This is a genomic window from Azospirillum sp. VT-I1, assembly GCF_055698305.1.
The window spans coordinates 165,799-221,373 of sequence record NZ_CP168805.1; the positions used below are offsets into that span (position 1 = coordinate 165,799).

Below are 55,575 nucleotides of genomic sequence, written 5' to 3' on the forward strand. Positions count from 1 at the left end.
CGTCTGGTTGCTTCCTGCAATGCCCCGTCGTCGGTGTTGCCCGTCCGACATCGCCAAAGGCATAGGAACAACAGCGGGGTCTGTGGCGCGTCACACCACGTCGGAGAAAAATATCCGGCCGCTTAACCTATGTTGTAGCCCTATTTGCCGAAAGCCTTAAACGTTCGAGATGACGCGGAACCGGTTGAACTTCGCATCCGTTCATCAAGGCGCTAATATTAGGACAAAGAAGGCAAAGAGACGATCATGACTCGCGCCCCGGCGAGCCGCGCCCTCGAGCCCACTCCATTGTGGCTCAAATTGAGCAGCTACCTCGTTCTGTCGGATGAGGAGAAATCGTACCTTGCCGATTTGGAAAGGACGATCGTGCGCGAACCGCCCCGGACGGATCTTCTCCAGCAGGGCGAAAGATACCGGGATGTCCGCATCATGCGCGACGGCTGGGCGATCCGTCACAAGGCCTTGCCGGACGGGCGGCGCCAGGTCGTGAATTTCGTCCTGCCCGGCGATCTGATCGGCATGTACTGCACGCTGTTCGAATCCGCCGACCACAGCGTCACCACCCTGACCGCGGTGGAGGTGGCGAGCTTCCAGCCCGAGCGGATCGGCGAGCTGTTCCGCTCCTTTCCGCGCCTTGCCGCCGCACTCGCCTGGTCCGGCGCGCGGGAGGAGGCCATCGTTGCCGAACGCCTGCTCAGCCTGGGGCGACGGACGGCGCTGGAGCGCACCGCCCACCTGATCGTGGAGCTTCTGCGCCGGCTCAGCATCGTCAACATGGCGACCGACGGGCATTTCGTGCTGCCGGTGACGCAGGAGATCCTGGCCGACGCGCTGGGGCTGAGCATCGTCCACATCAATCGTACCCTCCGCCGCCTGCGCGACAGCGGCCTGATCGAGCTGAACGGCCAGCGCATCACCGTCAACGACGTGCGCCAACTCGCCTCCGTCGGCCAGTTCGACGAGCTGTACCTCCATCTGATCCGCGCGCCCCGCCGCCTGGAACGCGCCTTCTCCGCCCCCCGGCACCAGAACGGCGCCCACCAGAACGGCGAGGAGAGGCCGAAGGCGTAACCTTGCCCAAGGCCGGCCCCTTGCCCGAAAATTGACCAGCGGAACAAGTTCGGCCCGAAAATTGTGCGGAGGCCGGACGTGCGCGCCGGCCGCGCGCTGTCCATACCGTCAGTTCCTGTCCCGCAAGACAGGTTTTTCAACCGTAGAATCAAGCCGCTACAGGTGGAGCATGGCCCGGCCGCAAGGGCTGGCTCGCTTCTTGCTCCCGTCCCCCGCGAGAGACGCCAACGCGAAGGGACGAACGCCGTGCCAGCCGCCCAGCCCGCACCGCTCACTCTGGTTCCGCCGGCCGCCGAACCGGCGCCGCGCACCATCGTCGACATCCGCAACCTGACCCTGACCTATCAGGCCGCCGACCATCCGGTCTACGCGCTGAGCGACGTCAGCCTGTCGATCGCCAAGGGCGATTTCATCTCGCTGATCGGCCCCAGCGGCTGCGGCAAGACCACGCTGATGCGGGTGGTCGCCGACCTGGAGCAGCCGACCTCCGGCGAGGTGACGGTCAACGGCATGACGCCGGAACAGGCACGGCTGAAGCGCGCCTACGGCTATGTCTTCCAGGCTCCGGCGCTCTATCCGTGGCGCACGGTGGAACGCAACGTCATGCTGCCGCTGGAGATCATGGGGCTGCCCAAGGCCGAACGCCAGCAGCGCGCCCGCGCGCAGCTGGACCTCGTCGGGCTGTCCGGTTTCGAGCGCAAGTTCCCCTGGCAGCTGTCCGGCGGCATGCAGCAGCGGGTGTCCATCGCCCGCGCCCTTGCCTTCGACCCCGACCTTCTGCTGATGGACGAGCCGTTCGGCGCGCTGGACGAGATCACCCGCGACCACCTGAACCTGCAGCTCACCCGCCTGTGGCTGGAGACGCGCAAGACCTGCATCTTCGTCACCCACTCCATCGCCGAAGCCGTGTTCCTGTCCACCCGCATCGTGGTGATGAGCCCGCGCCCCGGCCGCATCCTCGATGTCATCGACTGCGACCGCGACCTGCCGCGCGAGCGCACGTTGGACATCCGCGAAAGCCCGGAGTTCCAGCGGATCGCCCACCGCGTCCGCGAAGGGCTAATGGAGGGCCACAGCTATGACGACTAAGGACTCCGTGCCGGTGGCCGCGATGGCGCTGGCGGTGCTAGTGCTGTGGTACGCCGGTGCGGTCTGGCTGAACGCGCCGATGGCGGCGGACGCGCTGACCCGCGCCGGCCGCGACTGGACCACCGCCGACCTGATCCGCGCCACACTGGCGATGAAGCGCCCGATCCTGCCGACGCCGGATCAGGTGGCGCTGGACCTCTACGCCTCCCTGACCGGCCATCCGGTGACCAGCATCCGCAACCTGATCTACCACACCGGCGTCACCGCCGGGGCGGCGCTGGCCGGCTTCGGCATGGGGGTGGTGCTGGGCGTGGCGCTGGCGGCGGGAATCGTCCAGGCGCGCACGCTGGAATCGAGCCTGCTGCCCTGGGTCATCGCCTCCCAGACCGTGCCGATCCTGGCCATCGCGCCGATGATCGTGGTGATCCTCGGCAACCTGGGCTTCACCGGCCTGCTGCCCAAGGCGATCATCGCCATGTATCTGTGCTTCTTCCCGATCACCATCGGCATGGTGAAGGGGCTGCGCTCCGCCGATCCGCTGACGCTGGACCTGATGCGGACCTACAGCGCCGGGACGGCCCAGACCTTCCGGCTGCTCCGCCTGCCGGCCTCCTTGCCCTACCTGTTCACCAGCCTGAAGATCGCGGTCGCCGCCAGCGTCGTCGGCGCCATCGTGGCGGAGCTGCCGACCGGCGGGCAGGCGGGGCTGGGCGCGCGGCTGCTGTCCGGCTCCTACTACGGCCAGACCGTGCAGATCTGGAGCGCGCTGGTGATGGCCGCGCTGCTGAGCGTCACGCTGGTCGCGGCCGTGGGCCTCGCCGAACGGGCGCTGGTACCGGGCGGCCGGGGAGGTGCGCGATGAGTCGCTCCTTCATGGCGCACCCAAATATGGCGCCTTGGCCGCTGGTGATGCTGGCCGCCCCGCTGCTCCCCTTCGCCGGGCTGGACGGCACCGCCCTGTTCCTGCCGCAACTTCCCATCGCGCTGGCACTCTTCGCCATGACGGTCGCGGCGATCCTCGCCCGCCGCCTGCCCGCCTCCGGCCTGGGCGAGGCCCTGCTTCTGCTGGCCGGGGTCGCCGCCGCCTATGCAGCGCCGCTGGTCCTGCTGAAGCAGGGCTATGGCCTCGCCCAGGCCGGCGGCCTGTGGGTCTACTTGGCCGGCGCCACCCTGCTGCTGTGGCGGGTGCTGGCCCTGCTGGCGGAGGTCCGCGGTCCGGCGTGGCTGGCCGGCCCCGCCCTGTTCGGGCTGGCGCTGGTGATGCTGTGGGAGATCCTGACCCGCGGCTTCCAGGTGCCGACCATCCTGCTGCCTCCGCCGAGTCTCGTGCTGAGTGCCTTCACCGTCCATGCCGCCGATCTGTGGGACGATTTCAGGCAGACGGTGCTGATCTCCGTCCTGCGCGGCTATCTGATCGGCTGCGGCGCCGGTTTCCTCGTGGCGATCCTGGCCGACCGGGTGCCCTTCCTGGCGCGCGGGCTGCTGCCGCTCGGCAACCTCGCCAGCGCGGTGCCGGTGGTGGGCATCGCCCCGATCATGGTGATGTGGTTCGGCTTCGACTGGCAGTCCAAGGCAGCCGTCATCGTGGTGATGACCTTCTTCCCGATGCTGATCAACACCCTGGCCGGGTTGCAGAGCGCCGAGCGCATCCAGCTTGACCTGATGCGGTCCTACGGCGCCGGCTACTGGCGCACGCTGGCGATGCTGCGGCTTCCCTGCGCCTTGCCCTTTTTGTTCAACGGACTGAAGATCAACTCAACCTTGGCCCTGATCGGGGCCATCGTCGCCGAGTTCTTCGGGACGCCGGTGGTGGGGATGGGCTTCCGCATCTCCACCCAGGTCGCCCGGATGAATCTGGATGTCGTGTGGGCGACCATCGCCGTCGCAGCACTCACCGGATCGCTGCTCTACGGCGCATTGGCGCTGGCGGAGCGGCATGTCACCGCCTGGCACCCGTCTTTGCGCAAACGCTGACCGACTTTCCGTCCTTCAAGCCAAACCAAACTCCAGCCAGAAGAGGATCGACCGCGATGAAGACCCTTGCCTCCGCCGTCCTGCTCGCCGCCACCGCGCTCACCGGCCTCGCCGGCTGGGGGGTGCCGGCCGCCGCCGCCGATGCGCTGACGCTGCAGCTGAAATGGGTCACCCAGGCCCAGTTCGCCGGCTATTACGTCGCGGCGGCCAAGGGCTTCTACAAGGACGCCGGGCTGGACGTCACCATCAAGGCCGGCGGCCCCGACATCAACCCGACCCAGGTGATCGCCGCCGGCGGCGCCGACGTGATCGTCGACTGGATGCCGTCGGCGCTGGCCAGCCGGGAGAAGGGCGTGCCGCTGGTCAACATCGCCCAGATGTTCCAGAAGTCCGGCATGATGCTGACCTGCCGCAAGGACGCCAACATCAAGGATCCGAAGGACTTCAAGGGCAACACGCTGGGCGTCTGGTTCTCCGGCAATGAATATCCGTTCCTGTCCTGGATGAGCAAGCTGGGCTACTCCACCTCCGGCTCCAACCCCGACGTGAAGGTGCTGAAGCAGGGCTTCAACGTCGATCCGCTGCTGCAGAAGCAGGCGGCCTGCATCTCCACCATGACCTACAACGAATATTGGCAGCTGATCGAGGCCGGCATGAAGGCCGACGAGCTGACCGTCTTCAAGTACCAGGACCAGGGCGTCGCGACGCTGGAGGACGGGCTCTACGCCACCGAAAAGGCGCTGTCCGATCCGAAGGTCGTCGCGAAGCTGGCGAAGTTCGTGAAGGCTTCCGCCAAGGGCTGGGAGTATGCCGCCAAGAACCAGGCAGAGGCGGTGAAGATCGTGCTGGAGAACGACACCACCGGCGCCCAGACCGAGGAACACCAGACCACCATGATGCAGGAGGTCGCCAAGCTGATCGAGGGCGGCGCCAAGGGCACCGGCTATCTCGACCCGGCCGACTTCGACCGCACCGTCAGCATCCTGATGTCCGGCGCATCGGCCCCGGTGATCTCCAAGAAGCCGGAGGGTGCCTACAGCCACGCGGTGTTCGACGCGGCGGCGAAGCTGTAATGCTGTTGGCGGTCGGGACGATGGGGCGGTGCGCCCTCCCGTCTTCCCGACCGCACAAGACAGACGTGCATTTCTTTCGGCAAAAGACTTTCCGCATGAGGAGGGCAAGAGATATATTAGTAAGCACGGCGTCACGCCGCTGACATGGATGGATCGAACATGGACACCAACGCGGGCGATATGAATCTGGCGGACGCGACCGCACCGGTGCGCCGCCGCCGCCGCCGGCCCGCCAGCGCCACCGCAAGGCCAGCCAACCGCGGCGCCACCGTGTCCGGCACCATCTACCGCGACCTGCGCGACGACATCGTCTCATTGCGCCGCAAGCCGGGCGAACCGCTGATCGAGAAGGAGGTGGCGGATACCTACGGCGTCAGCCGCACGCCGGTGCGCGAGGCGATGCTGAAGCTGGCCGACGAAGGGCTGGTGGAGGTGTTCCCGCAATCCGGCACCTTCGTCGCCCGCATCCCCCTGAGCGCCCTGCCGGAGGCCATCGCCATCCGCCGCGCGCTGGAGGAGGCGACGGTGCGCTATGCCGCCGAACAGGCGACCGGCAGCCAGGTGGCCCGCCTGCGCGCCAACCTGGAACTGCAGCGGGAAATGGAGGAGGCCGGCAACTTCGACGGCTTCCACGATGCCGACGAGGATTTCCACGCCCTGCTGGCGGAGATATCCGGCTATCCCGGATTCTGGACGGTGACCCAGCAGGTGAAGCGGCAGGTCGACCGCTACCGCCATCTGACCCTTCCGGTCGCCGGACGGATGAAGAAGGCCCTTGCCGAACACGGCGCCGTCGTCGAGGCCATCGCCGCCCGCGATCCGGACCGCGCCGTCGCCGAACTGCGCCGCCACCTGACCGACCTTCAGCTGGGCATCGCCGACGTCCAGCGGACCAACCCGCATTACTTCACCAGCTGATGAGGTTCACCAGCTGATGGGGCGGCCTGCCGCCCTCACACCTTCCGCGTCTCGTAATCGGTGAAGCTCGCTGCGCGCGGGACATAGCCGCCGGCGAAATGCGGCGAGGACACGATCATGTCGGCGGTGGCCTCGTTGCAGGCCATCGGGATGTTGTACAGCGTGGCGAGGCGGGTCAGCGCCTTCACGTCCACGTCGTGCGGCTGGGCGGTCATCGGATCGACGAAGAAGACCAGCAGGTCGATCCGCCCTTCCGCGATCATGGCGCCGATCTGCTGGTCGCCGCCGAGCGGACCGCTCTTCAGCGGGGTCACGTCCAGGTTGGGATGGGCGGTGCGCACCTTCTGGCCGGTGGTGCCGGTCGCCCAATAGGCGTGCCCGTCGAGCGCCGCGATGTTGGCGCCGATCCAGGCGATGAGATCCGCCTTGCGGGCGTCATGGGCGACAAGGGCGATGCGCTTGCGGGGCTGCTGGGCGGTCATGGACTGGTCTCCGGAAAATGCCTCCATACTGATATATTAGATTGGGCACAGGCGCAACGCGGGGGCTGTGCCCGGCCAAGGCCTATCGCCTTTGGGATTCGAGCGACGACTTTCCGTTACTGAAGCCCTTCTCCCCTTGCGGGAGAAGGGTTGGGATGAGGGGTACGGCGGCCGCAGGCCGTTGGAATCTCAAGGTTTGCGCCCCTCACCCCAATCCCTCTCCCGCAAGGGGAGAGGGGCTTTGTTTGCGGACGAAATCCCGTAAGCGATAGCCCTGCCCAACCAGCCGGGAACCGCATCCCCGCAATTATGTCGCGCATTCTCCGTTGGCTGAAATGTCCGGTCTTCCATCATTAGAGCTTGCCCGTTTTACTAGTATATTAGTATGATCGGGACAGACTCGCCGGAGCGCCGGCCATCCCGAAATCGAAGGACCTGATCGCCATGAAAATCTCCGTCCGCCACGCCTCCCACCCCGATGCGGTGCGCAGCTTCGATTCCGAGACGCTGCGCGACCATTTCCTGGTTCCGACCCTGTTCGAGGCGGACGAGACCGTCTTCACCTACAGCCACATCGACCGTTTCGTCGTCGGCGGCGCCATGCCGGTGGCCGGCCCGGTCAAGCTGGTGTCGTCCAAGGAGATCGGCTCGCCCAACTTCCTCGACCGGCGCGAGCTGGGCGTGGTCAATGTCGGCGGCGCAGGCCGCGTCACCGTCGATGGCGCGGTGTTCGAACTGGCGCCGCGCGACGCGCTCTATGTCGCGATGGGCAGCAAGGACGTCACCTTCGAAAGCCTGGACCGCCGCGAGCCGGCCAAGTTCTACCTGAACAGCACGCCGGCCCATGCGCGGTTCGAGACGATGAAGATCTCCATCGGGCAGGCCAAGGCCGTGCATCTGGGCGACCCGGCCCAGTCGAACGAGCGCACCATCTACCAGATGATCCACCCCGACGTGGTGCGCACGGCGCAGCTGGTGCTGGGCATGACCGTGCTGAAGCCGAACAACATGTGGAACACGATGCCGTGCCACACCCATGACCGGCGCTGCGAGGTCTATTTCTACTTCGACCTGCCGGAGGACGCCCGCGTCTTCCACCTGATGGGCGAGCCGGAGCAGACCCGCCACATCGTCGTCGCCAACGAGCAGGCGGTGATCTCCCCGCCCTGGTCGATCCATTCCGGCGTCGGCACCCGCAACTACACCTTCATCTGGGCGATGGGCGGCGACAACCAGGACTTCACCGACATGGACTTCGTCGCCATGGACCGCCTGCGCTGAGGCCCGAGGCAGCCATGACCGGATCCATGACCAAGTCCTTCGATCTGTCCGGCCGGACGGCGCTGGTCACCGGCGCCAACACCGGCATCGGTCAGGCCATCGCCGTGGCGCTGGCCGAGGCCGGCGCCGACGTGGCGGTAGCCGGCCGCACACCGCCGGTGGAAACTCAAGGGATGGTGGAGCGCGCCGGCCGGCGCTTCGTCGCCATCTCCGCCGATTTCACCAGCATCGAACCGGTTCCCCGCATCATGGAGGAGGCGGTCGCCGGGCTGGGGCATATCGACATCCTGGTCAACAATGCCGGCATCATCCGGCGCGCCGATTCCATCGACTTCAGCGAAGCCGACTGGGACGACGTGATGAACGTCAACATCAAGTCGGTGTTCTTCCTCTGCCAGGCGTTCGGCCGCCACGTCTTCGCGCGCCGGGCCGCGGGTGAGGACGCCAAGGGCAAGATCATCAACATCGCCTCGATGCTGTCCTTCCAGGGCGGCATCCGGGTGCCGTCCTACACGGCCTCCAAAAGCGGCATCGCCGGCATCACCAAGCTGCTGGCCTGCGAATGGGCGGGCAAGGGCATCAACGTGAACGCCATCGCGCCCGGCTATGTCGAGACCAACAACACCACGGCGCTGCGCGCCGACGAGACGCGCAATGCCGAGATCCTGGCGCGCATTCCGGCCGGGCGCTGGAGCCTGCCGTCCGACATGGCCGGCCCGGCGGTGTTCCTGGCCTCCGACGCCTCGGACTATGTCCACGGCATCACCCTGCCGGTGGATGGCGGCTGGCTGGCGCGCTGACGGGAACCAATCCCCGCCGCTGCCCCCGTCCGGGGCGGCGGCGGGACCTCAGGGAAGAAGGAAGAAGACCAATGACCACCGACGTGTTCGTGACCGCGGACGACATCCCGTGGCAGGATCTGGGCGACGGGGTGCGGCGCAAGATCCTCGGCTACAACGATGCCATGATGATGGTGCGGGTGGAGTTCGAGGCCGGCGCCATCGGCGCGCAGCACCGCCATCCGCATGTCCAGTGCGCCGTGGTGGAGAAGGGCTCCTTCGACGTCACCATCGACGGCCGCACCAAGCGGCTGAACACCGGCGACGGCTATATGGTGCCGTCCAACGTCCTGCACGGCGTGGTGGCGCTGGAGCCGGGCGTGCTGCTCGACATCTTCACGCCGATCCGCGAGGACTTCCTGGGCGAACCGGTGGCCTACGCCGCCGCGGCCGACGCCACCCAGGCTTGACCGGCACCGGACAAGGGGGCCGGGCCGGCCCCCTTGTCCTCGGTTCAGGCCCGGTCGCCGGGTGCGGTGAAATAGCGCGGATAGTCGCGGCGGATATCGGCGACCGAGATCTGCAGGTCGTCCAGATGCTCGTCCAGCGCCTTGATGGCGGCCGCCGGGTCGTTGGCGGCGATGGCATCGACGATGGCGGTATGCTCGGCGATCACTTCGGCGACGCGGCCGAGCACCGGCAGGGTCAGCAGACGGTAACGGTCGATCTGCACCTTCGTCTGCTGGATCAGCGTCCAGAATCCGGGATAGCCGGCGATCTCCGCGACCAGCGCGTGGAACGCCTCGTCCGCCTGATGGAAGCCTACGAAATCTGCGGCCTCCTGCTTCTCCTTCTGCAGCTCCAGGTTGGCTCGGAGCGCTGCGATCTGGCTGCGCGTGGCACGCGCCGCGGCATAGCGGACCGTCGCCTCTTCCAGCGCCTTGCGAATGGCGAAGGCTTCCGGCAGGCCGTCCAGCGGGATGCGGGCGACGAAGGTGCCGGATTGCGGGAAGATCTCGATCAGCCCCTCGTCGGCCAGCTTCAGCACCGCTTCGCGCACGGGTGTTCGGCTGACGCCGTAAGCCTCGGCGATCTGCTTTTCGGCAATGGCATCGCCGGGCTTGCGCTTCAGCGAGACGATCTCGCCCCGCAGGTCGCGGTAGATGCGCGACGCCACGGTCGCGGCACGGCGCGGCGGCCGGACCGTCGCGGCCGGCACCGCGGCGCGCCGGGTGGTTGCAGAGGCCAGGCCGCCTTCATCGTCTGTCGTCGCGACCTTCTTCACCGATGGCTCCATTCCGGCAGGCATGTAACGGGCCGACACTCTTCCGACCCCGGGACGTTCCTCATGTCCTGCAATCTACCCGCCCCGCTTCGCCAAGGTCAAACCCATCGCCAGCGCCTTGGCCGAGCTTTCGCACGGATCGGGTGCGGCGACTGGGCGCAGCCTCCACGGGCACCGGCGCGCCGTCACGGGAACGATTGGGCTTGCAATCTAATCTGATATATTAATATTATACGACCAGCCGGTAGGGACGGTCCCCCGCACGGACCCCGCCTTCTCCCCACCCTGCTTTTGTCACTCTCTTGCAGCGCAGAGGCTTCCGATGCTTCACCCCGACCGTCTGTTCCCGAGCGACCCGACGCAGCGCGCCATCGCGCGGCGCCTCTACGGCGAAGTCAGCGCCCTGCCGATCATCAGCCCGCACGGCCACACCGACCCGTCCTGGTTCGCAAAGGACGAGGCGTTCCCCGACCCGGCGAGCCTGTTCGTCAAGCCCGACCATTATGCCTTCCGCATGCTGTACAGCCAGGGAATTCCGCTGGAGCAGCTGGGCGTGCCGCGCAAGGACGGCGGGGAGACCTCGACCGACTCGCGCGCCATCTGGCGCCTGCTGGCTTCCAACTGGCACCTGTTCCGCGGCACGCCGACCTCGATGTGGCTGACCCACGCCTTCGAGACCGTGTTCGGCGTCACCGAGCGTCTGAGCGCGGCCAGCGCCGACCGCATCTACGACCAGATCGAAGCGTGCCTGCGCAAGCCGGAATTCCGTCCGCGCGCCCTGTTCGAACGCTTCAACCTCGCAGTGCTGGCGACCACCGAATCGCCGCTCGACACGCTGGAACACCATAAGGCGATCCGCGAGAGCGGCTGGAAGGGCCGGGTCATCACCGCCTTCCGTCCCGACCCGGTCGTCGATCCGGAGTTCGAGGGCTTCCGCGAGAACCTCGCCGAGCTGGCCCGCATCACCGGCAAGGACACCGCGACCTGGGACGGCTATCTCGCCGCTCTCGCCGACCGCCGCCAGTATTTCAAGAGCTTCGGCGCCACCTCGACCGACCACGGCCACCCGACGGCGGCGACCGCCGATCTGGCTCCCGCCGAAGCCGCCAAGCTGTTCGACATCGTCCGCCGCGGCGGCGCCACGGCCGAGGAGGCCGAGCTGTTCCGCGCCCAGATGCTGACCGAAATGGCGCGGATGAGCCTGGAAGACGGTCTGGTCATGCAGATCCACCCCGGTTCCTTCCGCAACCACAACAACCTGGTGTTCCAGCGCTTCGGCCGCGACAAGGGTGCGGACATCCCGAGCGGCACCGAGTATGTGCGGGCGCTGAAGCCGCTGCTCGACCGCTTCGGCAACGAGCGCGACCTGACCATCATCCTGTTCACGCTGGATGAGGACAGCTATTCCCGCGAGCTGGCGCCGCTGGCCGGCCATTACCCGGCTCTGCGCGTCGGCCCGGCCTGGTGGTTCCACGACAGCCCCGAGGGCATGCGCCGCTACCGCGAGATGATCACCGAGACCGCCGGCTTCTACAACACCGTCGGCTTCAACGACGACACTCGCGCCTTCTGCTCGATCCCGGCCCGCCACGACGTGTCGCGCCGCGTCGATTGCAGCTTCCTCGCCCGTCTGGTGGCCGAACACCGGATGGAAGAGGACGAGGCCGCGGAACTGGCGGTCGACCTCGCCTACCGCCTCGCCAAGAACGCCTACAAGCTGTGATTGGTTGAACCTCCCTCTCCCGACCCGGGAGAGGGAAGGGGCCCATGCGGAGCATGGGAAGGGTGAGGGGTTGGGCACGGAGCCATGCGGTTCGGGAGTCTTGGCCGCCCCCTCACCCTCCCCACTTCGTGGGTCCCCTCCCTCTCCCGGGGCTCTCAGCGGATCTTCGATCCGCCTGACGCCGTCAGCACGAACTTCGTTCGTGCGAGAGGCGGGAGAGGGACCATCTAGTCTCCTCAAGGACACCCTCCATGGCATCGCTGACCATCCGCCTGCACCCCGCCGACAACGTCGTCGTCGCCGGCGCCGACCTGGAGCCCGGCATCACCCTGCCCGGCACAGAAGTCGCGACCACCGGGCCGGTGCCGGCCGGGCACAAGGTCGCGGTGCGCGCCATCGCACTGGGCGAACCGGTGCGCAAGTACAATCAGGTCATCGGCTTCGCCACCGCGGCGATCCAGCCGGGCGACCATGTCCACGTCCACAACATGGGCATGGGCAGCGATTTCGAGCGCGACTACGCCTTCGGCGCCGACGTCCATCCGGTGGAACCGATCCCGGAGGCCGAGCGCGCCACCTTCCAGGGCATCGTTCGCCCGGACGGCCGCGTCGCCACCCGCAACTACATCGGCGTGCTGACCTCGGTGAACTGCTCCGCCACCGCGGCGCGGATGATCGCCGACCATTTCCGCGGCTCCGCGCTGGCCGCCTATCCCAACATCGACGGCGTCGTGGCACTCACCCACGGCTATGGCTGCGGCATGGCCGGCAGCGGCGAGGTGATGGACACCCTGCGCCGGACCATCGCCGGCTACGCCCGCCACCCGAACTTCGCTGCGGTGATCCTGCTGGGTCTCGGCTGCGAGGTGAACCAGATCGACAAGCTGATGGAGGCCACCGGCCTTGAGGCCGGTCCCCGCGTCATCCCCATCGGCATCCAGGACATGGGCGGCACCGCCGCGGCGGCCCGCGAGGGCATCCGCCGGATCGAGGCGCTGCTGCCGGAGATCAACGACGTCACCCGCCAGACCCTGCCGGCCAGCCACCTGACGCTGGCCCTGCAATGCGGCGGCTCCGACGGCTATTCGGGCATCACCGCCAACCCGGCGCTGGGCTATGCCGTCGACCTGCTGGTCCGCAACGGCGGCACCGCGGTGCTGAGCGAGACGCCGGAGGTCTATGGCGCCGAGCATCTGCTGACCCGCCGCGCCATCCGCCGCGAGGTGGGCGAGGCGCTGGTCGAGCGCATCGGCTGGTGGGAGGAGTACACCAGCCGCACCGGCGGCGAGATGAACAACAACCCGTCGCCCGGCAACAAGAAGGGTGGCCTGACCACCATCCTGGAAAAGTCGCTGGGCGCGGTCGCCAAGGGCGGCACCACCCCGATGACCGCCGTCTACCGCTATGCCGAGCCGATCACCGACAAGGGCTTCGTCTTCATGGACACGCCCGGCTACGACCCGGTGTCGGCGACCGGGCAGGTGGCGGGCGGCGCCAACGTGCTGTGCTTCACCACCGGCCGCGGCTCGGTCTTCGGCTGCAAGCCGACGCCCAGCCTGAAGCTGGCGACCAACAGCACGCTTTTCCGCCGGATGCCGGACGACATGGACATCGATTGCGGCGCCATCGCCAGCGGCGACGCCACGATCGAGGAGGTCGGCCGCGCGATCTTCCAGCTGGTTCTCGACACCGCGTCGGGCCGCAAGACCAAGAGCGAGGAACTCGGCGTCGGCGCCGATGAATTCGCACCTTGGCAGATGGGAGCGGTTATGTAAGGGGTCCGCCCCTTTTCCATGACCGATGACGAGCCGGCGCCATGCCAGACAGCACCCACCCGCGCACCGATGCCGAAGCCGGTCCCGAACCGGTGAACGCTCCGCAGACGCCGATCCAGCCGACGGTCAATCCGGCGGCCGGATCGGGTTCCAAGGGCACGGAGCCGATGCGGGCGATCCTGCTGGTGGTGCTGGCGGTGGCCTGCCTGTCCTGCTCCGACGCCACGGCGAAATATCTCGCCCGGACCCTGCCGCCGGCCGAGATCGCCTGGATGCGCTATGTCGTCTTCACCGCGCTCGTGATGCCGCTAGCCTTGCGCGGCGGCTCGCTGCGGGTGCTGAAGACGACGCGGCCGGGGCTGCAGGTGCTGCGGGGCCTGGGCATGCTGGGCTCGGCGCTGTTCTTCATCATGGCGATGCAGCATCTGCCGCTGGCGGAGGCCGCGGCGATCAGCTTCGTCTCTCCCGTCTTCGTCACCGTGCTGTCGATCCTGCTGCTGAAGGAGACGGTCGGCATCCGCCGCTGGGTGGCGCTGCTGGTCGGGCTGGCCGGCGTCATCATCGTCATCCGGCCGGGGGCGGACGGCTTCCAGGCCGCCTCGCTGCTGCCGATCCTGACCGCCTTCAGCTGGGCTCTGGGGCTGGTGGCGACGCGCAAGATGACGGTGCAGGAGAACCCGCTGACCACCATGGTGTGGAGCGCGCTCACCGGCCTGATCGTGCTGACGGCGCTGCTTCCCCTGCATGCGGCATGGCCGACGCCGTGGGAGATGCTGCTCGGGGTCTTCATCGGGCTGGTCTACACGCTGTCGCAATGGCTGCTGATCCTGGCCTACCGACAGGGCGAGGCATCGGTGCTGGCGCCCTTCACCTATGTCCAGCTGATCTGGTCGACCGCGCTGGGATTCCTCGTCTTCGGCGCGGTTCCCGACCATTGGACCTTCGTCGGCACCGGCGTGATCATCGCCAGCGGCCTCTACACCGCGCACCGCGAACGGTTGCGGGCACGGGAACGCCGATTAGCGGCGTCATGACTGATTTGCCGGGGCGTTCCCCGGCTTGTGGAGAAGAAACATGACCGACACGCCCAACCGCGTCGCCGCGCTCGGCGAATGCATGATCGAGATGTTCCGGCGGCCGGACGGGTCGCTGACCATGGGCTTCGGCGGTGACACGCTGAACACCGCGGTCTATCTGGCGCGTCTGGGCACGCCGGTCGACTATGTGACGGCGCTGGGCGACGACAGCATCAGCGACGACATGGTCGCCGCCTGGGCGGCGGAGGGCGTCGGCACGTCCCATGTCCTGCGGGTGCCGAACCGCCTGCCCGGCCTCTACCTGATCGAGACGGACGCCAGCGGCGAGCGCCGCTTCCTCTACTGGCGCGACCGAGCCCCGGCGCGCGAGCTGTTCGCCCTGCCCCAGACGCCGGAGCTGGCGGCGGCGCTGGAGGGCTACGGCATCGTCTATCTGTCCGGCATCAGCATCGCCATCCTGGGCGAGCAGGGCCGCGAGCGGCTGTTCGAGGTGCTGAAGCGGGTGCGGGCGCGCGGCGGCAAGGTCGCCTTCGACACCAACTGGCGCCCGCGCCTGTGGCCGGACATCGAGACCGCCCGCACCGCCTTCGACCGCATGCTGCGGCTGACCGACATCGCGCTGCCCGGCGTCACCGACCTGCGCGACCTCTATGGCGACGCCGATGCCGACGCCGTGCTGGCCCGCGTCCGCGAGGCCGGCGTGACCGAAATCGTCCTGAAGCTGGAACAGCCCGGCTGCGTGGTGTTCGAGAATGGCGAGGCCATCGAGGTGCCGGCGCAGAAGGTCGCTACGGTGGTCGACACCACGGCGGCCGGCGACAGCTTCAGCGCCGGCTATCTGGCATCCCGCCTGCGCGGCGAGGCTCCGGCCGATGCCGCCCGCGCCGCCCACAAGCTGGCCGCCGTCGTTATCCAGCACCGCGGCGCCATCATCCCGCGCGACGCCATGCCGGCCTGACCGCTGGATTCAGGAGCCTTCCGCCGCCAGTTCGCGGCGGAAGGTCCTGCCCGCCATTTCCGCGAAGGCGGTCAGCGCCGCCTCGTCCGCGCCGTCGCGCGCCGCCGCCGACATCCCCTTCATCGCGATCACCACGAAGTCGGCCAACTGGCCGGCCCGCTCCGGCTCCTCCGTGGCGATGAAGTCCCGGACCGCCGACACCCCGGCCTTCCTCATCGCCTCGGCCAGAGCGCACGCCTCCGGATCGGCGCTGTTGCGTGCGCCGTCGAGCACGAGGCAGCCGGCCACCCCGTTCCGCTCCGGATAGAGCCGCGCCGCCAGCAGCAGCGTGCGCTCGATCACCTCGGCCACGCTGCCGCCCTCGGCCCGCGCGCGGGCGAAGATGTTCGCCTCCCCCGAGGAATAGCGCTGAAGCGCCCGCTCGAACAGCCCGGCCTTGCTGCCGAAAGCCGCATAGAAGCTCGGCGGCTTGATCCCCAGTTCCGCTCCCAACTCCGCCACGCCGACCGCGTCGTAGCCGCGGGCATGGAACAGCCTCATCGCGGTCTCGACCGCCTCGTCCACGTCGAAGGACCGCCGCCGCCCGCGCGGTCCGCATGATCCAGCCGGAGACATTTTTGTAGCGGTCACTATAAATTCTCCTTGCGCAGATCCCCCGCCGGAATTTATATAGCGCTCACTACATTTTCTCAAGGAGCGCAACATGGGTGAGTTCACCGGCCGCAAAGTCCTGGTCCTCGGCGGCAGCCGCGGGATCGGCAAGGCCATCGTCCGCCGCTTCGCCAAGGGCGGCGCCGAAGTCGCCTTCACCTACGCCGCGTCCAAGGACGCCGCCGACGCCCTTGCCGCCGAAACGGGCGCGGAGCCCATCCACACCGACAGCGCCGACCGCGACGCCCTGATCGCCACCGTGGCGGACCGCGGCGCACTCGACGTGCTGGTCGTCAATGCCGGCACGGCGATCATCGGCGATCCGCTGACCTTCGATCCCGACGCCGTCGACCGGCTGATCGACATCAATGTCCGTGCGCCCTACCACGCGGCGGTCGAAGCGGCCCGGCGCATGAAGGACGGCGGGCGCATCATCGTCATCGGTTCGGTCAACGGCGACCGCGTGCCCTTCGCCGGTGCCGCCGCCTACGGCATGACCAAGTCGGCGGTCCAAAGCATGGTGCGCGGCCTCGCCCGCGATTTCGGCCACCGCGGCATCACAGTGAACGCCATCCAGCCCGGCCCGACCGACAGCGACATGAATCCGGCCGACGGGCCGATGGCGCCGGCCATGCGGGAATTCATGGCGATCAAGCGCTACATCCATGCCGACGAGGTTGCCGAACTGACCGCCTACGTCGCCGGCCCGCATGCCGCGATGATCACCGGCTCGTTCCAGACCATCGACGGCGGCTTCGGCGCCTGACGACGGATCTTCGAGAGGACGGGGGACGGTGACCGTCCCCCTTTTCCGTTCCTACTTCTGCTGATCCTCGCGCGAGGCGCCCATGCCGCCGGTGGCGTCCGGCAGCGGGGTGTGCCCGGTGTTGCCGGTGCGGTGCTGCGGGTCGTCGCCGGCCTGCGGCGTGTTGCCGGGCGACATGGCGTCGACGGCGCGCCTGATCCGCTCGCCACCCTCGCGCCCGTCCTGCTCATGGCCGGGCAGGTCGCCCGCGGCCCGGTCCTTGGCTTGATCGATCACGTCCCGCATCCGCTCGTTGCCGGCCTGGGCCTGATCCTGCCCGCTGCCCACGTCCTGGCCCTGATTACGGCCCTGCTTCTGGCCCTGGTTCTGGTCATTCCGGTCGCTCATCACGGCATCCTTCCGTCGGTGTGGTCCTCCCCTCAACAACCGGGACGGCGCGGTGAAATGCGCTGAACGGAAGCGGTACGGCCTCCCTTACCCTACGGCCACCCCTTCATGGGCCAGCAGCCAGCGCTTGCGCTCCACCCCGCCGCCATAGCCGGTCAGCGCCCCGGCGGAGCCGATCACCCGGTGGCAGGGCACCACGATGCCGACCGGATTGGCGCCGTTGGCATGCCCCGCCGCCCGCACCGCTGCCGGCCGCCCGGCCAGCGCCGCAAGCGCGCGGTAGGTTATGGTCCCGCCGCAGGGAATGCCGCGCAGCGCCGCCCACACCGCGCACTGGAACGGCGTCCCGCCTGTGCGCACCGGCAGCCGGTCGATGATTGCGAGATCGCCCGCGAAATAGGCATCCATCGCCCGCGTCAGCCCGCCCGGATCGGCCGATGGCCGCAGCTCGTAGCCGCCGGGATGGTGCAGGCGCAGCAGGCGATGCAGCCGGTCCTCATGGTCGGTCCAGTCGACGGCACGCAGGGCGCCCTCGTCATCGGCGACGACGACCAACTCGCCGATGGGGGTGGCGGTGCGGTCGATCAGCAGGCTGGACGGAGCGGACATGGCGGCACCCCCTATCCCTGTTGCATAGGATAGCTGCCGAATTCGAAGGCAGTGTTCCCACAGCGCAACTCTTTGATAGGCCGTAATTTCCTGCTTCGCACCGCCTCGCTTCAAGGGGTTTTCTTGCGTTTCGCCGCCAAAAGAGGCGCCAAAAGGCTGAGTTGCGTGCAATCCGCATGGCTGGCATGATCTGTCCATGCCTGTCCATCTCGTCAGTTCCTGACCGAACAGTCAGCTTTTCGGCCCTGTGCGCCCTTCGTCGTTGCTGGTTGGATCGTTTGGCACACGGGTTGCTGACGCTTCGGTAGACACGCCGCTCTGCGACCGAAGGGAAGCCATCCGCCATGACCCTGATCGCTACGCTTGCCACCGCCTCGAACCCTGCCGAAGACGACCGCGCCTCGCCCTACGCCGACCTGACCCCGGCGATGACGCCGGTGCAGGCGCTGGCCGAGTCCAACCGCTGCCTGTTCTGTTACGACGCCCCCTGCATCAAGGCCTGCCCGACCGGGATCGACATCCCGGCCTTCATCCGCTCGATCGCCACCGGCAACCTCAAGGGTGCCGCGACGACGATCCTGTCGGAGAACATCATGGGCGGCACCTGCGGCCGAGTCTGCCCGACCGAGACGCTGTGCGAACAATCCTGCGTCCGCAACCGGGCGGAGGACCGGCCCGTCGCCATCGGCCGGCTGCAGCGCCATGCCACCGACCGCCTGACCGACGGCGAACCCGCCCACCCCTTCCCCCGCGCCGCCGCCACCGGCAAGCGCGTCGCCGTGGTCGGCGCCGGCCCGGCCGGCCTGTCCTGCGCCCACCGCCTCGCGACGCTCGGCCATGAGGTGACGGTGTTCGAGGCCAAGGCGAAGTCCGGCGGCCTCAACGAATACGGCCTCGCCCCCTACAAGATGGCCGACGATTTCGCCCAGCGCGAGGTCGCCTTCATCCTCGGCGTCGGTGGCATCACGGTGGAGCATGGCCGCAAGCTGGGCGCCGACCTGTCGCTCGACAGCCTGCGCGCCGACTTCGACGCCGTCTTCCTGGGCGTCGGCCTGGGGTCCAACAACCGCCTCGGCATCCCCGGCGAGGAGCGTGCGGGCGTGGAGGACGCCACCGCCTTCATCGAGCGGGTGCGTCAGGCCCTTCCCGGCCAGCCGCCCGCCGTCGGCCGCAGCGTCGTGGTGATCGGCGGCGGCAACACCGCGGTGGACGCCGCCATCCAGGCCAAGCGCCTGGGTGCGGAGGACGTCACCCTGGTCTACCGCCGCGGCCGGGCCCAGATGGGCGCCACCGGCTGGGAGCAGGAGCTGGCCCAGACCGAGGGCGTCGTGCTGAAGACCTTCGCCGCCCCCAAAGAGATCGGCGACACCACCATCACCTTCGAACACACCCGCCTGAGCGACGGCAAGCTGTCCGGCACCGGCGAGACCTTCACCCTCCAGGCCGACATGGTGCTGAAGGCTGTCGGCCAGAAACTGTCGGCCGACGCGCTCGACGGCCTGCAGGTCACCGGCGGCAAGATCGCCATCGACGACGCCTACCGCACCACGCTGGCCAAGGTCTGGGCCGGCGGCGACTGCGTCGCGACGGGCGAGGATCTGACGGTCCAGTCCGTGCAGGACGGCAAACTCGCCGCCCTCGCCATCCACAGCCACCTGACCGCCTGAGGAAAGGGAGCCACATCATGGCCGATCTTCGCAGCACCATCGCCGGCATCCGCTCCCCCAACCCCTTCTGGCTGGCGTCGGCCCCGCCGACCGACAAGGCCTACAACGTCGTCCGCGCTTTCAAGGCGGGCTGGGGCGGTGTCGTCTGGAAGACGCTGGGCGAGGACCCGCCGGTGGTCAACGTCTCCAGCCGCTACGGCGCCCATCTCGACACCGACCGCCGGATGATCGGCTTCAACAACATCGAGCTGATCTCCGACCGGCCGCTCGACGTCAACTTGCAGGAGATCATCCAGGTCAAGCGCGACTGGCCCGACCGCGCCATGGTCGTCTCGCTGATGGCCACCATGACCGAGGCGGCCTGGGCCGGCCTTGCCCGCCGCATCGCCGAAACCGGGGCGGCCGACGGGCTGGAACTCAATCTCGGCTGCCCGCACGGCATGTGCGAGCGCGGCATGGGCTCCGCCATCGGGCAGGTGCCGGAGATGGTGGAGCAGGTCACCCGCTGGGTGAAGAACGCCGTCAATTTGCCGGTGATCGTCAAGCTGACCCCCAACATCACCAACATCCTGTGGTCGGCCGAAGCGGCCAAGCGCGGCGGCGCCGACGCGGTGTCGCTGATCAATACGGTGAACTCCATCGTCGCGGTCGATCTCGACGCCATGGCCCCGACCCCGGTGGTCGACGGCAAGGGCAGCCATGGCGGCTATTGCGGCCCGGCGGTGAAGCCCATCGCGCTGAACATGGTGGCGGAAATCGCCCGCAATCCGGAGACGCGGGGCCTGCCGGTCAGCGGCATCGGCGGCGTCACCACTTGGCGCGACGCGGCGGAGTTCCTGGCGCTGGGCGCCACCAACGTCCAGGTCTGCACCGCCGCCATGACCTACGGCTTCAAGATCGTGGAGGACATGATCGGCGGCCTGTCCAACTGGATGGACGAGAAGGGATACCGGACCCTCGACGAACTGAGCGGTCGTGCGGTGCGCAACGTCGTCAACTGGAACGACCTGAACATGAACTTCTCGACCAAGGCGGTCATCGACCCCGCCTTGTGCATCGACTGCGGCCGCTGCCACATCGTCTGCGAGGACACCTCGCACCAGGCGATCCGCATCGACCAAGGGGAAGGCCGCCGCGTCTTCACCGTGGTCAACGAGGAGTGCGTCGGCTGCAACCTGTGCAGCCATGTCTGCCCGGTGCCGGACTGCATCACCATGGTGCCGGAGCAGACCGACCTGCCCTACGTCACCTGGCCCAACGACGCCCGCAACCCGATGCGCGTCCCAGAAGCCGCCCAATAATCAGCCGCCGAATAAAGAACGACGTTCAGGAGAGAGCAACATGTCCACCCCGCAGAATGTCGCCGTGAACGGCTCGCGCCTGTGGCAGAGCCTGATGGACATGGCGCAGATCGGCGCCACGCCCAAGGGCGGCGTGTGCCGGCTGGCGCTGACCGACCTCGACAAACAGGGCCGCGACCTGTTCGTGCGCTGGTGCGAGGAGGCCGGCTGCACGGTCTCCGTCGACAGGATGGGCAACATCTTCGCCCGCCGCTCCGGCCGCGACGACAGCCTGCCCCCGGTCATCATGGGCAGCCATCTCGACAGCCAGCCGACCGGCGGCAAGTATGACGGCGTCTATGGCGTGCTGGCCGGACTGGAGGTGGTGCGCAGCCTGAACGACATGAATTACGTCACCGAGGCCCCGGTGGAGGTCGCGGTCTGGACCAACGAGGAAGGTTCGCGCTTCGCCCCGGCCATGGTGTCGTCCGGCGTCTTCGCCGGGGTGTTCGACCTGGACTACGGCCTGTCCCGCGCCGACCTCGACGGCAAGACGATGGGCGAGGAGCTGGCCCGCATCGGCTATGCCGGCGATAGGGAAGTCGGCGGCCGTAAGGTCGGCGCCTATTTCGAAGCCCACATCGAACAGGGTCCGATCCTGGAGATCGAGGGCAAGACCATCGGCGTCGTCACCGACTGCCAGGGCCAGCGCTGGTACGAGATCACCTTCACCGGCCAGGAGGCCCATGCCGGCCCGACCCCGATGGTCCGCCGCAAGGACGCCCTGCTGGGGGCCGCCCGCGTGGTCGATGCGGTGAACCGGATCGGCATGAAATACGGCCCGCTGGCCTGCGCCACGGTGGGGCTGATGCAGATCCACCCCAACAGCCGCAACGTCATTCCCGGCCGCGTCTTCTTCACCGTCGATTTCCGCCACCCGGACGACGCCATCCTCGCCGCCATGGACGGCGAGTTGCGCGCCGAGGTGGAGCGCATCGCCGGCGAGATCGGGCTGGAGAGCGATTTCCAGCAGATCTGGTACTACGCCCCGATCAAGTTCGACAAGACCTGTGTCGCCGCCGTCCGCAAGGGGGTGGAGCGCACCGGCCACAGCTTCCGCGACATCGTGTCGGGCGCCGGTCACGACGCCTGTTACCTGTCGAAGGTGGCGCCGACGGCGATGGTCTTCATCCCCTGCATCGACGGCATCAGCCACAACGAGGTCGAGGAGACGACCCCGGAATGGTCAACCGCCGGCTGCGAGGTGCTGCTGCACGCCGTGCTCGACCGCGCCAACGCCATGGCGGAGCAGGTGAAAGCCCCCGCGTGATACTCTCCCTCTCCCGTCCCGGGAGAGGGAAGGGGCCCATGCGGAGCATGGGAAGGGTGAGGGGGAATGCAAGAATCCCGAACCGCATGGTTCCTTGGATCACCCCTCACCCTCCCCACCGCTTCGCGGCGGGTCCCCTCCCTCTCCCGGGGCTCTCAGCGGATCTTCGATCCGCCTGACGCCGTCAGCACAAACGAAGTTTGTGCGAGAGGCGGGAGAGGGCACCTCAACAGCAATGGCGAATGCAATGGCGCGAACGGCTGCCGACACAGCGGACTCCACCCAGCCCCAGGGCCGCATCCGGCGTGAGAACGTCGAGCGCATCCTGAAGGCGGCCGAGCGCATCTTCGCCGAGGCTGGATTCGCCGGCGCCACCATGGCCGACATCGCCGAGCGGGCCGGCCTGCCCAAGGCCAACCTGCATTACTATTTCGGCACCAAGGAGGACCTCTACCGCGCGGTGCTGGACAACATCCTGCGCATGTGGCTGGCGCCGATCGCCTCCTTCACCCCCGATGCCGATCCGGCGGAGACGCTGACCGCCTACGTCACCGCCAAGATGGAGGCGTCGCGCACCCGCCCGCACGCCTCCAAGGTCTTCGCCAACGAGATCCTGCATGGCGGGACCCAGGTCGAACGCTTCCTGGCCGAAGACCTGAAATCGCTGGTCGATGCCAAGGCAGGCGTGATCGACGGCTGGGTCGCCGCCGGCCGCATGGCCCCGGTCGACGCCCGCCAGTTCCTGTTCATGATCTGGGCGGTGACCCAGCATTACGCCGACTTCGACATCCAGATCCGCAAGGTGCTGGGCCGCCGGACCCTGACCCGCCAGGACTTCGCCGCCATGACGGCCGAAGTCCTGCGCATGGTCCTGCGCGCCGCCGGCCTGCCCGAACCGCAAATCGCCGAGCCGACAGAATCCGAACCGCCCACCGACCCCGTCCCACCACTCTCTTGAGGGAGCGCCCGAGCATGTCCACCATCCTGATCCGCGGCGGCACCGTCGTCACCGCCGAGCAAACCCGCCGCGCCGACGTCCTCTGCCAGGACGGCATCATCACCGCGGTGGGCGACACTCTCGACGTGCCGGCGGGGGCGGAGGTGGTCGATGCCGGCGGCTGCTACGTCATGCCCGGCGGCATCGACCCGCACACCCATATGGAACTGCCCTTCATGGGCACGGTGACGACGGAGGATTTCTTCAGCGGCACCGCCGCCGGCTTCGCCGGGGGCACGACAATGATCATCGACTTCGTCATCCCCAACCCGAAGCAGAGCCTGATGGAGGCCTACCACACCTGGCGCGGCTGGGCGGAGAAGGCGGCCGGCGACTACAGCTTCCACGTCGCGGTGACGTGGTGGGACGAGAGCGTGCGGCAGGACATGGGCACGCTGGTGGCCGACCATGGCGTGAACAGCTTCAAGCACTTCATGGCCTACAAGAACGCCATCATGGCCGACGACGAGACGCTGGTGAACAGCTTCCAGCGCTGCCTGGAGCTGGGTGCCATCCCCACCGTCCATGCCGAGAACGGCGAGTTGGTCTTCCAGCTCCAGAAGAAGCTGCTGGCCCAGGGCCTGACCGGACCGGAGGCGCACCCGCTGTCCCGCCCGCCGGAGGTGGAGGGCGAGGCCGCCAACCGCGCCATTCAGGTCGCCAAGGTCTTCGGCGTGCCGGTCTACATCGTCCATGTCTCGGCCAAGGAGGCGCTGGCCGCCATCGAGCGCGGTCAGAATGACGGACAGCGCGTGTTCGGCGAGGTGCTGGCCGGCCATCTGCTGATCGACGACGGGGTGTACCGCAACCCCGACTGGGATTTCGCCGCCGGCCATGTCATGAGCCCGCCCTTCCGCCCGAAGGAGCATCAGGACGCCCTGTGGCGCGGCCTCCAGGCCGGGCACCTGCACACCACCGCCACCGACCATTGCTGTTTCTGCGCGGAGCAGAAGGCGATGGGCCGCAACGACTTCACCAAGATCCCGAACGGCACCGCCGGCATCGAGGACCGCATGACCGCGCTGTGGACCCACGGCGTCAACACCGGCCGGCTGACGATGAACGAGTTCGTCGCGGTGACCTCCGCCAACGCCGCCAAGATCTTCAACCTCTACCCGCGCAAGGGCTCGGTCAGCGTCGGGGCGGATGCCGATCTGGTGGTGTGGGACCCGAAGGCGACCAAGACCATCTCGGCCAAGACCCAGATGCAGAAGGTCGGCCTGAACATCTTCGAAGGCATGACCGTCACCGGCACCCCGGCCTACACGCTGAGCCAGGGCCGCATCGTCCACGCGCTGGGCGAAAGCCGCGCGGTGCGCGGTGCCGGCCGCTATGTCAACCGCCCCGCCTTCCCCCCGGTCTACGAGGCGGTGGCGAAGCGCAACGCCCTGAACGTCCCGGTGGCGGTGGAGCGGTAGGACGGCTTCACCCGGCCTTCGCCAGAAGCGGCCCGACCCAGCGGGCAAGGAAGGCATCCGCCGGCGCTGCCGCCAGCGCTGGCCTTGCCGCCAGCAGCAATTGCAGCAGGGCGGTGTGCAGCTCCGTGCAGGCGGACAAATCCACCCGCGGCGCTGCCGCCGTCTCCAGCCATTCGGCGAGCGGCAGCGCATCCTCCACCGTGCAGGCGGCCTCGAAACGGGCGAGGTCGGAGTCGAACCGGACCGGCATCACAGCAGCTCCCGCAGATCGAGCACCAGGATCAGGCGGCCGTCGCCCAGCACCGCGGTGCCGGCATAGCCGCGCAGGCTGCGCAGCACGCCGGTCATCGGGCGCAGCACCACGTCGGCGCGCTCGCCGACATCGTCCACCGCCACCGCGACCGGGCCGTCGCCCAGTTCGGCCAGCACCACGCAGTCGGTCTCGCGGGTCCGGCCGTCCTCCGGCTGGCCCAGCAGGCGGCGCAGGCGGACCAGCGGCACCACCCGGTCGCGCAGCACCACGCTTTCCGCCCGCTTCACCGCGCGGATTTCGGCGCGCGGCACCCGCTGGATGCCGCCGACCAGCGCCACGGGGATGCCGTAGAGGGCGCCCGCCGCCTCCACCACCACGACGCGGGTGATGCTGAGCGTCAGCGGCAGCGACAGCCGCACCCGCGTCCCGGTTCCGGGGGTGGAGGCGATCTCCACCCGGCCGCCGGCCCGTTCGACCGCCGCCCGCACCGCGTCCATGCCGACGCCGCGGCCCGACAGGTCGGACACGGTGCCTGCGGTGCTGAATCCGGGGGCGAAGACCAGCCGCACCGCGTCGGAGTCGGACAGCGCCGCGGCGGCGTCCGGCGCTAGCAGCCCCTTGGCGACGGCGGCACGTCGCATCGTCGCCGGGTCAATGCCGGCACCGTCGTCCGACACCTCCACCACCACCCCGTCCTTGTCCTGGAAGGCGCGGACCCGCAGGGTACCGGCGGACGGCTTGCCGGCGGCGGTGCGGCGGTCCGGCGGCTCGATGCCGTGGTCCAGCGCGTTGCGCACCAGATGCAACAGCGGTTCGCCCAGCACGTCGAGGATGTCCTTGTCGGCCTCCGTCTCGGCCCCCTCCAGCACCAGATCCACCGTCTTGTCCAGCCGGCGGGCGGTGTCGCGCACCAGCCGGGGCAGCGGATCGAAGACGCGGGCCAGCGGCAGCAGCCGCAGGCGCAGCGCCGCATGGCGCAGGTCGCCAACCAGCGTGTCCAGCCGGGCGGAAAAGCCCTTCAGGTCGCGCCGCAGGTCCATCGCCAGCTCGGCGTCCTCGGCACGGCGCAGCAGCGGTCCAAGCTGCCCCTTCACCACCGACAGCTCGCCGACCAGGGCCATCAGCGCGTCCATCCGCTCCGGCTCGACCCGCAGGGCGCGGCGGACGGCGGGCGGCGGGGCTTCGGGGGCGGCGGGACGGGGCGGCCCTTCGGCAAGAAAGCGCCGCAGCGTGCCGGCATCGTCACAGGCGGCCTCGACCATGCGCCGGTCGGCCGGACGCCCGAGCGACGCCAGGATCGCAGCCACCGCCCGCGCCACCGCGGCCCGGCGGGACTCGCGTTCGGCGGCGCTGCCGGGCAGCTCCAGAATCCGCCCCTGCTCCTCCAGCATGCGCGCCGCCAGCGAGTCCGGCGGTGCCGCCGCGACGGAGGGCGTCACCGTCGTCGCCGGTGCCTTCAGCGTGACAGCGGCGACCTGCACCTGATCCGGCACGCTGCGGAATGCCGGGCGCACTGCCTCCACGTCGGCACCGCTCAGAGCGTGGAAGCGCAGGACGCAGCGGTAGGGGTCCATCTCCGCCGGCCCCGGCAGCGGTTCGGCCGGCTCGATGCGCAGCAGCCGCAGGTCGGGCACCCGGCGGAACAGCGCCAACGGGTCGTCGCCGGTGAAGAAGCATTCGGGATCGGGCCGGTAGTCGATGGCGGTCAGCCGGCCCTCGCCCGCCGCCGCCCTCTCCTCCGCCGTCAGCGCCGCCAGCCAGGGGAACGCCTTCGCCTCCCCACCAGCAGCGCCAGAGTCCTCCGCCACCCCGTCCCCGGCAAGCCCGCGGACCAGCGCGTCGGCTGCGGACGGCGCGTCGGCGGGCAGCGCGCCGGCACTCTCCAGCGCCGCCACCCAGCGGGCGCACTGGTCGAGCACGCGGAACAGCCGGTCGGCCAATTCCGGCGTCATGCCGCGCCGGCCGTCGCGCAGCAGCGACAGCGTGTCCTCCCCGGCATGGACCAGCCGGGTGAAGGGCGCCATCTCGAACAGGGCGCTCGCCCCCTTCAGGGTGTGGAAGGCGCGGAACAGCTCATCCACCGACGCACGGTCGGCCGGGTCGCGCTCCAGCGCCAGCAGCGCGCCGCCGGCGGTCTCCAGCAGCTCCTGCGCCTCGACGATGAACTGGTCGAACAGCTCGCTCACGGCGCCCCCTCCGGTCCAAGCGGACGGCCGGTCAGCAGCCGCGCCGCCTCCACCAGCATCTCCGGCCGCGGCGGCTTCACGATGTACCAGTTGGCGCCGGCCAGCAGCGCCTGTTCGCGGTCGCTGTCCTTCGATTCGGTGCTGATCATGATGGCCGGCAGGTCGCGCAGCGCCGGGTCGCGGCGCAGGACGCGCAGCATGGTGTAGCCGTCCATCTTGCGCATGTTGACGTCGACGATCACCAGGTCGGGCGGGTCGGCCATCGCCCGTTCCAGCCCCTCGATGCCGTTCACCGCCTCGTCCACCACGAAGCCGTCGGCCTCCAGCACGCGGCGGCTGAAGGCGCGGACGGTCACGGCGTCGTCCACCACCAGGATGCGCGGCCCGTTCATGGCGCCCCCCGTCTGCAGGCTTCTGGTAAAGGATCGCGTCGGGGAAGCGGCGCGGGACGAACAGCGAGGACATGCGGCTCATGCTTTCCGAATGGCCGAGGCAGACGAAGCCGCCGGGCGCCAGGGCATCGTGGAACATGCTCGCCGCCTCCCGCCGGCCAAGGTCGTCGAAATAGATCAGCAGGTTGCGGCAGAAGATCACGTCGATCCCGCGGAACCCCCGCACCTGCTGCGGGTCGGCGATGTTGACCAGCGAAAAATCGACGGACTCCCGCAAGTCCTCGATGATTTGCCAGCGCGGCCCTCCGGCCGCCGCCGTTCCGCGCAGGGATTGGAAATACTTGGCGCGCAGATGTGCCGGCAGCCCCTGCAGGGCGCGCTCGTCATAGATGCCCTCGCGCGCCCGCGCCAGCACGGCGCTGTCGATGTCCGACGCCAGCAGCTCGATCTCGTAATCGTCCACCCGCCGCCAGTTCTCCAGCAGCATGATGGCGATGGAATAGGGCTCCTCGCCCGTGGCGCAGCCGGCCGACCAGATGCGCAGCCGCGCGCCCCTGGGCTTGTCCCGCACCAGCTCGTCCAGGACCGAGTTCACCAGACAGTCGAACTGGTATTTCTCGCGGAAGAAATAGGTCTCGTTCACCGTCATCAGGTTGACGAGCCGCTGCAGCTCCTCCCCCGATGCCTGGAAGCGCAGCAGGTTCATATAGGCATGCAGGTCGGTCACCCCGACCGCCTGCATGCGGGCGGCGACGCGGCGGTCGACGAAATAGCGCTTGGCTTCGGTGAAGGACAGGCCGGTGCGATCCCGCAAGAAATCGCACAGGGTCGCATAGTCCTCGGGCGACAGCCCTTCCGGTTCGGTGTCCGCCACGCGCTCACCCGCCATTGAAGCTGGAGCGGGCGGCGTCGACGGCGAAGGCGACGAAGGGATCGTCGGGGAAGCGCCGGGCCAGGGTTTCCAGGCTGGACAGCGCCTCCGGACTGCCGGCTTCGGCCAGCGCCTCCACCGCGGCGAGGCCGACATTGACGTCGGCATCGCGCTCCATCACCGCCGCCAGCCAGTCGGCGCGGCCGGGATGGACAAGCCCGCCCAGCCCCTGCACCGCGAAGATGCGCAGGTCCGGGTCGGCATGGCCGAGCAGCGGCAGCAATGCCGGGGCGGCGATCTCCGCCGGCATCTGCTGCAGGCTCTCCAGCGCGGCGTTGCGCAGGGCGGCGTCCTCGCGGTCGAGGAAGGGGACCAGCGCCGCCGCCGCCTCGTCCGTGGCGATGCGGGCGAGTGCCGTCAGGATCGCCTCCCGCACGCCGGCATCCCCCTCCGCCTCAAGCCGGCGGGCGAGCGCCGCAACGGCGCCGGGGGGCGCCGCGTCGGGTGCATGGCCGAGTCCGTGGGCGGCGTCGCGGCGCACCGACGCGTCGGCATCCTCCAGAGCGGCCAGCGGATCGACCTGCGGATCGACCTGTGCGGCGGGCGCCGCAGGACCGGATGGCGCGGCGCCGGCCTTCTTCCTCACCAGTCCCATGCTATCCTCCCTATTGCCCGCCGGCCCGCCGGTGGGCGGGCATCAGCCAGCGGATCAGCTGGCCGGCGATGCGGTCCGACGGCAGCACGGCATCGGCGCCGCCCCGCCGGATCAAATCCTGCGGCATGCCGAAGACGACGGCGCTTTCCTCCGACTCCGCGATGGTCCGGCCGCCGCGGGCGTGCAGATCGGCCATCGACGCGGCGCCGTCGTTGCCCATGCCGGTCAGCAGCACCCCGACCAGCCGGTCCGCCGGCAGCAGCCGCATGGCGCTGGCCACCAGCCGGTCGGCATTGGGGTGCCAGGGCTTGTCGGGCGACGCCGGAACGCAGACCGCCTGCAGCCGGCCGCCGCGGCGCGCCAATTCCACGTCGGCGCCGCCGCGGGCGATGCAGACCATGCCCGGCTCCAGCACCGTCGCCCGCTCCACCTCCACCACCCGCAGGGCGCACATCTCGTCCAGCCGGCGCGCCAGCGTCGCGGTGAAGGCGACCGGCATATGCTGGGCCACCACCACCGGCCAGGGGAAGTCGGCCGGCAGCAGCGGCAGGATGTCCTCCAGCGTGCTGGGCCCGCCGGTGGACACGCCGACCAGCACGACGCCATCCCCTTCTCCGCCTGCGGCGTCCCGGCCCGGAGGCGGCAGCGGCAGTGGCGTCTCGGGGGCGACGAAATCCTCCCCGGCGATGCGGGCGCGGGCCAGCCGCAGCCGTTCGCGCAGGCCCCGGACGCGGCGCGGGCGCGACGAGGCGGCGGCGCGCACCGTCTCCACCAGCTCCTCGCCGATGCGGCCGATGGCGCCGGCGGCCGGCTTCTGCACCGCCTCCACCGCCCCCAGCCGCAGAGCCTCCAGCGTCTCCTCCGCACCGGCGGCGGTGAGGGCGGAGACCATGACCACCGGCTTGGGATGCTCCACCATGATGCGGGCAAGGCAGGCCAGCCCGTCCATGCCGGGCATGGTCACGTCGAGCGTCACCACGTCCGGATCGACGACCGGCAGGCGTGCCAGGGCCTCCTCCCCGGTCGCGGCGGTCTCCACCCGGAATCCGGCCTCCGTCAGCAGCTCCGCGATGCGCCGGCGCATCAACGCGGAATCGTCCACCACCAGCACCGTCAGCACGTCGTTCCCCATCGGTCCGTCACTGCGGGGTAACGAGCAGGCCGGCCAGTCGGTCCATGTCCAACAGGCTTTCCGCGTCCATCAGCAGGATCAGGCGCGCGGCGGCGCCGGCATCCCGGCCCGCCGTCTCCAGCGTCGCCACCCGGCGGATCAGCCGGCGCTGCGCCGCCGACACCGCCGGGGCCGGACCGATCCGCTCCGCCGGAATCGTCACCAGCCCGGCCAGCCCGTCGACCAGCAGCCCGACCCGCGCGGCATCCGCCCCGTCGCGGCCGACCACCACCACCCGGCCACGCGCAAGTCCCTGGGCTGCCTCGCCGCCCGCAGCCGGCAGATGCAGCAGCCGGCGCTGGTCGATCAGCGGCAGCACCTCGCCGCGCAGGGTCAGCACGCCGCTGACGAAGTCGGGGGCGTTGGGCAGGGGAGTGACGCTGTCGGGCCGGCGCAGCACCTCGCGCACGGCGGCGACCGGCAGGCCGTATTCCGCCCCGGCGAGGCTGAAGACGACGAAGCGCTCCGCCATGCCGCCCGTATCCGCGGGCCCTGCCGGTTCCATGCCGTCCCTCCCCCAATCCGCACCGGCGTCGATGCCGACGCCTGTCCCGGCCCCGACCGCCGCGCCGTGGCGGAACAGCCGCTCCGCCGACAGGACGGAGACCAGCCGCCGCCCGCCGTCGGCCCGGGCGATGCCGTCCAGATCCTCGAATTCCGGTTCGCGGGCGAGAAAGGGCGGAACCGGGTCGATCTGCGCGGCGTCGAGCCGCAGGATCTCCCGCACCTCGTCCACCAGGACGCCGACCGGGGCCTCACCCTGTCCGGGGCGCACCACCACCACCCGGCGCCCAATCGGCTGCTCCCCTGCCGCCTGCTCCCCGGCACCATCCAGCCCGAACAGCGCGCGCAGGCCCACCAGCGGCAGCAGCCGGTCGCGCACCGACATCACGCCGAGCAGATGCGCCCTGGAGCGCGCCATGCGGGCGACCTCGCGCGGGGCAGGCAGCACTTCGCTCACCCGGTCCACCGGCAGGGCGAACTCCTGTCCGGCCACATCGAAGACCAGCAGCGCCAGCCGGTCGATCCCGCCCGCGGCTTCGGCGCCGGCACCTCGGCCGGTGCTCCGTCCCAGGCCGCCGACCAGCCCCCCCGCAGCGTGCCCCGTCCGCGCGCCCTCCTCCGCATCGCCGAACTGGCGGTCGATGAGCACATCGGGCTTCAGGATGGTTGCCGGGCCGTCGCGCAGCAGCCCCTCCAGCATGGCGGGGTCGAGCCCGCCATCCTCGGCGGTCACCGGGTCGATGCGGCCGGGGGCGCTGCGCAGGATGCCGGCCATGGCGTCCACCCGCAGGCCGACCGGCTGGCCGCGATGCCCGACCAGCACCACGCGGGTCTCGCGCGTGTCGGCCGTGCCGCCGTGCCGCCCCAGCGCCGTCGCGAGGTCCAGCACCGGCACCGCGTCGCCATGCCAATGCGCCAACCCCTCCAGGCCCGGCGGACCCAGCGGGATGCGCACCAGCTCCGGCGGGCGGATCACCGCATGCACGGACGACATCGGCAAAGCGAGGCGCAGGTCGCCGACCGTCATGGTGACGAAGGCGAGGCTGCCCGCCCCGCCGTCGCCGGCAGCCCCTTCGGCCCCCTCTTCCGTCGCCACGGCGGTCAAACCGCGCCGAGCAGGCTGTCGGCCATCGCCGCGATCTCCTCGATAGCCGACGCCAGCTCCTCCGCCCCCTTGGCCTGCTCGCGGGCGGCCTTGGCCGCTTCGGTCGCGGCGAGGTTGGCGGCGGCGGCGGCGGTGGCCACCTGCTCCACCCCGGTGCGGGTCTCGCGCAGGGCGACGGCGGTCTCCCCGGTGGCGTCCAGGATCTCGCGGCTGCCGGCGGTGACCACCCGCAGCTCCTGCGCACCGGCGGTCAGGGTGACGCCGAAGGCACGGTGCCGCGCGGTCTCCGCCACCGCGGTGGCCGAAACGTCGTCGATGTCGCGGCGCACCCGCAGCATCTGGTCCTGGATGTCGCGGACGATGTCCTTCACCCGCTCCGCGCTTTCGGCGCTGTCGCCGGCCAGCTTGCGGATGTCGCCGCTGACCACGGTGAAGCCGCGGCCGAACTCGCCCGCCCGCGCCGCCTCGATGGAGCCGCTGACCGCCAGCATGCCGGTCTGGATGGCGACGGTGGCGATGGCGTCCACCACCTTGTCGATGCGCCGGCCGATCCGCTCCAGTGCGTCCAGCCGCTCGCCGGCCCGGCGGGAGGAGTCCACCGCCTCCAGCATGCCGTCGGCCAGCCGGCCGATGGTGTCGCGGGTCTCGCCCAGCAGGGCTTCCATCGCCGTGCAGCGCTCGACCGAGTCCCTGGCCCGGCCGGCGGCGAGCGTCGCCGCGGCGTCGATCTCGGCGATGGCGGAGGCCAGCTGGTGGGTGGCGGCGCTCTGCGACTGGGCGCCGCCGGAGATCTGGCCGATGGCCGTCATGATCTGGGCGGCGCCGCGGTTGATCTCCTCGATGGCGGCCGACAGCTCCTCCGCGGCCGAGGCCAGCTCGTCGGCGGTGGCGGCGAGGTCGGCGGTGCCCTCCAGATCCTCGGCCAGTTCAGACAGCTGGCCGGCGGCGCGCTGGCTCTGGGTCAGGGCGACGGCCTGCTCGCCCGCGGTCTTCAGCGCCTCCTCGGCGGCGGCGGACTGCTCCTCGGCGCTGGCGGCGATGGTCTCCGCCCCGCGCAGCGCCTCACGCGCGGCCTGGTCGGCCTCCACCGCGGCGCGGATGGTCTCCTGCGCGCCCTGCACCAGCGCCGTCATGTCCGACCGCACGCCTTCCAGCTGCTGGACGATGGTGCGCCCGCGCTCCACCTCCGCCTTGGCGGCGTCGGAGGAGGCGACGATGCCGGCGGCGATGGCGGCCACCGCCTCCTGGATTTCGCCGACCATTCCCTGGATGTCGTTGGCGCTGCGTTCTGACCGTTCGGCCAGCGCCTGCACCTCGTCGGCGACGACGGCGAAGCCCTTGCCGGCCTCCCCCGCCCGCGCGGCCTCGATGGCGGCGTTCAGCGCCAGCAGGTTGGTCTGGTCGGCGATGGCGGCCACGCTCTGCACGATGGCGCCGATCTCGCGCGCCTGGGTCTCAAGGTCGCGCACCAGCCGGACCGAGGCCTCCTGCCGCTCGGCGGCGCGGACGATGCCGTCGATGGAGGACAGGATCTGGCCGCTGACGTCCTTCAGCGTCCCCTGCAGCGCCTCCACCCGCAGAACCGCCTGCTCCGCCGTGGCGCGCGAGCGGGCCAGCAGTTCGGAAGCGCGGCCGATCATCCGCTGGGACTGCTGGGTGGCGCCGGCCGATTCCTCGGCCCCGGTGGCGATCTGCTCCATCGCCCGGCGCAGTTCCTCGGCGGCGGAGGCCGCCTGGGTGACACCGCTCGCCAGTTCGGTGGAAGCCGCGGCGATGCCGCTGGCCGCCTGCCGGCGGCGGGAATCGGCACGCGCCCGGCGGCGCTGCGGAGCGGTCGGCACGGCACCTTCCGGCCGCGGGCCGGCTTTCGCGGCAGGCGCGGCGGCTTCGGCCGCAACCGCGTCCGGACCGGCATCGGCGCCGTCATCCTTGGGCCGGGCGGTGCGCGCCGTTTCCATCCTGGTCTTCTTGATGAGTGCCATGGTCCTTCCCCGCCTTTCCAGCCGGTTCTTCTTGATGGGCTTACGCCACGAGACGCCCGATGTAGCGGCCGAGCGTGGCCTGCAGGGCGCCGGCCGAGTCCGCGTCGAGCAGCAGGACCACCCGCCCCCGACCACGACACCGACCGCGTCCCCGCCCGGCAGGCTGGTGCGCAGGTCGATGTGGAAGAGCACCGCGGCCCCTCCTCCCGCATCGGCCTCCGCCACGATGGCCGGCGCCACCGCGGCACAGCCGCGCAGGATCTCCGCCCCGCTGCCGCGGACCACCACCGGCAGGCCGGTGTCCACCGGTTCGCCCAGCAGGTTGGCGACCAGCGCCAGCGCGCTGTTCAGCACGACGTTGCCCAGCTCCGCCAGGACCTCGTCCTCCAGTTCGGGGACGTCGTCGGCCGGAACGTCGGGGGGAAGCGCCGCCCGCACCAGCGGCAGGCTGCCGGCCTGGGGGAAGACCAGCAGGGCGCAGCCGGCGAACAGGCCGGCCAGCCTTTCCGACACGCCCACCAGCGGCGGCGTCAGCGCCCGGTCCAGCAGCCCCGGCACCTCGCCCGGCGGCACCATCTCCACCGACGGCACCGACAGCGTCACCAGACCGCCCAGCATGCGGCCGAGCGCGGTCGATGCCTTGCCGATCCCGATGTTGCCCAGTTCGGCCAGCGCGTCGCGCTCCAGTTCGCTCAGCATGGGGGAGGCGGTCACTCCGGTGCGGCCTGGGAGGCGCGGCGCGGCGGCAGGGCGGTGGAGTTCAGGAAGCGGGCGACCTGCTCCTCCTCCAGCGGCTTGGGCATGAAGGCGGCGCCGACCGCGCGGATGCCGGACACCACCGCGTCCTGCGCGTTGGCGGTGATGATGGCGATATGGACGTTCGGGTGGCTCGCCCGCAGCTTTGCCGCGGTGTCCACGCCGTTGTCGCCGGGCATGTTGTAATCGATGATCGCAACATCCACCGGCGTGTCCTGAAGCGTCTTGAAGAGTTCGTCGCCGTTCGCCGCCTCCACGACCGACCAGTCCGGCTTGTTGCGCAAGACCATCGCCCGCACATGCATGCGCGAAAGCTTGCTGTCATCGACAATGATTGCAGTCTTACCCAAGATATAGGCCTTTTGGATAGAGCAGGACCGGCAGAGCCGAATTGCGCGCAAGTATACAGAATGGATGTCGTCACGCCAGTCCCCTTGATCGCAGTCGGAAATTGGCGTCGGGATTTTGCGGGCGCGGCGGCCGGCCGACTCATGCTATCGAGACGGACCGCCTTCCCCGCCCCGGCCCCCGCCCCATGCCGCCACCGTCCGCCGTCGCCAAACTGGCCGCCCTGCTGGGCCAAGCGCTGGACCGCCACCGTGCCGGCGACCTGGACGGGGCGGAGCGCGGCTACCGCGCCATGCTGGCGGCCGACCGCGGCAATCCCGATGCTCTACACCTATTGGGCGTGTTGCACCACCAGCGCGGGCAGGATGCAGAGGCGGTCCGCCTGATTGGCCAAGCCATCGCGCGGCGTCCCCGGATGGCGGAACAGCACGCCAACCTCGGCCTCGCCCTCCATGCGCTCGGCCGGCTGGGCGAGGCGGAGGCGGAATACCGCCGGGCGCTCTCCCTGCGCGACGCTTATCCGGAGGCGCACAACAGCCTGGGCAGCGCGCTGCAGGAGCAGGACCGGCTGGATGATGCCGCCGTCCATTACCGCCGGGCGCTCGACCTCGACGCCGGCTATGCCGAGGCCTGGGCCAATCTCGGCACGCTGCTGCGGGCGCGGGATGAGTATGGCGAGGCGGAAGCGGCGCTGCGCCACGCCCTGCGGCTCGACCCCGGCCATGCGACGGCACTGACCAACCTCGGCGTCGTGCTGAAGGAGACCGGCCGCACCGGAGAGGCCGAGGCCGCGCATCTGGAGGCGCTGCGCCTCGCCCCCGGCGATGCCGAGACCATGGTGAATCTCGCCCTGCTGCGCGACGCCCAGGGCCGCGGCGGCGAGGCGGAGGCGCTGTACGGCCAAGCGCTCGCCCTTTCTCCCGGCTTCGCGCTGGCGCGCTGGAACCTCGCCCTGCGGCTGCTCGGCCAGGGACGGCTGGCTGAGGGGTGGGACGAGTATGAGGCGCGCTTCGCCTCCCGCCGCGTTTCCGCCGGGCGCAGTTTCACGCTGCCGCCCTGGGATGGCGCCGCAGACGGGCGCCTGCTGGTCTGGCGGGAGCAGGGGCTGGGCGACGAGCTGATGTTCGGCACCGCCCTGCCCGACCTCGCCGCCGCAATCGGCCCGCAAAATCTGGTGGTGGAGGTCGATGCCCGGCTGACCGGGCTGGTCGGCCGCGCCCTGCCCGGCGTCACGGTGCGGGCGGAAACCGCCGCCCCGACCGATGCCGACGCCCAGTTGGCGATGGGATCGCTGCCCCGGCTGCTGCGGCCGGCGCTGTCGTCCTTTCCCGACCGGCGGTCCTGGCTGGCGCCCGACCCGGCGCGGTCGGCGGACTGGCGCGACCGGCTGGCGGCGCTGGGGCCGGGCCTGCGCGTCGGCATCTGCTGGGGCAGCCAGAACATGCTGGGAGAGCGCAAGGCCTCCTACACCACGCTGGCCGACTGGGCGCCGCTGCTGACCCTGCCCGGCCTGATCCCGGTCACCCTGCAGTATGACGGGCGCGAGGCGGAGATCGCCGCGGCCGAGGCGCGCCTGGGCCTGCACATCCACCGCTGGCCGGACACCGACCTGAAGAACGACCTGGAGGGGGTGGCGGCGCTGATCGCCGGGCTCGACCTCGTGGTGACGGTCGCGAGTTCGGTGGGCGAGATGGCGGGCGCGCTCGGCGTGCCGGTCTGGCGCTTCGGTCCGTCCGGCGACTGGACGGCGCTGGGCAGCGCGGTGCGGCCCTGGTTCCCGTCGATGCGGCTGTGGAGCGCGCGGCCCGGCGAAGGGTTGGCGGACGTGCTGATCCGCATGGCGGCGGAACTGCGCCGTCTGGTCCCTGCCCCGCCCATCGCCGACTGGCTGGCCGAAGCACGGGACCTGCACGGGTCCGGCCGCTGGCCGGAGGCGGAGAAGCTCTATCAGCGCATCCTCGACCAGGGCGGCGAGGTGCCGGCGGCGCTGGAGGGCTACGGCCTGCTCGGCCATCAGGCCGGCCGGCCCGACATCGCCGTCACCCTGCTGACCCGCGCCATCGCGGCGGAGCCGACCGCCGGCCGCCACAAGCGCCGCGCGTTGGCCCACCAGGAGATGGGGACGATGGCGGAGGCCGAGGCCGACTGGCTGGCCGCCGCCATGCTCGACCCCACGGATGTGGAGGCGCTCGGCAATCTCGGCGCCCTGCGCCTGACCCGCGGCGCCGGCGGGGACGCGGCGGAGGCGACCGATGCGGCTCTGCGCCTCGCCCCCTTCCATGCCGGGCTATGGACCAATGCCGGGCTCGCCCGGCAGGCGATGGGCGAAGACGGGGTGCCGGCCTTCCGGCGGGCGCTCGCCCTCGACCCGGCGCTGGCGGATGCCTGGACCGCCCTGGCGGCCGACGCCCTGCGCGACGCGGCAAGTGCCGCCGAGGCGGAGCGGGCGGCGGGGCGGGCGCTGCGCCTGCGGCCCGGCGACCCGTCGGCCGTCGGCAACCTGGGGCTGGCGTCCTTGGCGCTCGACCGCCCGGCAGAGGCGGTGGCGCATCTGCGTCAGGCTCTCCAGGGCCGGCCGGGCGACCTCGGCATGATCGGCAACCTCGCCCTGGCTCTGGAGCGGGCGGGCGACGGCACCGCGGCCGGGCTGGCCTGGTGGCGGGTGATCCTGCTGGCTCCCGGCGCCGGGGCCGGCTGGGCCGGGCTGGCCGACCTGCGGCAGCGGCAGGGCCGGTTGGATGCCGCGCTGAAGGGCTGGGGCCGGGCGCTGGCGCTGGAGCCGCGGCGGGCCGAGTGGCGCTACAATCTGGGCAACGCCCTGCACGCCGCCGGCCGGCCGGCGGAGGCCGACGCGGCTTACCGGCAGGCGGTGGAGGACGACCCGGGCCTGACGCTCGCCGCCTTCAACCGCGGCTATGCGGCGCTGGCGCGGGGAGAACTCGATGCCGGCTGGGCCGGGCTGGAGGCCCGCTTCGCCGCCGGGCAGGCTCTGCCGGACCGGCGCTTCCGCATTCCCGCCTGGGACGGCGGCGAGTTGACGGGAAAGACCGTGCTGGTCTGGCGCGAGCAGGGGATCGGCGACGAGCTGATGTACAGCGCCTGCTACGCCGACCTGATCGCGCGGGCGGGACGGGTGATCGTGGAATGCGAGCCGCGGCTGGTCGCGCTGTTCGCGCGCTCCTTCCCGCAGGCGCAGGTGCGCGCGGCGACGGCGGATCCGGTGGACGCGGACTGCCACGTCCCGGCGGGGTCGCTGCCGTTGCGCCTGGGCTGGGGATTGGGCGGCTTCCCGGCGCGGGAGGGATGGCTGCGGGCGGATGAGGCGGCGGTGGAGCGGTGGCGGGGGTGGTTGGGGGGATTGGATGAGTTCGGCAACGATTGCCCCCACCTAACCTCCCCCGCTGGGCGGGGAGGGACTGCCGCCGAACGCCGACAAAGCTCCAATCCCCTCCCCGCCCAGCGGGGGAGGGTCAGGGTGGGGGTCTAACTCCACCGAAAGCGACGCCCTAACCGTCGGCCTCTGCTGGCGCAGCGGCCTGCGCAGTGCCTTGCGCGACGCCAACTATGCGCCGCTGACCGACTGGGCGCCGATCCTCACCCTGCCCGGCCTGCGCCTGATCAATCTTCAGTACGACGACTGCGAAGCCGAACTCATCGAAGCGGAAACACGCTTCGGCATCGCCATCCACCGCCCGCCGCTCGACCTGAGGAGCGACCTGGACGGCGCCGCCGCCCTGACCGCGGCGCTGGACCTCGTGATCTCCGCCGGAACGTCGGTGGCGGAGATGGCCGGCGCACTGGGCGTGCCGGTCTGGCGGATCGGGCCGGCGGGGGACTGGACGGCGCTCGGCACCGCTTGCCGGCCCTGGTATCCGTCGATGCGGCTGTTCAGCCCGAACGCGGGCGGGACGCTCGGCGACGCGCTGTGCGCCGCCGAGCGTGCCCTCAACACACTCAGAACGCGGGAACCACGGCGTTCTTGAACTTGGTGAGGATGAACTCCTTCACCTCGGGGCTGTTGTAGGACTTCACCAGCTTGGCGACCCAGGGCTTGTCCTTGTCGGCCTTGCGGACGACGATGACGTTGGCATAGGGGCTGTCAGCCGATTCACGCGCGATGGCGTCCTTGACCGGGTCGATGCCGGCTTCCAGCGCGAAGTTGGTGTTGATGGCGGCGGCGGTCACGTCGTCCAGCGAGCGCGGCAGCTGGGCGGCGTCCAGCTCGACGATCTCCAGCTTCTTCGGGTTCTCGACGATGTCGATCGGCGAGGCCTTGAGGTTGCCGCCGTCCTTCAGCTTGATGAGCCCCTTGGCCTGCAGCAGCAGCAGGACGCGGCCGCCGTTGGTCGGGTCGTTGGGGATGGCGAACTTGGCGCCCGTCGGCAGCTCCTCGAGGCTCTTCACCTTCTTGGAATAGATGCCGATGGGATAGACCACCGTCTTGCCGACGCTGACCAGATCGAAGCCGCGGTCCTTCACCTGGTTGTCCAGATAGGGCTGGTGCTGGAAGCTGTTGGCGTCCAGGTCGCCGCCGGCCAGCGCCTGGTTCGGGATGACGTAGTCGGTGAATTCCAGGATCTGGATGTCCAGCCCGTCCTTGGCGGCGATGGGCTTCACCGCTTCCAGGATCTGGGCATGCGGACCGGCGGTGACGCCGACCTTGATGGTCTCGGCAGAAGCACCGAAGGCGATGGCCATGGTGGCGGCGCCGGCCAGCAGGGAAGCCAGCGAACGGAAGCGCAGCATCTCGAACACTCCTCGGATTTTTAGGTCAGGATTTCAGGTTACGCTTGTTGACGCGGCGGGCGATCAGGTCGCCCGTCGACTGCACGATCTGCACCAGCACGATCAGCACGACCACCACCGCCAGCATCACCTCCGGCAGGAAGCGCTGGTAGCCGTAGCGGATGCCGAGGTCGCCCAGGCCGCCGCCGCCGACAGCGCCGACCATGGCGGAATAGCCGATCAGGCTGACCGCCGACAGGGTCAGGCCGGCGACGATGCCCGGCAGTGCTTCCGGCAGCAGGACCTTGCGGATGATCTGGAAGGGCGTGGCGCCCATCGCCTGCGCCGCCTCGACCAAGCCACGATCCACCTCGCGCACCGCATTCTCCACCACGCGGGCGATGAAGGGGGCGGCGGCGACGGTCAGCGGCACGATGGCGGCGTTGGTGCCGATGGAGGTGCCGGCGATCAGCCGGGTGAAGGGGATGATCGCCACCACCAGGATGATGAAGGGGGTGGAGCGGGTCATGTTCACCACCGCCCCCATCACCTTGTTGAAGGCGAAGTTCTGCAGCAGCTCGCCCCGGCCGGTGACGGCCAGCATCACGCCGATGGGCAGCCCGATCAGTGTGCCGATGGCACCCGACACCGCCACCATGTGCAGCGTGTCGATCAGCCCCTTGATCAGCAGGTCAATGATTTGCGGGGAGAGCATGGCCCAACACCTCGACGCCCAGATTGTTCTCTTTCACCAGTGCCACGGCGGCATCGACCTTGGCCTGATCGCCCAGCGCCTCCACCACCAGCGTGCCGAAGGGGGCGCCCTGGATCTCGTCGATCTGGCCGTGCCAGATGTTCAGGTCCAGGTTCAGCTGGCGGCTGATGGCGCTGATGACCGGGGTGGTCGCCTTCTCGCCGGTGAAGGTGATGCGCAGCACCGGGTTGCTGCCGGGGCCGGGCTGGGAGGACAGCCGGTCGCGCAGGCTGTCGGGAATCCCGCGGTTGATGACGGGATCGACGAAGCTGCGGGTGGTGGGATGCTTCGGATGGGCGAAGATGTCGAAGACCGGCCCCTGTTCGATCACCCGGCCGCCTTCCATCACCGCCACCTTGTGGCAGATTTCCTTGATGACGGCGATCTCGTGGGTGATGAGGACGATGGTCAGGCCGAGCCGCCGGTTGATGTCGCCCAGCAGATGCAGGATCTGCGTCGTCGTCTCCGGGTCGAGCGCCGAGGTCGCCTCGTCCGACAGCAGCACCTTCGGCTTGCTGGCCAGCGCGCGGGCGATGCCGACGCGCTGCTTCTGCCCGCCCGACAGCTCCGCCGGGTAGCGGTTGCGCTTGTCGGCCAGCCCGACGAGGTCGAGCAGCGGTTCCACCGTCCGGCCGATCTCCGCCTTGGCCATGCCGGCCAGTTCCAGCGGCAGCGCCACATTGTCGAAGACGGTGCGCGAGGACAGCAGGTTGAAGTGCTGGAAGATCATGCCGATGGAATGGCGGGCCTTGCGCAGCTCCGCCGCCGACAGGGTGGTCATCTCCACCCCATCGACCGTGACGCTGCCCGAGGTCGGGCTTTCCAGCAGGTTGACCGTGCGCAGCAGGGTGGATTTGCCGGCACCCGAGCGGCCGATGATCCCGAAGACCTCGCCGCGTCCGATGGAAAGGTCGATGTCGGCCAGCGCGTGGACCGGAGCCCCGCCGCCGCGGGCGGCGTAAGTCTTGTTAATGTTTGTTAGCGTTATCATCTTTTAATCGGCAAAAGGGGACGTCCAGCGTCCCCCCAGCCCCCTCACCAAGTCGGAATGATGGAACCGTTGAAGCGCGTTTCGATAAACTGCCGCACTTCGGGCGAACGATACAGCGCAATGAAGCGCTTGATCGTCGGGTCTTCCATGCGATCCTTGCGGACCGCCCACACCAGGTTCCACTTGGACTGGTCATCCTCCAGCACCAGCGCCTTCTTCGGCTCCAGCCCGGCCAGCACGGCATAGTTGAGGGTGATGACCGACGCATCCACGTCGTCGAGCGAGCGCGGCAGCTGCGCCGCGTCCAGCTCCACCAGCTTGATGCCCTTCGGATTGACGACGTCGGCGATGGTGGTGTTGAGGCCGGCACCGTCCTTCAGCCCGATCACGCCGGCCTTGGCCAGCAGGAACAGGGCGCGGGCGCCGTTGGTGGGGTCGTTGGGGATCGACACCGAAGCACCCGGCTTCAGGTCGGCCAGCGCCTTCACCTTGCTGCTGTAGACGCCCATCGGCACCACGACGCTCTTGGCGACGGAGACGATGTCGTAGCCGCGCTGCTTCACCTGATTGTCCAGGAAGGGCTGGTGCTGGAAGTTGTTGGCGTCGATGTCGCCGGCCTGCAGCGCCGCATTGGGCATGTTCCAGTCCGTGAACTCGATCACCTGCGCCTCAATGCCTTCCTTGGCGGCCAGCTTGGCGGTGAATTCCAGGATCTCGCCATAGGGGCCGGCCGACACGCCCAGCTTCAGCGGGGCGGCGAGCGCGGAGGCGGCGGAGGCGAGCAGGCCGGCGGCGACGGCCACCGACATCAGGATGCGCTTCATCGGGACTTTCCTCAGGATTTCAGGCGGCGGGTTTCTTGATAGGGGCTCAGCGGCGGCGGGTATCGGGCAGCCGGCTGTAATGCTGGTGGGCGGCGCGCTGGGCCTGTCCGACATTGCGGAAGACGCGGCGGTCGAGATCGCGGAAAGCCCAATCGGACACGAAGAAGGTGAAGCCGCCGCGTTCGGCGACGACGATGCCGGCGGACCGGCCCTGCACTTCGATGGCGTAGGCGTTGGCGTGGGACATGGCGAGATGCTCCCCTGGCGCGGCGGGCTCCCGGCATGGCGGGGCGGCGGCGCAGATACTCGGATCGGGCGGATGTGCGGGATGGGCGCTGTGTCTTGGGGCCGCGAAATCAGCGGCAACACAGGCCCGGGCGCATCATGCAGGCCGGGAGAGCGGTCCGAGGCACGGATGGGGGGCGGAAACTCGCGATGTCATTCCGGTCTCTCCTTCTTGAAGAGGTCCACGACCGGTATCGTGGCGCTTTAGCGTTTGGTGACGCGGCGCAAGCTGCAGAAGTCAAATTGCCGCGGGATGCCCCGGTGGGCGTCCATGGGTTTTTATCTACCCTTTCGATGGAGTTTGGTCAAACCCATTTTTGCGATTTGTGTGGAATTCCTCATTCAGCGCATCTTTCCCGTAAAATCTCCGCGGGGCGACAGCGACAGGTGACGGGCGCGTGGAATGTGCTATCTATCGCGGCGATGGTTCATCCGGGGCCTGCACACCGCCCCGGCGAGCGAAGCGAGGAGAGTGTTTTGTCCGCCGATCCCAGTCTCCAAGGGGTGACGGCCGCCACGGTGGCCGCGCCGGTCGACGACCAGCTGGTGCTTGCCCTGCCCAAGGGCCGCATCCTGAAGGAGCTGCGCCCGCTGCTGTCCCATGCCGGCATCCATCCGGAACCGGCCTTCGACGACGACAAGAGCCGGCTTCTGCGCTTCGCCACCAATGTGCCGAACCTCAGCATCATCCGCGTGCGCTCCTTCGACGTGGCGACCTTCGTCGCCTTCGGCGCCGCCCATCTGGGCGTGGCCGGCAACGACGTGCTGATGGAATTCGACTATCCGGAAATCTACGCGCCGCTCGACCTCGGCATCGGCGCCTGCCGCCTGTCGGTCGCGGAGCCGGCGGAGATGCTGGAGAGCGACGATCCGTCGCGCTGGAGCCATGTGCGCGTCGCCACCAAATATCCGGAGGTGACCAAGCGCCATTTCGCCGCGCGCGGCGTCCAGGCCGAATGCGTCAAGCTGAACGGCGCGATGGAGCTGGCGCCGACGCTGGGCCTGTGCCGCCGCATCGTCGATCTGGTCTCCACCGGTTCGACGCTGAAGGCCAACGGGCTGGTGGAGGTGGAGCATATCGCCGACGTCACCTCGCGCCTGATCGTCAACCGCGCCGCCTTCAAGACGCGGACGGCCGAAATTTCTCAGTGGATCGACAAGTTCCGGGAGGCGGTGAATGCCCGTCAGGCTTGATATTCGCGATACGGGATTCGCCGCCGGCTTCGAGGCGCTGCTGCACGCCAAGCGCGAGGCCAGCGAGGACGTCCAGACGCTGGTCGCAGGCGTGATCGAGCAGGTGCGCACGCGCGGCGACGATGCCCTGATCGACTACACCGCCCGCTGGGACCGCCTGACCCTGACCGCCGACACCCTGCGCATCGGCCGGGACGAGATCGACGCGGCCACCGCCAAATGCTCGGCCGAGACGCTGGAGGCGCTGGACCTCGCCGCCGCGCGGATCGAGGAGTTCCACCGCCGCCAGATCCCCGAGGTCACCGACTATCGCGACGCCGCCGGCGTGCGGCTGGGTGCGCGCTGGACGCCGGTCGGCGCCGTCGGCCTCTATGTGCCGGGCGGCACGGCATCCTACCCGTCCTCGGTGCTGATGAACGCGCTGCCGGCCAAGGTCGCAGGCGTGGAGCGCGTCGTCATGGTGGTGCCGACGCCGGACGGGGCGATCAACCCGCTGGTGCTGGCCGCCGCCAAGCGCTGCGGCATCGACGAGATCTACCGCATCGGCGGCGCCCAGGCGGTCGCGGCGCTGGCCCACGGCACGGCGACGATCCGGCCGGTCGACAAGATCGTCGGCCCCGGCAACGCCTTCGTCGCCGCCGCCAAGCGGCAGGTCTACGGGCTGGTCGGCATCGACAGCATCGCCGGCCCGTCGGAAATCCTGGTGGTGGCCGATGGCCGGAACGATCCGGCCTGGATCGCCATGGACCTGCTGTCGCAGGCCGAACACGACACCTCGGCCCAGTCGATCCTGATCACCGACGACGCGGCCTTCGCCGACGCGGTGGCGGCGGCGGTGGAGAAGCATCTGGAGACGCTGCCGCGCACGGCAATCGCAGGAGAAAGCTGGCGGGAGCATGGCGCCATCGTTCTGGTCGGCGACCTGATGGCCGACGCGCCCGCCCTGGTCGACCGGCTGGCGCCTGAGCATCTGGAACTGGCGGTGGAGGATCCGAACGCGCTGGCCGCGCGGATCCGCAATGCCGGGGCCATCTTCCTCGGCCGCTACACCCCGGAGGCCATTGGCGACTATGTGGCCGGGCCGAACCATGTGCTGCCGACGGCGCGCAGCGCCCGCTTCTCCTCCGGTCTCAACGTGCTGGACTTCATGAAGCGGACGACCTTCGTCGCCTGCGACGCCGACAGCCTCAAGGCCATCGGTCCGGCGGCAGTGACGCTGGCGATGGCCGAAGGGCTGGAGGCGCATGCGCGCTCCGTCGCCCAGCGGCTGCCAGACTATAAAGATTAAGGCCTATAAAGACTAAGGACTGCGGGGGAGGCGGGGCGTGACGACGGCAAAGAGCAAGCGGCGCATCACCCATGTGACGCTCGACGAGCGGAGTGTCGTCCGCCACAAGCCGGAGGTGGAGCATGAGCGCGCCGTCGCCATCTTCGACCTGCTGGAGGACAACGAGTTCTGCCCCTGCGACTTCGCGGAGGACGGGCCGTACCACCTGCACCTGTCGATCGAGGACAACCGCCTGGTCTTCGACATCCGGCGCGAGGACAACAGCGAACTCGACCGGCTGATGCTGCCGATCACCGGCTTCCGGTCGATCGTCCGCGATTACTTCCTGATCTGCGAGAGCTATTACGCCGCCATCAAGCGGTCCACGCCCTCGCAGATCGAGGCCATCGACATGGGCCGCCGCGGCCTGCACAACGAGGGGTCGGAAATGCTGCGCGAACGGCTGGCCGGCAAGGTGGAGATGGACCTGCAGACCGCGCGCCGGCTGTTCACGCTGATCTGCGTCCTGCACATTCGCGGCTGACGGACCGGGCAAGGCCATGGCGGCGACCCCGGTCCTAACTCCCCTGCCGGTGACGAGCGTGCTGTTCGCCTGCACCTACAACATGATCCGTTCGCCGATGGCGGCGGCGATGATGCGCCATTACCACGGCACGCGCGTCTATGTGGATTCGGTCGGCGTCCGTGAGGGCGACGAGGTCGATCCCTTCGCCGTCGCGGTGATGGAGGAGATCGGCATCGACCTGTCCAAGCACCGCTGCCGCACCTTCGAGGATCTGGAAGACACCAATTTCGACCTGATCGTCTCGCTGTCGCCCGAAGCGCAGCACCGCGCCATCGAGATGACGCGCACCATGGCCTGCGACGTGGAGTTCTGGAACACCTTCGACCCCACCCTGGTCGACGGCACCCGCGACGCCATGCTGGAGGCCTACCGCGCCGTCCGCGACGGCCTGCTGGCCAAGGTCATGCAGCGCTTCCCGCTGACGCGCGGGCCGACGGTGTAACGGCGGTCAGCCGGCGCGCACCGGCCGCGTCCGCTTCTTCTGCCGCCAGCGCACCACGCCGGTGGCCAGAAGCAGCGCGGGCAGCAGGCCGCCCACCGCCACCAGGATGCGGCAGCACAGGCCGAAACACTCGCCGTTGTGCAGCGGATGCTGCCAGCCGAAGAAGGCGTCGCCGGCGGTCCAGCCGGCGGGATCGCGCAGGTCGAGGATCGTGCCGTCGGCGCCGTTCACCCAGACGCTGGTCTTGGGAAAGCGCCAACCGGGCTCGCTGGCCTGGAACAGGCGGATGTGATAGGCGCCGCCGCCCTGCGCCGGCACCTCGACCCAGCGCGGTTCGGCCTGCGGGAAGCGGGCGAGCGCTGCGGCCAGGGCGGCGTCGGCCCCCACCTGCGTCCCTTCTTTGGCCGGCGCGACGGCGGGCGCCGGAGTCAGGGGCGACAGCCTCTCGACCACCGGCTTCACCCAGTCTGGCTGTTCCATGACCACCCCGGTCACGATCAGCGGCAGCAGGACGACGAGGCCGTAGACGCCCGCCAGCACATGGATGTCGAACACCTGCCGCACGAAGCCGGAGCGTAGGCGGGGCAGCAGGGCCAGCCCCCATTTCCCGGCGGCCGGCCACCACAGATAGACCCCGCTGGCCAGGACGAGCAGGCTGGCGATGCCGCCCAGCGCCAGCACCGTCCGCCCGGTGTCGCCGGCCAGCAGCAGGTAATGCAGGTCATAGGTCCAGGTCATGGCGGTCCGGCCCCAGAAGCGGGAGGACAATATCTCCCCGCTGTAGGGGTTCACCGCCACCATCAGGGGGGCGAAGGACTTCCCCGCCGTCTCCTCCGGCTTCATGTAGCGCGCCATGATCGGATGGTCGGGGCCGTGGGGCAGCTCCAGCCGCCAGCCGCCGGTCCGCTGCGGATGGGCCTCGCGCAAGGACTGCACCACCTGGTCGAGCGGCACCGGATCCTTATGCCCGGCCGGGACCACCAGTTCCGGCGTCAGCACGCGGTCGATCTCGACATAGAAGACCAGCAGGCTGCCCGTCAGCGCGGTCAGGGCCAGCAGCCCTCCCACAACGAGCCCCAGCGTCAGGTGCAGCGTCAGCAGGATCCGCCGGATCCGCTGCCTTGCGGCTCCGGTCCTTGGGCCGGTCTTGGGGCCGGTCTTGGGGCCGGCCGGTCGCGCCGGGGGGATGTCGAAGTCGCTGCGGGTGTGCATCGGGCGGATCTCCTGACGGGCGTTCGGCACGGGATGATGGAACCTGCGCGCGAACCATCCCGGAAGAGGAGCCCGCCGGCCTTGACGGCCGTCAAATCCCGACGCCCGGCCACACGGCATGGTCGGTAACAATTTTGGCGTTCTGCAACTTTTTACGCTGCAACCAGTTCACATTGCGTCCCCCTCAATGCTATTGAGCTGTGTCATCGCAACGCACTGCGCGCCGGCTTAGGTTCGGGTGCGTCGACGCCCGTTCCCGCGGAGAGCCCCCGATCCATGCCCGCCGGTCTGCTGCACCGCCTTCTCCGAGTCTTCAGTCCGCGCAGCCTGCGCGCGCGGCTGATGGGCGTCGTGCTGGCATCGCTGGCTCTGCCGCTGGCGGGTGCGCTGTATCTGGCCGACCAGCAGCTCGACGACCGCATCGACGCGGCGCGCGAACTGGCCCTGCACCTCGCCGACGACGGGGTGGAGCGCCAGCGCGACCTGATCGGGGAGGCGCGCAACCTGCTCGGCGTGCTGTCGCTGGTTCCGGCGATCCGCAACGCCACGCAGACCGATACCGATGCCTGCGTCGCCACCCTGGCGCCGATGCCGCGCCAGCACCGCTGGACCACCGGCGTCTGGCTGACCGACGCCGACGGCAACATCATCTGCGACACCACCGGCCCCGGCGCCGGCATCTCGCTGAGGGAGCGCGAATATTTCCAGCGCGTCCTCGACACCGGCAACTGGGTGGTCAGCGACTTCATCATCGGCAAGCGCTCGCTGAAGCCGCTGATCATCGTCGCCAGCCCGATCATCGAGAACGGGCGGATCGTCCGCGTGATCGGCGTGGCGGTGGATCTCACCTGGCTGACCGATCTGGTGAAGGTGCTGAAGCAGCCGGACGCCCGCGTCATGGTGCTGGACCGCCACGGCGTGATCGTGGCCCGCCAGCCGGACCCGGAAGGCTGGCTGAACCGCAACGTCTTCCACATGCCGCATGTCCAGCGCATGCTGAGCGAACGCAACGGCGCCTTCGATTCCGAAAGCGCCGACGGCCGCGGGCGGCTGTGGGCCTTCCGCCATTCCAGCGAGACCGACACCGTCTTCGCCGTCGGCATGCCGACCGGCCCGATCATCACGGAGGCGCGGCGCGACCTGTGGCAGAGCCTGGGCCTGCTCGCCATCGCGGCGCTGGTCAGCGTCATCGCGCTGTGGGTGCTGCTGCGCGCGTCGGTCCTGCGCTGGGTGTGGGAACTGGGAAGTGCCGCCACCCGCATCGGCGACGGCGGCGGCGGCACCATGATCGAGGCCGACCGCGCCCCGCACGAGTTCCGCGTCGTCTCGCACGCCTTCAACAACATGTCGCGCCGCCTGAAGCAGCGCGAACAGGAACTGCGCACCGCCATGGAGGAGGCGCGGGCCGGCAGCCGCGCCAAGGAGGAATTCCTCGCCACCATGAGCCACGAGATCCGAACGCCGATGAACGGCGTGATCGGATTCGCGGAGATGCTGCTGGAAACACCGCTGACGACGGAACAGCGCCGCTACGCCTCGCAGGTGCGCGATGCCGGCCGCTCGCTGCTGACCGTCATCAACGACGTGCTCGACCTGTCGAAGCTGGAGGCCGGGCGTCTCGATCTGGTCAGCGTGCCGTTCCGGCTGGACGATCTGGCCGACCGCTGCGTCGCCATCGTCCGGCTCGCCGCCGAACAGAAGGGGCTGGAGATCCAGACCACCATCTCCGCCACCGCCCGCGGCTTCGTCATGGGCGACCCCGACCGCCTGCGCCAGATCCTGCTGAACCTGCTGGGCAACGCGGTGAAGTTCACCGACAGCGGGGCGGTGCGGCTGACGGTCAAGGCGGTGGAGGAGGACGGCAGCCGCATCTGCACCTTCACCGTGACCGACACCGGGATCGGAATCGCCGCCGACCGGCAGCGCAACCTGTTCCAGCGCTTCACCCAACTGGAACGCGGGCGCGGCGGTACCGGGCTGGGGCTGGCCATCTGCCGCCGGCTGGTGGAGTTGATGGGCGGCGAGATCGGCATGGACAGCAAGCTGGGCGCCGGCAGCACCTTCTGGTTCTCGCTGCCGCTGCAGCCCGCCGGCAGCGCCGCGGTCCAGCCCGACAGCGCCGCCGTCTCCCGCATCGAGCCGGGAAGCCCCGGCGTGCGCATCCTGCTGGCCGAGGATCTGGCGATGAACCGCGATCTCGCCACGACCATGCTGACCAAGGCCGGCCATCATGTCGACGCCGTGGTGGACGGCGCTGCCGCGGTGACCGCCGTGCAGGAGCAGACCTACGACATCGTGCTGATGGACGTGCAGATGCCGGTGATGGACGGGCTGGAGGCCGCTCGCCGCATCCGCGCCCTGCCCGGGCCGGCCGGCAGCATCCCGATCCTGGCCCTGACCGCCGGCGTGATGCCGGTGGAGGTCGAGCGCTGCCTGCAGGCGGGCATGAACGCCCACCTGGCCAAGCCGCTTGAGAAGTCGAAGCTTCTGGCCGCCATCGGCCGCTGGGCCCGCCCCGAAGACGATCTCGATGACACCCCTGATGGCGGCCCCGATATCCAGCGCCCCCAGTTGATCGCGCACAGCTGACGAGTCGGTGTTATAGTGCCTGCACCGTCCCGGCCGTGCCCACGCTCCCGATGCGCGGATGGACGGGCCTCGACCCCGGCAGGCTCTGCCGGCCTGCAGCGAAGTGTGTGCCATGAAGGTTGCGCAGCCCCCTCTCGCCCCCGTTCCGGAGCGCAAGCCCGAAACCCCTCCGCCGCCCGCCGACGGTGCCGGCGCCGAGCGGTCCTTCCGCGACACACTGGTCCAGGCCGCCCAGGGCCGTTCGGGAAGCGGTCCGGTCGGCCGGCTCGCCAATGGCCAGAAGGCGCCGCCCCTGCCCCTGGACAAGCCGGCGGCCCCGGTCCTGCTGGAGGACGGCAGCCGGGTTCCCTTTCCGGCGGCGAAGCCGGTGACGCCCATCCGGCTGGCCGACGGCACGACCGTGCCGGTGCCCGCGGCCAAGCCCGCAGCTCCCGTCCTGCTGGCCGATACCGCCCCGGCGACCGAGGCGGCGCCGCGCGCACCGCTGCCCGGACTGAAACCGGCCGTGCCGGCGCCGGTGCTGAGTTCCGCCAAGGTGGCGAAGGCGGTGGAGGCGGTGACCTCCGACAATCCCACCGCAGCGCGGGTGCTGGTCGCCTCGCAGCAGGTCGCCGGCCTGTCCGGCCACAGCTTCACCGCCATCCTGGCCCAGGCGACGCAGGAAAGCGGTTTGGACAGCGCGGCGAAGAACAGCCGCAGTTCCGCCGCCGGGCCGTTCCAGTTCCTGGAATCGACATGGCTCGACCTGTTCCGCCGCCATGGCGCCGCCTATGGCCAGGGCGAACTCGCCTCGCACATCCAGGTCCGCAACGGCGTGTCCAGCGTCAAGGACCCGGCGATCCGCCGCCAGATCCTGGAGCTGCGCCACGACGTCGACCTGTCGGCCGGCATGGCCGCCCGCTATCTGGCAGAAGGACGCGATGCGCTGGAGAAGCGGCTGGGCCGCCGGGCCAGCGAATCGGAAAGCCGCATGGCCTATGTTCTGGGCTCCGGCGGGGCGGCGAAGCTGATCCGTGCTGCCGAATCGACGCCGGGCGCCATCGCCGCCGACCTGCTGCCCAGCGCCGCGAAGGCGAATCACAACCTGTTCCATGACCGGTCGAGCGGCCGCGCCCTGACCGCGGCGGAAACCGTGGGCCGGTTGACGCGGCGCATGGAGATCGACCAGCGCGAGATGTTCGCGGCCATCGGACAGGCGATGGAAGCGCCGCGCCGCCTGGACGAAGGCAGCGCATCGCCGCTCAACCCCCATCAGTCGGTCTGACCGAAGGGCCACCGGAACCGGTGCCGCAGGGCCGTCCGGCCCGCAACGCGGGGCTGCCCCGCGCGGCGGGGCTGCGGCCGAACGCATCGGCGGTGGGAATCCCACTTGACCCGGCGGCTTTGGAAGGTCAGTTATTGCCGCGAAACTTTTAGGACGGACATAAGGGCCTATGGCAAAGGAAGATCTGATCGAGTTTTCCGGGACCGTCGTCGAATTGCTTCCGAACGCGATGTTCCGGGTGAAGCTCGACAACGATCACGAGGTTCTCGCGCACACCTCGGGAAAGATGCGTAAGAACCGGATTCGCGTCCTGGCCGGCGACCGCGTCAATGTGGAAATGACGCCGTACGACCTGACCAAGGGCCGCATCACCTTCCGGTTCAAGTAGCATCCTTGCTGCATCGCGGTTCCCCGTGACGATCCCGTCCAAGGCGCCCCGGCTGGTGCTGGCTTCGGCCTCGCCCCGCCGGCTCGACCTGTTGCGCCAGATCGGCATCGTGCCCGACGCGGTCGATCCCGCCGATCTCGACGAAGCGCCGCTGCGCGACGAACTCCCGCCCCAGCACGCCCTGCGTCTGGCGGCGGAGAAGGCGTCGTGCGTCGCCGCGCGCCATCCCGATCGTGGATTCTCGCCGCCGACACCGTGGTCGCCTGCGGCCGCCGCATCCTGCCCAAGGCGGAGCGGGAGGAGGAGGCGCGGCGCTGCCTGTCGCTTCTGTCCGGCCGGCGGCACCGGGTTCTGGGCGGCATCGTCCTGCTGGTCCCCGACGCAAGCGGAGAGGGCCACCGCAGGATCGACCGGCTGGTCCGGACCGACGTCACCTTCAAGGTGCTCGACCGGGCGGAGACCGATGCCTACATCGCGTCCGGCGAATGGAAGGGCAAGGCCGGCGGCTATGCCATCCAGGGCCGTGCGGCGGCGCTGGTGCGCTGGATCGGCGGCTCCTACAGCAATGTCGTCGGGCTGTCGCTCCACGAGGTCGCCGGCATGCTGCACGGCGCCGGCTTCCCGCCCCCGCCCCGCCTGAACCATGAGCAGGCTTGAGCTGCTGGTCGACCGCGACGGTCCGCTGACGCGGGCGGCGGTGCTGGCCGACGGCCGCCTGACCGACCTGCACATCGACCATGCCGACCGCCCGTCGCTGCTGGGCGCCATCATCCTCGGCCGGGTGGAGCGGATCGCCACCGGCCTGAACGGCGCCTTCATCGACTTAGGAAGCGGCCTGTCCGGCCTGCTGCCGGCCGCCGACGTGCGCCGCCCCGTCCTCGACGACGACTCCCCAATCGCATTCCCATCCCCGTCCGGGATCGAAGCCGGCCGCCATCGGCGCGCTGCTGCGCGCCGGCCAGCCGGTGGTGGTGCAGGTGAAGGCCGACGCCGCGGGGGCCAAGGGGCCGTCGCTGACGATGGACGTCACCCTGCCCGGCCGCTTCCTGGTGCATGCGCCGCTCGGCCGCGACATCGCGGTGTCGAAGCGCCTGGGCAGCGGCCCGGAGCGCGCGGCGCTCGCCCGCCGGATCGAGGGACTGGTCACCGGCGCCGGCTGGATCGTCCGCGCCGGGGCCGCCCAGGTGTCCGACGATCTGCTGGCCGCCGAATCGGAGGCACTGCACCTGCAATGGCGCGCCGTCCGCGACGACGCCCGCGCCGGTTCCGCCCCCCGCCTGCTGCATCCTGGCCCCGACGCCCCCACCCGCGCCCTGATCGAGCAGGGAGCCGCGGCCCCCGACTCCATCATCGTCGACGATCCGGCCCCGGCCGGCGGCATCCTCGTCGGAGAGGGACCGCTGCTGTCGGCCTTGCGCGGCTGGTGCGACCGCCACGCCCCCGACCTGCTGCCCCGCCTGACGGCCCACAGGGCCTCCCAGCGCCTGTTCGACCTGCGCGACCTCGACACTGCGATTGCGGAGCTTCTGGACGTCCGGGTGCCGCTGCCGCTCGGCGGGTCGCTGGTGATCGAGCGGACGGAGGCGCTGACGGTGGTGGACGTCAATGCCGGGGAGCGCGGCAACCCGGTGGACGTCAACCTGGACGCCGCGGCGGAGATCGCCCGCCAGCTCCGCCTGCGCAATGTCGGCGGCATCGTGGTGGTGGACTTCGTCAACATGCGCGGCCGCGGCGATGCCGAGCGCGTGCTGGCCGCCCTGTCGCATGCGGTGGAAAGCGACCCGGTGCAGACCCAAGTGTATGGCATGTCGAAGCTGGGCCTGGTCGAGCTGACCCGCGCCCGCCGCGGCACGCCGCTGGCAGCCCTGCTGCGGCCCTAGAGTGTGATCGGTTCAAGCGGAATCGCTTGAAGCGTGAATCACACGGAAAACGTTAAGCTTAGAGTCTGTCTGGTGCTTCAATAAGCACCAGACAGACTCTAGACGCTTACCGAAGACGCCTGCCGCAGTTCGTTACGGAGACCTTCCCTTGTCCGATCCCCAATTCCCCGGCGCCGAGCAGCGCCCCCTTTCCCATGCGCAGTCCCATGCCGGCGCCAAGGCGGCAGCCGGCACCCAATGCCCGATCTGCGGCCGCCCGACCGAACCGGCCACCCGCCCCTTCTGTTCCAAGCGCTGCGCCGACATCGACCTGTCGCGCTGGCTGGGCGAAGGCTACCGGATTCCGGGCCCCGAAGCCCCGGTTCCGACCCGCGATTCCGACCCTGACGACGGGCTGTAAGGGGGTCGAAAATTTTCTGAATTTTTCTCTGGACAGCCCGTCCGAACCTCTCTAAAAAGCGCCCCACACGACGCGCCGCACCGACCGAAACGGTCACCCACCAAGCGGCGCCGAGATGCCCAGGTAGCTCAGTTGGTAGAGCAGGGGACTGAAAATCCCCGTGTCGGCGGTTCGACTCCGTCCCTGGGCACCATTCCTTTTCAATGACTTAGACACCTTTCTGGAACTGGTCTAAACACCGGTTAGACAGAGGTTAGACAGTCAGGTGTTCGGCGTGTGTTCGCTGGGCACCTCCTGGGTAGCCTGCCGTAGCAGGTGCCGCCAGACTTTCCCCGACTTGATCTGTTCGATCAACGACCGCGATACCCCATACAGCGCGGCCAGCTTGCGCTGCGACTCCGTACTCGCCCGAATCGCCAGCACGTCCGCTTCGGTCAAAACCGCGTTCGGCGAGCTGCTGCCATTGCGCGGCGCAACCGGTGCGGCAGCGACTTTGACTTTGAACTTGACCGGCTTCAGTGCGGCTTCGGCTCGAATGCCGACGACCTGCACCGTGGGCAGAATTTCGAACGCCGCCTCCAGACGATCGACCGCCGCCACAGCACGCTTGCGCAGGTTTGCCCGGCGCGCATAGTGCTCGGCCATTGCCACGGTCTTGTGGCCGGTGATGGCCTGAATGTCCTTGACGTCGCAGCCGGCCTCGGCGAGCAGCGTCGCCGCAGTGTGGCGCAACCCTTGGAAGGTCAGGCCAGGCCGCACCCACTCTTCCCGCACCAGTTCGCGAATCACCTTGAAGAAGCGCGAGCGGAAGCCTGCTTCGGTCAGCTTCTTGCCGCGCGCGCCGACCACGATGGTGTCGTTGCGCTCGAACAGGGTGACCGAACGGCGAGTCCGTTCAGCATCGAGAATGTCTCGGAGATCGTGGTGTGCCGGAACCCACAACGGATCGCCCGTCTTCAACTGCCGGCTCTCGATCGCCGTTCCGTCGTAAGTCGACCACAGCACGTTCACGGCGTCCCCTTCGCGCAGCCCGGCGTAGGCGCCTAGCGCGACCGGAACGCGCAGTTCCGGCGGCAGCGCCATCATGACGATGCGGAACTCGTCGATGGTCCAGGGCCGGTTGGCGGCCGCTTGGCTCTTTGGCCGTTTCAGCTTCGGCACGTCGGAGGCCGGGTTGATGGTGCTGAATCCTCGAGGTTTGCCCCAGTTGAAGACCAGCGACAGAACCTGCACGACATAGTTGGCAAAGCGACGCTTGTGCGCGGCGAACGCCTTGTCACGCAGCGTGATCACCGCCGGCCCGTCGAGCAGCGCGAGAGGCATGTCGTCGATGATCTTGAGGTAATCGAACACAGCCTGATAGTCGTCTTTGGTTGCAATCGCCTTTTCTGCCCATTCCGGTGACCGGCGGTAGGCAACGATCAGAGCACCCAGAGTGCCGCGGACCGAGACGTCCGCGCGCTCCGCCATCTTGTGGTTCAGCGCCTCCACCTCGCGGACGAACTCGGGTGTGCCGAACTCGGCCCGCAGCCGGGTCCTCGTCGGGCGGTGGTAGTAGTAGACCTTCCCCTTGGACCGGTAGGCCTTAACGTTTTTGAGTTGCATCCGCACAGCCCAGCCTCGCGAGATAATCGTCGGCGGTGGTCGGGACTCCGGTGCGAGCCAGAGAGTCGACCCATTGGTCAAGGGAGGAGCGATCGTACAGCCGGAGCGACCGGACGCGAACCGACGGCAGATCGAGGGCGTCAAGGGTGCCCGTCGACACGCCGATGTAGGCCGCCGCCAGTTCGGGGCGCAGCAGGCGGGGCCATCCCGGCAGTTCGTTGAGGGCTCGTTTCGGGGACGCCATGGTCAGGCCGCCTCTCGGGGACCGCTGATCGTGCGATTGGATCGGAGCAGGACAGATGCCCCGCTCACGGCGCTTCTCGATCGTGCGAGCGACGGCAGGACGGCGCGCGAGAGCGCTCCGGCTCCTTGCGCCTCGCCGTCGGTGGCGAACTC

At 69.6% G+C, this 55,575-nt stretch carries 52 protein-coding genes, 1 tRNA gene and 3 pseudogenes; 32 read left to right on the forward strand and 24 right to left on the reverse strand.

Annotation, left to right across the window (positions count from 1 at the left end):
- Positions 1-366: 366 nt before the first annotated feature.
- The 6 genes from AB8P05_RS26480 (at position 367) to AB8P05_RS26505 (ending at position 6,125) form a co-directional block, all read left to right on the forward strand.
- Positions 367-1,071 carry a Crp/Fnr family transcriptional regulator gene (locus tag AB8P05_RS26480; RefSeq protein ID WP_472761517.1) on the forward strand — a complete coding sequence of 235 codons (705 nt, stop codon included), beginning with the start codon at positions 367-369 and terminating at the stop codon, positions 1,069-1,071.
- Between the two features lie 276 nt (positions 1,072-1,347).
- A complete protein-coding gene (locus AB8P05_RS26485; protein ID WP_472761617.1) occupies positions 1,348-2,160 on the forward strand; it encodes an ABC transporter ATP-binding protein in 813 nt (270 codons plus the stop codon).
- Positions 2,150-3,022 (forward strand): ABC transporter permease, encoded by an 873-nt coding sequence (locus tag AB8P05_RS26490; protein ID WP_472761518.1) that lies wholly within the window; start codon positions 2,150-2,152, stop codon positions 3,020-3,022. Before AB8P05_RS26485 ends, AB8P05_RS26490 begins: the two co-directional genes overlap by 11 nt.
- A complete protein-coding gene (locus tag AB8P05_RS26495; RefSeq protein WP_472761519.1) occupies positions 3,019-4,134 on the forward strand; it encodes an ABC transporter permease in 1,116 nt (371 codons plus the stop codon). Before AB8P05_RS26490 ends, AB8P05_RS26495 begins: the two co-directional genes overlap by 4 nt.
- Before the next feature lie 56 nt (positions 4,135-4,190).
- On the forward strand, positions 4,191-5,207 hold the full coding sequence (locus AB8P05_RS26500; protein ID WP_472761520.1) for an ABC transporter substrate-binding protein: 1,017 nt from the start codon (positions 4,191-4,193) through the stop codon (positions 5,205-5,207).
- A 159-nt stretch (positions 5,208-5,366) separates the two neighbouring features.
- On the forward strand, positions 5,367-6,125 hold the full coding sequence (locus AB8P05_RS26505; protein WP_472761521.1) for a GntR family transcriptional regulator: 759 nt from the start codon (positions 5,367-5,369) through the stop codon (positions 6,123-6,125).
- A 35-nt stretch (positions 6,126-6,160) separates the two neighbouring features.
- Here AB8P05_RS26505 and AB8P05_RS26510 read toward each other — a convergent pair whose 3' ends face one another.
- Entirely contained in the window at positions 6,161-6,607 is a 447-nt protein-coding gene (locus tag AB8P05_RS26510; protein WP_455175425.1) for a methylglyoxal synthase, read from the reverse strand.
- A gap of 444 nt (positions 6,608-7,051) precedes the next feature.
- On the opposite strand from AB8P05_RS26510, the gene kduI reads away from it, so the two are divergent.
- From kduI to AB8P05_RS26525, 3 genes are all read left to right on the forward strand, one after another.
- Positions 7,052-7,888 carry a 5-dehydro-4-deoxy-D-glucuronate isomerase gene (gene kduI, locus AB8P05_RS26515; RefSeq protein WP_472761522.1) on the forward strand — a complete coding sequence of 279 codons (837 nt, stop codon included), beginning with the start codon at positions 7,052-7,054 and terminating at the stop codon, positions 7,886-7,888.
- 26 nt (positions 7,889-7,914) lie between these two features.
- The gene (gene kduD / locus AB8P05_RS26520; protein ID WP_455175679.1) at positions 7,915-8,688 is read left to right on the forward strand and encodes a 2-dehydro-3-deoxy-D-gluconate 5-dehydrogenase KduD; all 774 of its coding nucleotides are present in this window, start codon (positions 7,915-7,917) and stop codon (positions 8,686-8,688) included.
- A gap of 71 nt (positions 8,689-8,759) precedes the next feature.
- On the forward strand, positions 8,760-9,137 hold the full coding sequence (locus tag AB8P05_RS26525) for a cupin domain-containing protein (RefSeq protein ID WP_149222911.1): 378 nt from the start codon (positions 8,760-8,762) through the stop codon (positions 9,135-9,137).
- A gap of 44 nt (positions 9,138-9,181) precedes the next feature.
- Here the strand turns inward: AB8P05_RS26525 and AB8P05_RS26530 are convergent, their stop codons facing one another.
- Positions 9,182-9,964 (reverse strand): GntR family transcriptional regulator, encoded by a 783-nt coding sequence (locus AB8P05_RS26530; protein WP_455175680.1) that lies wholly within the window; start codon positions 9,962-9,964, stop codon positions 9,182-9,184.
- Positions 9,965-10,274: 310 nt separating this feature from the next.
- On the opposite strand from AB8P05_RS26530, the gene uxaC reads away from it, so the two are divergent.
- The 4 genes from uxaC to AB8P05_RS26550 all read left to right on the forward strand — a co-directional run bounded on the left by uxaC (position 10,275) and on the right by AB8P05_RS26550 (position 15,445).
- Positions 10,275-11,675: a glucuronate isomerase gene (gene uxaC / locus AB8P05_RS26535; protein WP_472761523.1), complete on the forward strand. Its 1,401-nt coding sequence runs from the start codon at positions 10,275-10,277 to the stop codon at positions 11,673-11,675.
- Positions 11,676-11,926: 251 nt separating this feature from the next.
- Complete coding sequence (locus AB8P05_RS26540) at positions 11,927-13,450, forward strand: UxaA family hydrolase (RefSeq protein ID WP_472761524.1); 1,524 nt, start codon at positions 11,927-11,929, stop codon at positions 13,448-13,450.
- Between the two features lie 41 nt (positions 13,451-13,491).
- On the forward strand, positions 13,492-14,484 hold the full coding sequence (locus AB8P05_RS26545) for a DMT family transporter (RefSeq protein WP_472761525.1): 993 nt from the start codon (positions 13,492-13,494) through the stop codon (positions 14,482-14,484).
- 40 nt (positions 14,485-14,524) lie between these two features.
- Positions 14,525-15,445: a sugar kinase gene (locus AB8P05_RS26550; protein WP_472761526.1), complete on the forward strand. Its 921-nt coding sequence runs from the start codon at positions 14,525-14,527 to the stop codon at positions 15,443-15,445.
- A 9-nt stretch (positions 15,446-15,454) separates the two neighbouring features.
- Here the strand turns inward: AB8P05_RS26550 and AB8P05_RS26555 are convergent, their stop codons facing one another.
- A complete protein-coding gene (locus tag AB8P05_RS26555; RefSeq protein WP_472761527.1) occupies positions 15,455-16,075 on the reverse strand; it encodes a TetR/AcrR family transcriptional regulator in 621 nt (206 codons plus the stop codon).
- Between the two features lie 73 nt (positions 16,076-16,148).
- On the opposite strand from AB8P05_RS26555, the gene bdcA reads away from it, so the two are divergent.
- Positions 16,149-16,862 (forward strand): SDR family oxidoreductase, encoded by a 714-nt coding sequence (bdcA, locus tag AB8P05_RS26560; RefSeq protein ID WP_472761528.1) that lies wholly within the window; start codon positions 16,149-16,151, stop codon positions 16,860-16,862.
- A 51-nt stretch (positions 16,863-16,913) separates the two neighbouring features.
- On the opposite strand, the gene AB8P05_RS26565 is transcribed toward bdcA, so the two are convergent.
- On the reverse strand, positions 16,914-17,249 hold the full coding sequence (locus AB8P05_RS26565; RefSeq protein WP_472761529.1) for a hypothetical protein: 336 nt from the start codon (positions 17,247-17,249) through the stop codon (positions 16,914-16,916).
- Positions 17,250-17,336: 87 nt separating this feature from the next.
- Complete coding sequence (ogt, locus tag AB8P05_RS26570; protein WP_472761530.1) at positions 17,337-17,858, reverse strand: methylated-DNA--[protein]-cysteine S-methyltransferase; 522 nt, start codon at positions 17,856-17,858, stop codon at positions 17,337-17,339.
- Between the two features lie 344 nt (positions 17,859-18,202).
- Here ogt and AB8P05_RS26575 point away from each other — a divergent pair, with 344 nt between their 5' ends.
- From AB8P05_RS26575 to hydA, 5 genes are all read left to right on the forward strand, one after another.
- The gene (locus tag AB8P05_RS26575) at positions 18,203-19,525 is read left to right on the forward strand and encodes an NAD(P)-dependent oxidoreductase (RefSeq protein WP_472761531.1); all 1,323 of its coding nucleotides are present in this window, start codon (positions 18,203-18,205) and stop codon (positions 19,523-19,525) included.
- A gap of 17 nt (positions 19,526-19,542) precedes the next feature.
- Positions 19,543-20,826 (forward strand): NAD-dependent dihydropyrimidine dehydrogenase subunit PreA, encoded by a 1,284-nt coding sequence (gene preA / locus AB8P05_RS26580; RefSeq protein WP_472761532.1) that lies wholly within the window; start codon positions 19,543-19,545, stop codon positions 20,824-20,826.
- A gap of 40 nt (positions 20,827-20,866) precedes the next feature.
- The gene (locus tag AB8P05_RS26585) at positions 20,867-22,135 is read left to right on the forward strand and encodes a Zn-dependent hydrolase (RefSeq protein WP_472761533.1); all 1,269 of its coding nucleotides are present in this window, start codon (positions 20,867-20,869) and stop codon (positions 22,133-22,135) included.
- A gap of 247 nt (positions 22,136-22,382) precedes the next feature.
- On the forward strand, positions 22,383-23,093 hold the full coding sequence (locus AB8P05_RS26590; RefSeq protein WP_472761534.1) for a TetR family transcriptional regulator C-terminal domain-containing protein: 711 nt from the start codon (positions 22,383-22,385) through the stop codon (positions 23,091-23,093).
- Positions 23,094-23,107: 14 nt separating this feature from the next.
- On the forward strand, positions 23,108-24,550 hold the full coding sequence (gene hydA / locus AB8P05_RS26595) for a dihydropyrimidinase (RefSeq protein ID WP_472761535.1): 1,443 nt from the start codon (positions 23,108-23,110) through the stop codon (positions 24,548-24,550).
- A gap of 7 nt (positions 24,551-24,557) precedes the next feature.
- Here hydA and AB8P05_RS26600 read toward each other — a convergent pair whose 3' ends face one another.
- The 10 genes and pseudogenes from AB8P05_RS26600 to AB8P05_RS26645 all read right to left on the reverse strand — a co-directional run bounded on the left by AB8P05_RS26600 (position 24,558) and on the right by AB8P05_RS26645 (position 34,826).
- Entirely contained in the window at positions 24,558-24,800 is a 243-nt protein-coding gene (locus AB8P05_RS26600; RefSeq protein ID WP_455175440.1) for a hypothetical protein, read from the reverse strand.
- Entirely contained in the window at positions 24,800-26,989 is a 2,190-nt protein-coding gene (locus AB8P05_RS26605) for a chemotaxis protein CheA (protein WP_472761618.1), read from the reverse strand. Before AB8P05_RS26605 ends, AB8P05_RS26600 begins: the two co-directional genes overlap by 1 nt.
- Positions 26,986-27,381: a response regulator gene (locus AB8P05_RS26610; protein ID WP_455175442.1), complete on the reverse strand. Its 396-nt coding sequence runs from the start codon at positions 27,379-27,381 to the stop codon at positions 26,986-26,988. Before AB8P05_RS26610 ends, AB8P05_RS26605 begins: the two co-directional genes overlap by 4 nt.
- A 118-nt stretch (positions 27,382-27,499) precedes the next feature.
- Positions 27,500-28,270 (reverse strand): annotated as a pseudogene (locus tag AB8P05_RS26615) (CheR family methyltransferase); the annotation flags it as partial.
- A complete protein-coding gene (locus AB8P05_RS26620) occupies positions 28,260-28,907 on the reverse strand; it encodes a HEAT repeat domain-containing protein (RefSeq protein WP_472761536.1) in 648 nt (215 codons plus the stop codon). The gene AB8P05_RS26620 and the pseudogene AB8P05_RS26615, both read right to left, overlap by 11 nt.
- Before the next feature lie 10 nt (positions 28,908-28,917).
- Positions 28,918-30,027 (reverse strand): chemotaxis-specific protein-glutamate methyltransferase CheB, encoded by a 1,110-nt coding sequence (cheB, locus tag AB8P05_RS26625; protein ID WP_472761619.1) that lies wholly within the window; start codon positions 30,025-30,027, stop codon positions 28,918-28,920.
- A 19-nt stretch (positions 30,028-30,046) separates the two neighbouring features.
- Positions 30,047-31,678: a chemotaxis protein CheW gene (locus AB8P05_RS26630; RefSeq protein ID WP_472761537.1), complete on the reverse strand. Its 1,632-nt coding sequence runs from the start codon at positions 31,676-31,678 to the stop codon at positions 30,047-30,049.
- 5 nt (positions 31,679-31,683) lie between these two features.
- Positions 31,684-33,669: a methyl-accepting chemotaxis protein gene (locus AB8P05_RS26635; protein ID WP_472761620.1), complete on the reverse strand. Its 1,986-nt coding sequence runs from the start codon at positions 33,667-33,669 to the stop codon at positions 31,684-31,686.
- Positions 33,670-34,257: 588 nt separating this feature from the next.
- Positions 34,258-34,368 (reverse strand): annotated as a pseudogene (locus tag AB8P05_RS26640) (chemotaxis protein CheC); the annotation flags it as partial.
- Between the two features lie 11 nt (positions 34,369-34,379).
- The gene (locus tag AB8P05_RS26645) at positions 34,380-34,826 is read right to left on the reverse strand and encodes a response regulator transcription factor (protein WP_472761538.1); all 447 of its coding nucleotides are present in this window, start codon (positions 34,824-34,826) and stop codon (positions 34,380-34,382) included.
- Between the two features lie 134 nt (positions 34,827-34,960).
- On the opposite strand from AB8P05_RS26645, the gene AB8P05_RS26650 reads away from it, so the two are divergent.
- The gene (locus AB8P05_RS26650) at positions 34,961-38,260 is read left to right on the forward strand and encodes a tetratricopeptide repeat protein (RefSeq protein ID WP_472761539.1); all 3,300 of its coding nucleotides are present in this window, start codon (positions 34,961-34,963) and stop codon (positions 38,258-38,260) included.
- 61 nt (positions 38,261-38,321) lie between these two features.
- Positions 38,322-38,756, forward strand: coding sequence for a hypothetical protein (locus AB8P05_RS26655; protein WP_472761540.1), 435 nt, complete (start codon positions 38,322-38,324; stop codon positions 38,754-38,756).
- Here AB8P05_RS26655 and AB8P05_RS26660 read toward each other — a convergent pair.
- From AB8P05_RS26660 to AB8P05_RS26680, 5 genes are read right to left on the reverse strand one after another with little or no spacing between them, the layout of a single operon-like run.
- Positions 38,728-39,519, reverse strand: a complete 792-nt coding sequence (locus AB8P05_RS26660; protein ID WP_472761541.1) for a MetQ/NlpA family ABC transporter substrate-binding protein — start codon at positions 39,517-39,519, stop codon at positions 38,728-38,730. The two genes, AB8P05_RS26655 and AB8P05_RS26660, sit on opposite strands and share 29 nt — an antisense overlap.
- 25 nt (positions 39,520-39,544) lie before the next feature.
- Entirely contained in the window at positions 39,545-40,213 is a 669-nt protein-coding gene (locus AB8P05_RS26665) for a methionine ABC transporter permease (protein WP_149222883.1), read from the reverse strand.
- Positions 40,191-41,243: a methionine ABC transporter ATP-binding protein gene (locus tag AB8P05_RS26670; RefSeq protein WP_472761542.1), complete on the reverse strand. Its 1,053-nt coding sequence runs from the start codon at positions 41,241-41,243 to the stop codon at positions 40,191-40,193. Before AB8P05_RS26670 ends, AB8P05_RS26665 begins: the two co-directional genes overlap by 23 nt.
- Before the next feature lie 44 nt (positions 41,244-41,287).
- Positions 41,288-42,067, reverse strand: a complete 780-nt coding sequence (locus AB8P05_RS26675) for a MetQ/NlpA family ABC transporter substrate-binding protein (RefSeq protein ID WP_472761543.1) — start codon at positions 42,065-42,067, stop codon at positions 41,288-41,290.
- Between the two features lie 46 nt (positions 42,068-42,113).
- A complete protein-coding gene (locus AB8P05_RS26680; RefSeq protein WP_045583820.1) occupies positions 42,114-42,314 on the reverse strand; it encodes a hypothetical protein in 201 nt (66 codons plus the stop codon).
- Positions 42,315-42,775: 461 nt separating this feature from the next.
- Here AB8P05_RS26680 and hisG point away from each other — a divergent pair, with 461 nt between their 5' ends.
- The 4 genes from hisG to AB8P05_RS26700 are packed head-to-tail and all read left to right on the forward strand — an operon-like array spanning position 42,776 to position 45,841.
- Positions 42,776-43,546 (forward strand): ATP phosphoribosyltransferase, encoded by a 771-nt coding sequence (gene hisG / locus AB8P05_RS26685; protein WP_455175682.1) that lies wholly within the window; start codon positions 42,776-42,778, stop codon positions 43,544-43,546.
- Positions 43,530-44,834, forward strand: a complete 1,305-nt coding sequence (gene hisD / locus AB8P05_RS26690) for a histidinol dehydrogenase (protein ID WP_472761544.1) — start codon at positions 43,530-43,532, stop codon at positions 44,832-44,834. Before hisG ends, hisD begins: the two co-directional genes overlap by 17 nt.
- A gap of 37 nt (positions 44,835-44,871) precedes the next feature.
- Positions 44,872-45,357: a UPF0262 family protein gene (locus tag AB8P05_RS26695; RefSeq protein ID WP_452010038.1), complete on the forward strand. Its 486-nt coding sequence runs from the start codon at positions 44,872-44,874 to the stop codon at positions 45,355-45,357.
- Between the two features lie 16 nt (positions 45,358-45,373).
- Positions 45,374-45,841, forward strand: coding sequence for an arsenate-mycothiol transferase ArsC (locus AB8P05_RS26700; protein WP_472761545.1), 468 nt, complete (start codon positions 45,374-45,376; stop codon positions 45,839-45,841).
- A 6-nt stretch (positions 45,842-45,847) separates the two neighbouring features.
- Here the strand turns inward: AB8P05_RS26700 and AB8P05_RS26705 are convergent, their stop codons facing one another.
- Entirely contained in the window at positions 45,848-47,053 is a 1,206-nt protein-coding gene (locus AB8P05_RS26705; RefSeq protein WP_472761546.1) for a PepSY-associated TM helix domain-containing protein, read from the reverse strand.
- Positions 47,054-47,329: 276 nt separating this feature from the next.
- Here AB8P05_RS26705 and AB8P05_RS26710 point away from each other — a divergent pair, with 276 nt between their 5' ends.
- The 4 genes and pseudogenes from AB8P05_RS26710 (at position 47,330) to AB8P05_RS26725 (ending at position 51,951) form a co-directional block, all read left to right on the forward strand.
- Positions 47,330-49,642 (forward strand): ATP-binding protein, encoded by a 2,313-nt coding sequence (locus AB8P05_RS26710; protein ID WP_472761547.1) that lies wholly within the window; start codon positions 47,330-47,332, stop codon positions 49,640-49,642.
- 112 nt (positions 49,643-49,754) lie between these two features.
- Positions 49,755-50,906, forward strand: coding sequence for a lytic transglycosylase domain-containing protein (locus AB8P05_RS26715; RefSeq protein WP_472761548.1), 1,152 nt, complete (start codon positions 49,755-49,757; stop codon positions 50,904-50,906).
- Positions 50,907-51,075: 169 nt separating this feature from the next.
- Positions 51,076-51,294: a translation initiation factor IF-1 gene (gene infA, locus AB8P05_RS26720; RefSeq protein ID WP_012977999.1), complete on the forward strand. Its 219-nt coding sequence runs from the start codon at positions 51,076-51,078 to the stop codon at positions 51,292-51,294.
- A gap of 25 nt (positions 51,295-51,319) precedes the next feature.
- Positions 51,320-51,951 (forward strand): annotated as a pseudogene (locus AB8P05_RS26725) (Maf family protein).
- A gap of 166 nt (positions 51,952-52,117) precedes the next feature.
- On the opposite strand, the gene AB8P05_RS26730 reads toward AB8P05_RS26725, so the two are convergent.
- On the reverse strand, positions 52,118-52,324 hold the full coding sequence (locus AB8P05_RS26730) for a hypothetical protein (RefSeq protein ID WP_472761549.1): 207 nt from the start codon (positions 52,322-52,324) through the stop codon (positions 52,118-52,120).
- On the opposite strand from AB8P05_RS26730, the gene AB8P05_RS26735 reads away from it, so the two are divergent.
- The 3 genes from AB8P05_RS26735 to AB8P05_RS26745 all read left to right on the forward strand — a co-directional run bounded on the left by AB8P05_RS26735 (position 52,314) and on the right by AB8P05_RS26745 (position 53,767).
- A complete protein-coding gene (locus AB8P05_RS26735) occupies positions 52,314-53,174 on the forward strand; it encodes a ribonuclease E/G (protein ID WP_472761550.1) in 861 nt (286 codons plus the stop codon). The genes AB8P05_RS26730 and AB8P05_RS26735 overlap by 11 nt on opposite strands.
- A gap of 244 nt (positions 53,175-53,418) precedes the next feature.
- Entirely contained in the window at positions 53,419-53,574 is a 156-nt protein-coding gene (locus tag AB8P05_RS26740) for a DNA gyrase inhibitor YacG (RefSeq protein ID WP_455175683.1), read from the forward strand.
- A gap of 117 nt (positions 53,575-53,691) precedes the next feature.
- Positions 53,692-53,767 (forward strand) — tRNA-Phe (locus AB8P05_RS26745).
- A 68-nt stretch (positions 53,768-53,835) separates the two neighbouring features.
- On the opposite strand, the gene AB8P05_RS26750 is transcribed toward AB8P05_RS26745, so the two are convergent.
- Positions 53,836-55,179 (reverse strand): tyrosine-type recombinase/integrase, encoded by a 1,344-nt coding sequence (locus AB8P05_RS26750; RefSeq protein ID WP_472761551.1) that lies wholly within the window; start codon positions 55,177-55,179, stop codon positions 53,836-53,838.
- Positions 55,160-55,423, reverse strand: a complete 264-nt coding sequence (locus AB8P05_RS26755; protein WP_145626291.1) for a MerR family transcriptional regulator — start codon at positions 55,421-55,423, stop codon at positions 55,160-55,162. Before AB8P05_RS26755 ends, AB8P05_RS26750 begins: the two co-directional genes overlap by 20 nt.
- Between the last annotated feature and the right edge of the window lie 152 nt (positions 55,424-55,575).

Bases quoted from the DNA above. Each gene is read 5' to 3' on its own strand.
- AB8P05_RS26490 (WP_472761518.1), top strand. From the start codon at position 2,150: ATGACGACTAAGGACTCCGTGCCGGTGGCCGCGATGGCGCTGGCGGTG.
- AB8P05_RS26495 (WP_472761519.1), top strand. From the start codon at position 3,019: ATGAGTCGCTCCTTCATGGCGCACCCAAATATGGCGCCTTGGCCGCTG.
- AB8P05_RS26500 (WP_472761520.1), top strand. From the start codon at position 4,191: ATGAAGACCCTTGCCTCCGCCGTCCTGCTCGCCGCCACCGCGCTCACC.
- AB8P05_RS26505 (WP_472761521.1), top strand. From the start codon at position 5,367: ATGGACACCAACGCGGGCGATATGAATCTGGCGGACGCGACCGCACCG.
- AB8P05_RS26510 (WP_455175425.1), bottom strand. From the start codon at position 6,607: ATGACCGCCCAGCAGCCCCGCAAGCGCATCGCCCTTGTCGCCCATGAC.
- kduI (WP_472761522.1), top strand. From the start codon at position 7,052: ATGAAAATCTCCGTCCGCCACGCCTCCCACCCCGATGCGGTGCGCAGC.
- kduD (WP_455175679.1), top strand. From the start codon at position 7,915: ATGACCAAGTCCTTCGATCTGTCCGGCCGGACGGCGCTGGTCACCGGC.
- AB8P05_RS26525 (WP_149222911.1), top strand. From the start codon at position 8,760: ATGACCACCGACGTGTTCGTGACCGCGGACGACATCCCGTGGCAGGAT.
- AB8P05_RS26530 (WP_455175680.1), bottom strand. From the start codon at position 9,964: ATGGAGCCATCGGTGAAGAAGGTCGCGACGACAGACGATGAAGGCGGC.
- uxaC (WP_472761523.1), top strand. From the start codon at position 10,275: ATGCTTCACCCCGACCGTCTGTTCCCGAGCGACCCGACGCAGCGCGCC.
- AB8P05_RS26540 (WP_472761524.1), top strand. From the start codon at position 11,927: ATGGCATCGCTGACCATCCGCCTGCACCCCGCCGACAACGTCGTCGTC.
- AB8P05_RS26545 (WP_472761525.1), top strand. From the start codon at position 13,492: ATGCCAGACAGCACCCACCCGCGCACCGATGCCGAAGCCGGTCCCGAA.
- AB8P05_RS26550 (WP_472761526.1), top strand. From the start codon at position 14,525: ATGACCGACACGCCCAACCGCGTCGCCGCGCTCGGCGAATGCATGATC.
- bdcA (WP_472761528.1), top strand. From the start codon at position 16,149: ATGGGTGAGTTCACCGGCCGCAAAGTCCTGGTCCTCGGCGGCAGCCGC.
- AB8P05_RS26565 (WP_472761529.1), bottom strand. From the start codon at position 17,249: ATGAGCGACCGGAATGACCAGAACCAGGGCCAGAAGCAGGGCCGTAAT.
- ogt (WP_472761530.1), bottom strand. From the start codon at position 17,858: ATGTCCGCTCCGTCCAGCCTGCTGATCGACCGCACCGCCACCCCCATC.
- AB8P05_RS26575 (WP_472761531.1), top strand. From the start codon at position 18,203: ATGACCCTGATCGCTACGCTTGCCACCGCCTCGAACCCTGCCGAAGAC.
- preA (WP_472761532.1), top strand. From the start codon at position 19,543: ATGGCCGATCTTCGCAGCACCATCGCCGGCATCCGCTCCCCCAACCCC.
- AB8P05_RS26585 (WP_472761533.1), top strand. From the start codon at position 20,867: ATGTCCACCCCGCAGAATGTCGCCGTGAACGGCTCGCGCCTGTGGCAG.
- AB8P05_RS26590 (WP_472761534.1), top strand. From the start codon at position 22,383: ATGGCGCGAACGGCTGCCGACACAGCGGACTCCACCCAGCCCCAGGGC.
- hydA (WP_472761535.1), top strand. From the start codon at position 23,108: ATGTCCACCATCCTGATCCGCGGCGGCACCGTCGTCACCGCCGAGCAA.
- AB8P05_RS26600 (WP_455175440.1), bottom strand. From the start codon at position 24,800: ATGCCGGTCCGGTTCGACTCCGACCTCGCCCGTTTCGAGGCCGCCTGC.
- AB8P05_RS26610 (WP_455175442.1), bottom strand. From the start codon at position 27,381: ATGAACGGGCCGCGCATCCTGGTGGTGGACGACGCCGTGACCGTCCGC.
- AB8P05_RS26620 (WP_472761536.1), bottom strand. From the start codon at position 28,907: ATGGGACTGGTGAGGAAGAAGGCCGGCGCCGCGCCATCCGGTCCTGCG.
- AB8P05_RS26635 (WP_472761620.1), bottom strand. From the start codon at position 33,669: ATGGCACTCATCAAGAAGACCAGGATGGAAACGGCGCGCACCGCCCGG.
- AB8P05_RS26650 (WP_472761539.1), top strand. From the start codon at position 34,961: ATGCCGCCACCGTCCGCCGTCGCCAAACTGGCCGCCCTGCTGGGCCAA.
- AB8P05_RS26660 (WP_472761541.1), bottom strand. From the start codon at position 39,519: ATGCTGCGCTTCCGTTCGCTGGCTTCCCTGCTGGCCGGCGCCGCCACC.
- AB8P05_RS26665 (WP_149222883.1), bottom strand. From the start codon at position 40,213: ATGCTCTCCCCGCAAATCATTGACCTGCTGATCAAGGGGCTGATCGAC.
- AB8P05_RS26670 (WP_472761542.1), bottom strand. From the start codon at position 41,243: ATGATAACGCTAACAAACATTAACAAGACTTACGCCGCCCGCGGCGGC.
- AB8P05_RS26675 (WP_472761543.1), bottom strand. From the start codon at position 42,067: ATGAAGCGCATCCTGATGTCGGTGGCCGTCGCCGCCGGCCTGCTCGCC.
- AB8P05_RS26680 (WP_045583820.1), bottom strand. From the start codon at position 42,314: ATGTCCCACGCCAACGCCTACGCCATCGAAGTGCAGGGCCGGTCCGCC.
- hisG (WP_455175682.1), top strand. From the start codon at position 42,776: ATGGTTCATCCGGGGCCTGCACACCGCCCCGGCGAGCGAAGCGAGGAG.
- hisD (WP_472761544.1), top strand. From the start codon at position 43,530: ATGCCCGTCAGGCTTGATATTCGCGATACGGGATTCGCCGCCGGCTTC.
- AB8P05_RS26700 (WP_472761545.1), top strand. From the start codon at position 45,374: ATGGCGGCGACCCCGGTCCTAACTCCCCTGCCGGTGACGAGCGTGCTG.
- AB8P05_RS26705 (WP_472761546.1), bottom strand. From the start codon at position 47,053: ATGCACACCCGCAGCGACTTCGACATCCCCCCGGCGCGACCGGCCGGC.
- AB8P05_RS26710 (WP_472761547.1), top strand. From the start codon at position 47,330: ATGCCCGCCGGTCTGCTGCACCGCCTTCTCCGAGTCTTCAGTCCGCGC.
- AB8P05_RS26715 (WP_472761548.1), top strand. From the start codon at position 49,755: ATGAAGGTTGCGCAGCCCCCTCTCGCCCCCGTTCCGGAGCGCAAGCCC.
- infA (WP_012977999.1), top strand. From the start codon at position 51,076: ATGGCAAAGGAAGATCTGATCGAGTTTTCCGGGACCGTCGTCGAATTG.
- AB8P05_RS26735 (WP_472761550.1), top strand. From the start codon at position 52,314: ATGGACGTCACCCTGCCCGGCCGCTTCCTGGTGCATGCGCCGCTCGGC.
- AB8P05_RS26750 (WP_472761551.1), bottom strand. From the start codon at position 55,179: ATGCAACTCAAAAACGTTAAGGCCTACCGGTCCAAGGGGAAGGTCTAC.
- AB8P05_RS26755 (WP_145626291.1), bottom strand. From the start codon at position 55,423: ATGGCGTCCCCGAAACGAGCCCTCAACGAACTGCCGGGATGGCCCCGC.